This window comes from Enterococcus sp. AMC1252 (genome assembly GCF_058216515.1).
Window position 1 is genome coordinate 980,418 of record NZ_CM177097.1, and the last position, 57,671, is coordinate 1,038,088.

57 protein-coding genes and 1 other annotated feature (1 of these 58 only partly in view) are annotated in these 57,671 nt (G+C 35.2%); of the genes, 46 read left to right on the plus strand and 11 right to left on the minus strand.

All coding sequences use genetic code 11. The features are described 5' to 3' along the window. Window positions 1–153: 153 nt before the first annotated feature. From AC4BB5_RS04560 to AC4BB5_RS04570, 3 genes are all read left to right on the plus strand, one after another. The gene (locus AC4BB5_RS04560; RefSeq protein WP_490458205.1) at window positions 154–1,137 is read left to right on the plus strand and encodes an HD domain-containing protein; all 984 of its coding nucleotides are present in this window, start codon (window positions 154–156) and stop codon (window positions 1,135–1,137) included. 40 nt (window positions 1,138–1,177) lie between these two features. Next, complete coding sequence (gene dinB, locus AC4BB5_RS04565) at window positions 1,178–2,311, plus strand: DNA polymerase IV (protein WP_490459026.1); 1,134 nt, start codon at window positions 1,178–1,180, stop codon at window positions 2,309–2,311. 105 nt (window positions 2,312–2,416) lie between these two features. Beyond that, window positions 2,417–3,835: a cryptochrome/photolyase family protein gene (locus AC4BB5_RS04570; RefSeq protein ID WP_490458206.1), complete on the plus strand. Its 1,419-nt coding sequence runs from the start codon at window positions 2,417–2,419 to the stop codon at window positions 3,833–3,835. Window positions 3,836–3,989: 154 nt separating this feature from the next. Here the strand turns inward: AC4BB5_RS04570 and nrdG are convergent, their stop codons facing one another. Together nrdG and nrdD are read right to left on the minus strand one after the other, a co-directional pair. Then, window positions 3,990–4,592 carry an anaerobic ribonucleoside-triphosphate reductase activating protein gene (gene nrdG / locus AC4BB5_RS04575; protein ID WP_490458207.1) on the minus strand — a complete coding sequence of 201 codons (603 nt, stop codon included), beginning with the start codon at window positions 4,590–4,592 and terminating at the stop codon, window positions 3,990–3,992. Between the two features lie 180 nt (window positions 4,593–4,772). Next, a complete protein-coding gene (nrdD, locus tag AC4BB5_RS04580; RefSeq protein ID WP_490458208.1) occupies window positions 4,773–6,965 on the minus strand; it encodes an anaerobic ribonucleoside-triphosphate reductase in 2,193 nt (730 codons plus the stop codon). 309 nt (window positions 6,966–7,274) lie between these two features. On the opposite strand from nrdD, the gene AC4BB5_RS04585 reads away from it, so the two are divergent. The 17 genes from AC4BB5_RS04585 (at window position 7,275) to AC4BB5_RS04665 (ending at window position 26,785) form a co-directional block, all read left to right on the plus strand. Next, window positions 7,275–8,042 carry an ABC transporter ATP-binding protein gene (locus AC4BB5_RS04585; protein WP_490458209.1) on the plus strand — a complete coding sequence of 256 codons (768 nt, stop codon included), beginning with the start codon at window positions 7,275–7,277 and terminating at the stop codon, window positions 8,040–8,042. Next, window positions 8,032–10,116, plus strand: a complete 2,085-nt coding sequence (locus AC4BB5_RS04590) for an ABC transporter permease (protein WP_490458210.1) — start codon at window positions 8,032–8,034, stop codon at window positions 10,114–10,116. The genes AC4BB5_RS04585 and AC4BB5_RS04590 overlap by 11 nt, the downstream gene beginning before the upstream one ends. Window positions 10,117–10,381: 265 nt before the next feature. Further along, window positions 10,382–10,531 (plus strand): teichoic acid D-Ala incorporation-associated protein DltX, encoded by a 150-nt coding sequence (locus tag AC4BB5_RS04595; RefSeq protein ID WP_086312046.1) that lies wholly within the window; start codon window positions 10,382–10,384, stop codon window positions 10,529–10,531. A gap of 14 nt (window positions 10,532–10,545) precedes the next feature. Beyond that, window positions 10,546–12,063 (plus strand): D-alanine--poly(phosphoribitol) ligase subunit DltA, encoded by a 1,518-nt coding sequence (dltA, locus tag AC4BB5_RS04600; RefSeq protein WP_490458211.1) that lies wholly within the window; start codon window positions 10,546–10,548, stop codon window positions 12,061–12,063. Then, complete coding sequence (gene dltB, locus AC4BB5_RS04605; protein WP_490458212.1) at window positions 12,060–13,265, plus strand: D-alanyl-lipoteichoic acid biosynthesis protein DltB; 1,206 nt, start codon at window positions 12,060–12,062, stop codon at window positions 13,263–13,265. The genes dltA and dltB overlap by 4 nt, the downstream gene beginning before the upstream one ends. Window positions 13,266–13,312: 47 nt before the next feature. Next, window positions 13,313–13,549: a D-alanine--poly(phosphoribitol) ligase subunit DltC gene (gene dltC / locus AC4BB5_RS04610; protein WP_010760538.1), complete on the plus strand. Its 237-nt coding sequence runs from the start codon at window positions 13,313–13,315 to the stop codon at window positions 13,547–13,549. Beyond that, window positions 13,549–14,817 carry a D-alanyl-lipoteichoic acid biosynthesis protein DltD gene (gene dltD / locus AC4BB5_RS04615; protein WP_490458213.1) on the plus strand — a complete coding sequence of 423 codons (1,269 nt, stop codon included), beginning with the start codon at window positions 13,549–13,551 and terminating at the stop codon, window positions 14,815–14,817. The genes dltC and dltD overlap by 1 nt, the downstream gene beginning before the upstream one ends. A gap of 147 nt (window positions 14,818–14,964) precedes the next feature. Next, window positions 14,965–19,290 carry a SpaA isopeptide-forming pilin-related protein gene (locus tag AC4BB5_RS04620; RefSeq protein ID WP_490458214.1) on the plus strand — a complete coding sequence of 1,442 codons (4,326 nt, stop codon included), beginning with the start codon at window positions 14,965–14,967 and terminating at the stop codon, window positions 19,288–19,290. A 189-nt stretch (window positions 19,291–19,479) separates the two neighbouring features. After that, complete coding sequence (locus AC4BB5_RS04625) at window positions 19,480–20,562, plus strand: M42 family metallopeptidase (protein ID WP_490458215.1); 1,083 nt, start codon at window positions 19,480–19,482, stop codon at window positions 20,560–20,562. 20 nt (window positions 20,563–20,582) lie between these two features. Continuing rightward, window positions 20,583–21,377 carry a DUF975 family protein gene (locus tag AC4BB5_RS04630; RefSeq protein WP_490458216.1) on the plus strand — a complete coding sequence of 265 codons (795 nt, stop codon included), beginning with the start codon at window positions 20,583–20,585 and terminating at the stop codon, window positions 21,375–21,377. A 186-nt stretch (window positions 21,378–21,563) separates the two neighbouring features. Further along, complete coding sequence (locus AC4BB5_RS04635) at window positions 21,564–22,304, plus strand: MBL fold metallo-hydrolase (RefSeq protein ID WP_490459027.1); 741 nt, start codon at window positions 21,564–21,566, stop codon at window positions 22,302–22,304. A gap of 12 nt (window positions 22,305–22,316) precedes the next feature. Further along, entirely contained in the window at window positions 22,317–23,321 is a 1,005-nt protein-coding gene (lplA, locus tag AC4BB5_RS04640) for a lipoate--protein ligase (RefSeq protein WP_490458217.1), read from the plus strand. A 202-nt stretch (window positions 23,322–23,523) separates the two neighbouring features. After that, window positions 23,524–23,859: a PadR family transcriptional regulator gene (locus AC4BB5_RS04645; protein WP_490458218.1), complete on the plus strand. Its 336-nt coding sequence runs from the start codon at window positions 23,524–23,526 to the stop codon at window positions 23,857–23,859. Then, window positions 23,849–24,211: a DUF1048 domain-containing protein gene (locus AC4BB5_RS04650; protein ID WP_490459028.1), complete on the plus strand. Its 363-nt coding sequence runs from the start codon at window positions 23,849–23,851 to the stop codon at window positions 24,209–24,211. Before AC4BB5_RS04645 ends, AC4BB5_RS04650 begins: the two co-directional genes overlap by 11 nt. A 268-nt stretch (window positions 24,212–24,479) precedes the next feature. After that, window positions 24,480–25,160 carry an O-methyltransferase gene (locus AC4BB5_RS04655; protein ID WP_490458219.1) on the plus strand — a complete coding sequence of 227 codons (681 nt, stop codon included), beginning with the start codon at window positions 24,480–24,482 and terminating at the stop codon, window positions 25,158–25,160. A gap of 76 nt (window positions 25,161–25,236) precedes the next feature. After that, the gene (locus tag AC4BB5_RS04660) at window positions 25,237–25,863 is read left to right on the plus strand and encodes an endonuclease III domain-containing protein (RefSeq protein WP_490458220.1); all 627 of its coding nucleotides are present in this window, start codon (window positions 25,237–25,239) and stop codon (window positions 25,861–25,863) included. A gap of 142 nt (window positions 25,864–26,005) precedes the next feature. After that, on the plus strand, window positions 26,006–26,785 hold the full coding sequence (locus AC4BB5_RS04665; RefSeq protein ID WP_490458221.1) for an alpha/beta hydrolase: 780 nt from the start codon (window positions 26,006–26,008) through the stop codon (window positions 26,783–26,785). A gap of 54 nt (window positions 26,786–26,839) precedes the next feature. Here AC4BB5_RS04665 and AC4BB5_RS04670 read toward each other — a convergent pair whose 3' ends face one another. Next, the gene (locus tag AC4BB5_RS04670) at window positions 26,840–27,532 is read right to left on the minus strand and encodes an aspartate/glutamate racemase family protein (protein WP_490458222.1); all 693 of its coding nucleotides are present in this window, start codon (window positions 27,530–27,532) and stop codon (window positions 26,840–26,842) included. 299 nt (window positions 27,533–27,831) lie between these two features. Between AC4BB5_RS04670 and ahpC the strand changes: the two genes are divergently transcribed. Together ahpC and AC4BB5_RS04680 are read left to right on the plus strand one after the other, a co-directional pair. Beyond that, a complete protein-coding gene (gene ahpC / locus AC4BB5_RS04675; protein ID WP_490458223.1) occupies window positions 27,832–28,395 on the plus strand; it encodes an alkyl hydroperoxide reductase subunit C in 564 nt (187 codons plus the stop codon). A gap of 96 nt (window positions 28,396–28,491) precedes the next feature. After that, window positions 28,492–30,180 (plus strand): FAD-dependent oxidoreductase, encoded by a 1,689-nt coding sequence (locus AC4BB5_RS04680; RefSeq protein WP_490458224.1) that lies wholly within the window; start codon window positions 28,492–28,494, stop codon window positions 30,178–30,180. 47 nt (window positions 30,181–30,227) lie between these two features. On the opposite strand, the gene AC4BB5_RS04685 is transcribed toward AC4BB5_RS04680, so the two are convergent. Together AC4BB5_RS04685 and AC4BB5_RS04690 are read right to left on the minus strand one after the other, a co-directional pair. Then, window positions 30,228–30,761, minus strand: a complete 534-nt coding sequence (locus AC4BB5_RS04685; protein WP_490458225.1) for a 3'-5' exonuclease — start codon at window positions 30,759–30,761, stop codon at window positions 30,228–30,230. Window positions 30,762–30,907: 146 nt separating this feature from the next. Further along, window positions 30,908–32,269 (minus strand): aminotransferase-like domain-containing protein, encoded by a 1,362-nt coding sequence (locus tag AC4BB5_RS04690; RefSeq protein WP_490458226.1) that lies wholly within the window; start codon window positions 32,267–32,269, stop codon window positions 30,908–30,910. A 107-nt stretch (window positions 32,270–32,376) separates the two neighbouring features. On the opposite strand from AC4BB5_RS04690, the gene AC4BB5_RS04695 reads away from it, so the two are divergent. Both AC4BB5_RS04695 and AC4BB5_RS04700 read left to right on the plus strand, forming a co-directional pair. Next, the gene (locus AC4BB5_RS04695) at window positions 32,377–33,306 is read left to right on the plus strand and encodes a DMT family transporter (protein ID WP_490458227.1); all 930 of its coding nucleotides are present in this window, start codon (window positions 32,377–32,379) and stop codon (window positions 33,304–33,306) included. Further along, window positions 33,296–33,724, plus strand: coding sequence for a GNAT family N-acetyltransferase (locus AC4BB5_RS04700; protein WP_490458228.1), 429 nt, complete (start codon window positions 33,296–33,298; stop codon window positions 33,722–33,724). The genes AC4BB5_RS04695 and AC4BB5_RS04700 overlap by 11 nt, the downstream gene beginning before the upstream one ends. A 60-nt stretch (window positions 33,725–33,784) precedes the next feature. On the opposite strand, the gene AC4BB5_RS04705 is transcribed toward AC4BB5_RS04700, so the two are convergent. Then, window positions 33,785–34,540: an exodeoxyribonuclease III gene (locus AC4BB5_RS04705; protein WP_490458229.1), complete on the minus strand. Its 756-nt coding sequence runs from the start codon at window positions 34,538–34,540 to the stop codon at window positions 33,785–33,787. Between the two features lie 209 nt (window positions 34,541–34,749). On the opposite strand from AC4BB5_RS04705, the gene AC4BB5_RS04710 reads away from it, so the two are divergent. From AC4BB5_RS04710 to murB, 3 genes are all read left to right on the plus strand, one after another. After that, window positions 34,750–35,982 (plus strand): chloride channel protein, encoded by a 1,233-nt coding sequence (locus AC4BB5_RS04710; protein WP_490458230.1) that lies wholly within the window; start codon window positions 34,750–34,752, stop codon window positions 35,980–35,982. Between the two features lie 35 nt (window positions 35,983–36,017). Beyond that, window positions 36,018–36,932: a Gfo/Idh/MocA family protein gene (locus AC4BB5_RS04715; RefSeq protein WP_490458231.1), complete on the plus strand. Its 915-nt coding sequence runs from the start codon at window positions 36,018–36,020 to the stop codon at window positions 36,930–36,932. A 71-nt stretch (window positions 36,933–37,003) separates the two neighbouring features. Then, the gene (murB, locus tag AC4BB5_RS04720) at window positions 37,004–37,906 is read left to right on the plus strand and encodes a UDP-N-acetylmuramate dehydrogenase (RefSeq protein ID WP_490458232.1); all 903 of its coding nucleotides are present in this window, start codon (window positions 37,004–37,006) and stop codon (window positions 37,904–37,906) included. Window positions 37,907–37,946: 40 nt separating this feature from the next. On the opposite strand, the gene cbpA is transcribed toward murB, so the two are convergent. Next, window positions 37,947–38,591 (minus strand): cyclic di-AMP binding protein CbpA, encoded by a 645-nt coding sequence (gene cbpA / locus AC4BB5_RS04725; protein WP_010773267.1) that lies wholly within the window; start codon window positions 38,589–38,591, stop codon window positions 37,947–37,949. 148 nt (window positions 38,592–38,739) lie between these two features. Between cbpA and rpmG the strand changes: the two genes are divergently transcribed. From rpmG to rbsK, 9 genes are all read left to right on the plus strand, one after another. Continuing rightward, window positions 38,740–38,892 carry a 50S ribosomal protein L33 gene (gene rpmG, locus AC4BB5_RS04730; RefSeq protein WP_010760564.1) on the plus strand — a complete coding sequence of 51 codons (153 nt, stop codon included), beginning with the start codon at window positions 38,740–38,742 and terminating at the stop codon, window positions 38,890–38,892. Between the two features lie 17 nt (window positions 38,893–38,909). Further along, window positions 38,910–39,080 carry a preprotein translocase subunit SecE gene (secE, locus tag AC4BB5_RS04735; protein ID WP_086312065.1) on the plus strand — a complete coding sequence of 57 codons (171 nt, stop codon included), beginning with the start codon at window positions 38,910–38,912 and terminating at the stop codon, window positions 39,078–39,080. 173 nt (window positions 39,081–39,253) lie between these two features. Next, a complete protein-coding gene (nusG, locus tag AC4BB5_RS04740; RefSeq protein ID WP_010773265.1) occupies window positions 39,254–39,796 on the plus strand; it encodes a transcription termination/antitermination protein NusG in 543 nt (180 codons plus the stop codon). 112 nt (window positions 39,797–39,908) lie between these two features. Further along, on the plus strand, window positions 39,909–40,781 hold the full coding sequence (locus AC4BB5_RS04745; RefSeq protein WP_490458233.1) for an alpha/beta fold hydrolase: 873 nt from the start codon (window positions 39,909–39,911) through the stop codon (window positions 40,779–40,781). A gap of 29 nt (window positions 40,782–40,810) precedes the next feature. Further along, the gene (locus tag AC4BB5_RS04750; RefSeq protein ID WP_490458234.1) at window positions 40,811–41,827 is read left to right on the plus strand and encodes a LacI family DNA-binding transcriptional regulator; all 1,017 of its coding nucleotides are present in this window, start codon (window positions 40,811–40,813) and stop codon (window positions 41,825–41,827) included. A gap of 144 nt (window positions 41,828–41,971) precedes the next feature. Continuing rightward, the gene (gene rihC, locus AC4BB5_RS04755) at window positions 41,972–42,892 is read left to right on the plus strand and encodes a ribonucleoside hydrolase RihC (protein WP_490458235.1); all 921 of its coding nucleotides are present in this window, start codon (window positions 41,972–41,974) and stop codon (window positions 42,890–42,892) included. A 15-nt stretch (window positions 42,893–42,907) separates the two neighbouring features. Next, on the plus strand, window positions 42,908–44,281 hold the full coding sequence (gene dcuC, locus AC4BB5_RS04760) for a C4-dicarboxylate transporter DcuC (RefSeq protein ID WP_490458236.1): 1,374 nt from the start codon (window positions 42,908–42,910) through the stop codon (window positions 44,279–44,281). 36 nt (window positions 44,282–44,317) lie between these two features. Continuing rightward, complete coding sequence (locus AC4BB5_RS04765) at window positions 44,318–44,785, plus strand: GNAT family N-acetyltransferase (RefSeq protein WP_490458237.1); 468 nt, start codon at window positions 44,318–44,320, stop codon at window positions 44,783–44,785. A 16-nt stretch (window positions 44,786–44,801) separates the two neighbouring features. After that, complete coding sequence (gene rbsK / locus AC4BB5_RS04770) at window positions 44,802–45,701, plus strand: ribokinase (RefSeq protein WP_490458238.1); 900 nt, start codon at window positions 44,802–44,804, stop codon at window positions 45,699–45,701. 113 nt (window positions 45,702–45,814) lie between these two features. On the opposite strand, the gene sdaAA is transcribed toward rbsK, so the two are convergent. Further along, window positions 45,815–46,702, minus strand: a complete 888-nt coding sequence (sdaAA, locus tag AC4BB5_RS04775) for an L-serine ammonia-lyase, iron-sulfur-dependent, subunit alpha (protein WP_490458239.1) — start codon at window positions 46,700–46,702, stop codon at window positions 45,815–45,817. Window positions 46,703–46,727: 25 nt separating this feature from the next. Beyond that, window positions 46,728–47,396 carry an L-serine ammonia-lyase, iron-sulfur-dependent subunit beta gene (gene sdaAB / locus AC4BB5_RS04780; protein ID WP_490458240.1) on the minus strand — a complete coding sequence of 223 codons (669 nt, stop codon included), beginning with the start codon at window positions 47,394–47,396 and terminating at the stop codon, window positions 46,728–46,730. Between the two features lie 219 nt (window positions 47,397–47,615). Here sdaAB and AC4BB5_RS04785 point away from each other — a divergent pair, with 219 nt between their 5' ends. The 6 genes from AC4BB5_RS04785 to AC4BB5_RS04810 all read left to right on the plus strand — a co-directional run bounded on the left by AC4BB5_RS04785 (window position 47,616) and on the right by AC4BB5_RS04810 (window position 51,297). Continuing rightward, window positions 47,616–47,924 (plus strand): hypothetical protein, encoded by a 309-nt coding sequence (locus AC4BB5_RS04785; protein ID WP_490458241.1) that lies wholly within the window; start codon window positions 47,616–47,618, stop codon window positions 47,922–47,924. Between the two features lie 252 nt (window positions 47,925–48,176). Further along, a complete protein-coding gene (rplK, locus tag AC4BB5_RS04790; protein WP_069645399.1) occupies window positions 48,177–48,599 on the plus strand; it encodes a 50S ribosomal protein L11 in 423 nt (140 codons plus the stop codon). 110 nt (window positions 48,600–48,709) lie between these two features. Beyond that, window positions 48,710–49,399, plus strand: a complete 690-nt coding sequence (gene rplA, locus AC4BB5_RS04795; protein ID WP_025872837.1) for a 50S ribosomal protein L1 — start codon at window positions 48,710–48,712, stop codon at window positions 49,397–49,399. A gap of 153 nt (window positions 49,400–49,552) precedes the next feature. Beyond that, window positions 49,553–49,679 (plus strand) — a sequence feature (ribosomal protein L10 leader region). Between the two features lie 69 nt (window positions 49,680–49,748). Next, entirely contained in the window at window positions 49,749–50,249 is a 501-nt protein-coding gene (gene rplJ, locus AC4BB5_RS04800) for a 50S ribosomal protein L10 (RefSeq protein WP_208928462.1), read from the plus strand. A gap of 62 nt (window positions 50,250–50,311) precedes the next feature. After that, window positions 50,312–50,677: a 50S ribosomal protein L7/L12 gene (gene rplL / locus AC4BB5_RS04805; RefSeq protein ID WP_069633962.1), complete on the plus strand. Its 366-nt coding sequence runs from the start codon at window positions 50,312–50,314 to the stop codon at window positions 50,675–50,677. Between the two features lie 377 nt (window positions 50,678–51,054). Next, window positions 51,055–51,297 carry a GlsB/YeaQ/YmgE family stress response membrane protein gene (locus AC4BB5_RS04810; RefSeq protein WP_438758564.1) on the plus strand — a complete coding sequence of 81 codons (243 nt, stop codon included), beginning with the start codon at window positions 51,055–51,057 and terminating at the stop codon, window positions 51,295–51,297. A gap of 57 nt (window positions 51,298–51,354) precedes the next feature. Here the strand turns inward: AC4BB5_RS04810 and AC4BB5_RS04815 are convergent, their stop codons facing one another. Further along, on the minus strand, window positions 51,355–53,262 hold the full coding sequence (locus tag AC4BB5_RS04815; protein ID WP_490458242.1) for a BglG family transcription antiterminator: 1,908 nt from the start codon (window positions 53,260–53,262) through the stop codon (window positions 51,355–51,357). Between the two features lie 225 nt (window positions 53,263–53,487). On the opposite strand from AC4BB5_RS04815, the gene AC4BB5_RS04820 reads away from it, so the two are divergent. Genes AC4BB5_RS04820 through AC4BB5_RS04835 form a run of 4 tightly spaced genes read left to right on the plus strand, consistent with a single transcriptional unit; the run spans window position 53,488 to window position 56,876 of the window. Then, a complete protein-coding gene (locus tag AC4BB5_RS04820; RefSeq protein WP_490458243.1) occupies window positions 53,488–53,808 on the plus strand; it encodes a PTS sugar transporter subunit IIB in 321 nt (106 codons plus the stop codon). A 20-nt stretch (window positions 53,809–53,828) separates the two neighbouring features. Beyond that, window positions 53,829–55,082: a PTS sugar transporter subunit IIC gene (locus AC4BB5_RS04825; RefSeq protein ID WP_490458244.1), complete on the plus strand. Its 1,254-nt coding sequence runs from the start codon at window positions 53,829–53,831 to the stop codon at window positions 55,080–55,082. 6 nt (window positions 55,083–55,088) lie between these two features. Next, window positions 55,089–55,436 (plus strand): PTS lactose/cellobiose transporter subunit IIA, encoded by a 348-nt coding sequence (locus tag AC4BB5_RS04830; protein WP_490458245.1) that lies wholly within the window; start codon window positions 55,089–55,091, stop codon window positions 55,434–55,436. Window positions 55,437–55,451: 15 nt separating this feature from the next. Next, the gene (locus tag AC4BB5_RS04835) at window positions 55,452–56,876 is read left to right on the plus strand and encodes a glycoside hydrolase family 1 protein (RefSeq protein ID WP_490458246.1); all 1,425 of its coding nucleotides are present in this window, start codon (window positions 55,452–55,454) and stop codon (window positions 56,874–56,876) included. 63 nt (window positions 56,877–56,939) lie between these two features. Here AC4BB5_RS04835 and rlmD read toward each other — a convergent pair whose 3' ends face one another. Beyond that, window positions 56,940–57,671 carry the 3' portion of a 23S rRNA (uracil(1939)-C(5))-methyltransferase RlmD gene (gene rlmD / locus AC4BB5_RS04840; protein WP_490458247.1) on the minus strand. Its footprint extends 639 nt past the window's final position, so the window shows 732 of its 1,371 coding nt (coding positions 640–1,371); its start codon lies off the right edge, out of view; its stop codon occupies window positions 56,940–56,942.

A 57,671-nucleotide genomic window follows, 5' to 3' on the forward strand; every position in this document is an offset into this window, starting at 1 on the left:
CAATAATTTTCAAACAATTCTCATGATAGCGCACTAATTAACTTTAATCAATGTAAAAAAGACATTAATTGTAATAGAATAAATCTAGTTGTAAATGAACAAACGTTCGTATATAATGTGTATACAATATAATTGATTTATGAAGGAGAAAAAATGATTGTTGAGGATGTTTTGTATGGTTCATATGAAGTTGAAGAAGTTCTAGCATCATTGATTTTATCAGAAGAAATTCAGCGTTTAAAGGATGTTCATATGGCAGGACCAGCATTTTTGATTAACCCAACTTGGAATGAAACGCGATATGAACATTCTATCGGAGTTATGTTGTTGATCAAAAGACTTGGAGGGACAATAGAAGAACAGATTGCTGGTCTACTACACGATGTATCACACACTGCATTTTCACATGTGATCGATTTAGTTTTGTCTAATCAAACGGACGATTATCATGAGCAAATCAAAGCACAATCAATTGAAGAATCTGTAATTCCTGTTGTATTAAAACAATATGGGTTTGACTATCGGCAGATTTTACTAGATGATGAACAATGGGAATTATTGGAACAAAAATTACCTTTGCTGTGTTGTGACCGGATTGATTACACGTTGCGAGAAGTTTATCGCTATTTCTCTGTTCCATTACAAGAAATTCAGTGTTTTTTGAAATCAATCAAAATCATTGAGAATAAGATTATTTTAGAGTCGATTTGTTGGGCTGAATGGTTTATAGAACAATATCGAAAAGTAGTAATCGATTTTTTTTATGATCCTCGAAATATTTGCAGCTATGAGTGGATGGCAAAGGCAATCCAACTTGGATTAGCAAATAAAGAAATGACTTTGGATGATTTGAGGATGACAGATTCAGCATTTCTCAAGAAGCTGAAATCAATTGATTCAACTGAAATCCTGCAATTATTGGTTAATATGGATCATCCACCGAAATATCGCGTTTGTTCCAGCGAAGATGATTATGATATACAGCAAAAAAAGAAAATAAGAGTTGTTGATCCTTTAGTAAAATTGTCCGATAAGATTGTTCCAGTATCAACAGCTTCAAAAATCGCTCAAGTAAAGATTAATAAAATGCTTGATATTAGCAAAAAGGGAATTTTTATTAAATTGATTAAGGAATAAAAATGCAATAGACCTAGTTGAAAGGAGGCTGGCGACCGTGATCAGTGAACTGCGTTTTCCCTTAAAGAAGGATACTTCTCGTAAGATTATTCATATCGATATGGATGCTTTTTTTGCTTCAGTTGAGGAACGTGACCATCCTGAATTAGTAGGACATCCTTTAGTGATCGCACGTCATCCAAGTGATACAGGTGGTAAAGGTGTTGTGACAACTGCAAATTATGAAGCACGTAAATTTGGGATACATTCTGCAATGAGTGCTCAAAAAGCCTATGAATTATGCCCAGAAGCAATATTTAAACCTGGAAATTATGAAAAATATTCTGAAATTTCTCAGCAAATCAGAGAAATTTTTCGACGCTATACAGATATTATCGAACCAGTTTCAATAGACGAGGCTTATTTGGACGTCACCGCAAATAAAATAGATAGCAAATCTGCAATTAAAATTGCTAAATTGATTCAATACGATATCTGGAACGAATTACATTTAACCTGTTCAGCGGGTGTCAGTTATAATAAATTTTTAGCTAAACTAGCTTCTGATTTTCAAAAACCTAAGGGCTTAACAGTTGTAATGCCGGATGAAGCCGAAGCATTTTTGAAAGCTTTGCCTATCGAGAAGTTTCATGGAGTAGGTAAAAAGACTGTACCTAAAATGCATGACTTAGGTATTTTCACTGGTGAGGATTTATACAGTAAAGATGAGATGGAGTTGATCCGTAATTTCGGTAAAATGGGTTACTCACTTTACCGAAAGGTACGTGGGATTCATGATTCTCCTGTAAATATAACTAGGGACCGCAAATCAGTAGGGAAAGAGCATACATATGGCACACCACTAACGACTGAAGCACAAGTTACTGCTCAATTGAGGCAATTAGCAGAGCGCGTAGAAGAGTCATTGGAGCGTGTCCAAAAACACGGAAAAACAGTTGTGTTGAAAGTTCGTTACGCAGATTATACAACTGTAACGAAACGCCGAACACTGCCAGAGTATATTTCTAAAAAAGAAGAATTGTATTATCAAGCAAATTTGATTTGGGAAGAGATACTAGGTCTTGAACAAGGGATTCGATTATTAGGGATAACATTGACCAACCTTGATCCGATGGCGTATGAGAACATGGTGTTACCTCTATGGGAAAAACAACAGATTGAGAAAGAAAAATAGTGAAAGAATAATTTTGCTGATATTTTTGAATCAAAAGGGTTTAAATTTTAGTGATAAATAAGTCTTCATGTTACGACTTATTTATACATGCGAAAGGAAAATTCAATGAGTAAAACAATTATGTGGTTTCGTAAAGACCTTCGTTTAGATGATAATACAGCGTTTAATAAGATGATAGAAGACAGTCAAGAGACAGATGAACTGATTTGTCTTTTTCAATTAAATCCGTTGCAATTTTTAGAAGATAGCTATAATCATGATGCCTTTTTTTATAGCTTATTGAATTTTTATGAACATGCTAAAGCAAATAATATAACGATTCATTTTTTATACGGGAATCTGGAAGAAAATTTTAGACAATTAAAAAAAGCTTTTCAAGACTGGAATGCAGTCTATTTCAATAAAGACGAACGTGGTTTCGGTAGAAAACGAGATCAAATAATAACCAATTTTTTTGAAAGCAACCAGATTCGAGTGCATTCTTATCAAGATAGTCATATCCATGGTGTTGAAGAAATTAAAAAGCCGACAGGGGAAAGCTACAAAGTTTTTACGCCCTATTTTAGGAAATGGCTGACGATGCCTAAACGAATGTATCAAAGAACATTAAAGAGCAATCGTTCTTTTAAAAAGCTTACACATCCATTATTTAATGAGGGGCAAGTTCACTTTAAGCAGATTGTTGAAAAAATAGAGCTCCCTTTTGATTATGAATGTGGGGAAGCTGCGGCTGAAAAATATTTAACAGAATTTGTAAAAAACCACCTACACAATTATCAAGAAGGACGAGATTACCCTTTTTCAAATCAAACCAGTAAACTATCAAGTTTTTTGAGAACAGGAGAACTATCAATTCGCAAAGTATGGTATGCCCTTAATGCTGAGCCGGATTCGAATGGTCGCCAGGCATTTATTTCGGAACTTTGCTGGCGTGATTTTTATAATATGATTTATTTTGAAAACCCAAAGCAAAAAACACAAGAAATCAAAGAAAAATATCGACAGTTACAATGGGGCTATAACAAATCCTTTTTTGAGCAATGGAAAAAGGGACAAACTGGGTACCCGATTGTTGATGCTGGAATGAGGCAACTCAATCAAACTGGTTGGATGCATAATCGGTTGCGAATGATTGTTGCATCATTTTTGACAAAAGATTTAATGATTGATTGGCGGATGGGAGAAGAATATTTTCAGAAAAAATTGATTGATTATGATTCAGCGAGTAACATTGGAGGATGGCAATGGGCAGCCTCCACAGGAACAGACGCAGTGCCTTATTTTCGAATATTCAATCCTACGACGCAAAGTGAAAAATTTGATCATGATGGGGATTTTATTCGTCAGTTTATCCCAGAATTGAAAAATGTACCAAATGAATATATCCATGAGCCAAGTAAAATGCCAATTAATATTCAAAAATCTTCTGGGGTTTCTATTGGGGAAAATTATCCAGCTCCAATAGTCGATCATAGTAAAATCCGTTCAGAAGTCCTTACATTTTTTAAGACAGATTCTGTTTAGCTAAGGATAAGTAGAATGCCCACAACTTTTTACTGTTGTTGTTCTGTTTTTGAAGCATGATAGATTAAGGCATCCTAATTTGTTTTCTTGAAAAATGAATGAACGATTCAATAAAAACCGATGCAGTAGCATCGGTTAAAGGTGATCATATAGATTAAATCAAATTGCTTTTTTTTATTTGTTCATAGGCTTGTTCAGCATCATGGCATTTGTCCCAAATCACAGCTTGCCCAATGGCTAATGATTTTTTGACATCAATAATTCGTTGGTTACTACTGCCTCTAAATTGAAGATTTAAGTTCTTCTTAGATAATTCAAAACGTCCATCTACTAAGATATCAATTTTGTTTAATAGCTCAAGTTTGTCTTTAGATTCTAGTAGTAACTCTTCGAATGTATAACCAGACCAAGACCAGATATCTTTTTTTAGTCCAAATTCTTTATGCACGCGGTCGACAACGGTCAAACAAACGGTTGTATTTAAAAAAGGTTCTCCACCTAATAGGGTGAGTCCTTGCACGTAATCGTGAGATAAATCTTCGATGATTTTGTCTTCTAGCTCTTCTGTGAATGGTTTACCATAGCGAAAATTTTGTACAGCTTTATTAAAACAACCTTCACAAGCAAAAAGGCATCCACTAACATATAGACTATTTCGTACACCTTCGCCATCCACAAAGTTAAAAGCTTTATAATCAGCAATATAGTTTTGACTAAATTCTTCAGCCAACCATTCTTGAGGTTTAGGGTTTTTCATTGTTAGTCATCCTTTCAAATAAAAACGATGCCTGCAAAAGATTGCAGGGGACATCGTTTTTTTGGAATCTAGCTAAATGAACCAACTCTTCGGAAAAAAAGTAAATAATGCTAGTGACAAAAAGCGCCACAATCAATATCTTCTATTTTTCTGTCAGAGTTGACTGTTTCATACCACTTTTTATTTCATATGTTTCACTCGTGACGAGATTTCTTTGTGTCGTCCGTGAACCATTGGCCTAGCTTGGGGATTACCTAGATATCCACAGGTTCGTTTGACAACATCACATGATTTTGGATCATGGTTGCCGCATTGTGGACATTCAAAACCGCGTTCTGTTGGATTGAAATCTCCTTCAAAACTGCATTCATAACAATGGTCGATCGGTGTGTTGGTACCTAGATAACCGACACGGTCATATGCATAGTCCCAAACAGATTCTAACGCTTTTGGATTTTGTTGTAGGACTGGATATTCACAATAATGAATGAATCCTCCAGAACAATATTGAGGATAGTCTTTCTCAAAATCTAATTTTTCAAAAGGTGTTGGATTTTTTCGGACATCGTAGTGGAAACTATTTGTGTAATAATCTTTATCTGTGATATTTTCCACCACGCCAAACTTTTCAGTGTCTAAACGGCAAAAGCGATCCGTTAAACTCTCACTTGGTGTTGAGTAAACACTAAAGTGATACCCGTAAGTATTGCCCCATTTATCTGCATGAGCTTTTAAATCTTTTAAGATCGCAAGCGTAAAGTCTTTTGCTTCAGGATTTGTTTCCCACTCACCTCCGTAAAAGGCAGAAGCTACTTCATATAACCCAATATAACCGAGTGAAACAGTAGCACGTTTATTTTTGAATAATTCATTGACAGAGTCTCTTCTAGACAATCGTTTGCCAAATGCACCATACATATAGAGAATCGGGGCATTTGCAGGGATGGCTTCTTTACAACGATCAACCCGATAAACCAACGCATCTTTCATGATTTCTAAACGTTCAGTAAGAAGTGTCCAGAATTTATCCACATCGCCGTGAGCTTCCATGGCAATTCTAGGGAGATTCAAGGTAACGACGCCTAAGTTCATTCGACCGACATTGATTTCTTCTCCCTGTTCATCTTTCCATCCTTGTAAGAAAGAACGGCAGCCCATTGGCACTTTGAAACTTCCTGTTAAATCAACTAATTTATCATAATTTAAAATATCTGGGTACATTCTTTTGGTCGCACATTCCAATGCAAGTTGTTTTACATCATAGTTTGGATCTGTTTCATTTAAATTTACGCCACGTCTTAAAGTGAAAATCAATTTAGGAAAAATTGCTGTTCTTCTTTCACTGCCTAAGCCATTGATTCTAATTTGTAAAATTGCTCGTTGAATCTCACGTTCGAACCAGTTCAAGCCTAATCCAAACCCTAGAGAAGTGAATGGTGTTTGTCCATTAGATGTGAACAAGGTATTGATTTCATATTCTAAACTTTGCATTGCATCATAAATATCTTTTTGTGTTTTGGTTTTGGCATATTCTTCTTGACGATCAGACCCGTCGATCCATTCTCTAGCATCATCTAAATGTTTTTGATAATTTAATTCAGCAAATGGGGCTAATAGTTCATCCACACGATCGGCAGAACATCCACCGTATTGACTGGAAGCAACATTTGCAATGATTTGAGAAATTTGAGCTGTAGCGGTTTGAATCGATTTAGGCGATTCGACTTCAGCATTTCCAATCTTGAACCCATTATTCAGCATTCCTTTAAAATCAATTAAGCAGCAGTTGGTCATTGGGGTATATGGATGATAATCTAAATCATGATAATGGATGTCGCCTTTTTGGTGTGCATTTGCAACATGAGGAGGCAGCAGTTTCAAACCAATTGATTTTCCTACTATTCCAGCGGTCAAATCGCGTTGCGTGTTGAAAACATCACTATCTTTATTTGCATTTTCATTTACCACAGACTGGTCTTTGTTGATTAATTTACTAATTGTGAAATTGATATCGGTCGCCTTACTGCGTTCAAAATCACGACGAGTGCGGTAGTTGATGTATTCTTGTGCCAGCTCATATTCATTTTTCGTAAGCAAAATATGTTCGACAATATTTTGAATTTCATAAATTTTTACATTATCAGAGAAACGATCTGAAATTTCATGATCAATTCTTTCCACGATTTCTTGAATCCGCTCATGAGCAAGGGGATCCAAAGACCCTCGAATTTTTTGTTCAGCTTTGATCAAAGCGTCATAAATTTTTTGATCATCAAAATCAACCAATCGTCCATCTCTTTTGACGATTTTTATCGTATTCAAGGCTGAATTAGTAGAACTCACTTCATTATTAGCTTGTTTTATCTCCATCATTTGCTACCCATCTCCTCATAGATTTATTCCTTCCTTATCATAAAACAATTCATTAAATCTTTCAACTATATATAGTGTGAAATTTAATTTTTAATCCTTTATAACAACTACATATAGTGTTTATGAGAAATGAAAATAAAGTGAAAACAACTCCCAGATAGGTTTGTGGAAATTGTCACAACTTTTAACTTAGAAAAATAAGTTATTACTAAAAAACTTTTTATTATTACTTAATTGTAAGAGGAAACGATGTTCAGCTACTCTAAATATTGGTAGAATAAGGATAATGAATAAACTGGAGCGAAATCTATGAAAAAAATTTTAGAAGTGAATCATTTAAGCAAGTTGTATGGATATCGAAGTAACCGGGTACAAGTTTTAAATAACATTTCCTTTTCTGTTGAACAAGGTGAATTTGTTGGCATCATGGGTCCAAGTGGGGCAGGTAAATCAACATTACTGAATACTATATCAACAATTGCACTACCAACAACTGGAAGTGTCCGAATCGATGGTCAAGATATTTTGAAAATGCGAGATAATCAAATCAGTGATTTTCGCCGAAAAAAATTAGGGTTTATTTTTCAAAACTTTAATTTAATGGATACACTGACTGTAAAAGATAATATTTTGCTGCCTTTAGCCGTAGATCGAATGCCCTTGAACGAGATGGAGCAGCGCTTAGATCATGTTGCTAGTGTCTTAGGGATCGATCAATTACTGGCTGATTATCCAAATATGATCTCAGTCGGGCAAAAACAGCGTGTGGCTGCAGCAAGAGCATTGATCACCAAACCTAAAATCATTTTTGCGGATGAACCTACAGGCTCCTTAGATTCGAAATCAGCAGCTGAGTTGCTTCAGTATATGACAAATATGAATCTACAAGATGATGCAACAATCATGATGGTCACTCATGATCCATATACGGCGAGTTATTGCAATCGTATTCTATTTATCAAAGATGGAGTGATTTTTTCGGAAGTTGTTCGTCAAGGTTCAAGAAAAGAATTCTTTAACCGAGTGATCGATATGCAGGCAACGATTGGTGGAGGTGGTCGTGCGAATGATTTTTAACTTGTCTTGGAAAAACTTTAAAGGCCAATTTCTTAACTACTTAGTTTATTTTGTCAGTATGACCTTTGCAGTCGTTGTTTACTATTGTTTTAGTGCAATTACATATAATAGAACACTAGCTAATAGGGTTGGTCAAGAGGTTCATATCAATGGCGCGATGAACCTAGGTGGTATTTTGGTTGTGATCATGATTTTGGGATTTATGTTTGCAGCAAATCATTTCTTCTTATTAAAAAGAGGAAAAGAAATTGGCCTGTATCATTTAATTGGTATGCGAAAAGGACAGATTTCATTTCTATTTTTGATTGAAACATTGATGTTAGGGGCAGTATCGCTAGTCACTGGGATTCTTTTGGGGATTATTTTTTCTAAGTTATTCTCAATGATTTTAGCAAAAGCAATGTTTTTACAAGTAGAAAGTTTGTTTTTTGTTTCAATCCCTTCTATGATTCAAACAAGCTTAGCCTTTGTTTTTATGTTGTTGACGGTTTCACTTCGAAGTAGTTGGTTGATATATCGCTATCAAGTAACAAATTTGCTTAAGACAGTTGAAAAAAGCACGATTAACTCCAAAAAATTACCTGTACTAAGGATTTTTTTAGGTATTCTAGGTGTTGTATTTATTTTTATAGGCTATTTGTTATCGTACAATATTATTCGTTTTGGGACCATTTTGATGCATACGAGATTGGGGTTTTCTGGTTTTTTGATTGCGCCGCTAGTTATTATGTTTATTTGTATCTTAGGGACATATTTATTTTTTAAATATACTATGTATCTGATTGCATTTTTATTTGGTAAGAATAAATTTAATTATTATCGAAATTTAAATATGTTGGCGTTGGGAAATACAAAACTTTACATTAAAAGAGGCGGGAATACTTTATTTGCGGTAACGATTTTTATTGCTATTGCTTTAGGAATGATTGGCGGGGCAGCGTCTATTTATACTATAGGTATGAATTCGGTGAATATATCGACACCAACCGATTTTATGGTGGCTGAGAATGATTTTGAAAAAATTGCTCAAATAATAGAAAAGGAACCGGATACAAAAATTGAAGAGCTAGTCACATTAAATTATAAGTTGACGGGTAGCCAATTTCATCTTAAAATTGGACAGGAAGAAAATCAAAATGCAGTAAGTCCAATAAACCTAATGTCACTTTCAAATTATCAAGAATTTCAAAGAATAAACCCATATTTAAAAAATATTGAATTAAAAAACAATCAAGATATTGTTGTCCTAGATAGTATTCAAAATATTCTAAGTGGATTTATTCGTTATGACTCTATTTTTAATTTACCTAATGGAATAAAACTTCATGTATCGGAGATAAGACCTGATTACTTAGGTCAAGAGCTATTAAGGTATAGTTTTACGACGATTGTTGTATCAGATGAGCAGTTTGAGAAAATAAATTCAGGTATAACATACAAGCTGATGGCTTTTAACATTAAAGCAAATGATGAGGAAGCACTTGCAAATAAGCTATCTGAGTCTATTAAACCTAAATGGGATGCCCCTATCTATTACCAGTATCAGTGGGTAAACAATCAATTGAAAGGTTATATTACCAAAAGTAGTCAGCAGACAGAGAAAAAAAATGAACATGACTTCTCAGAAAACGCTGAACAGGAATATTGGCAATTGAACTACACTAGCCGATTCTCAGATCTAAGGTATCAGAGAAGAGTCATGGGGTTATTTATTTATGTGGCTGTATTTTTAGGTATCTTAGCGTTGATTATCACTGGTAGTATTTTGATGCTGCAACAATTTTCAGAAGCTGAGCGAGAAAAAGCAAGTTATGATTTGTTAAAGAAGATTGGGGTTCCAAAAAAAGAAATTACTAAGCTTGTTTATCAGCAAAATAGTATTATTTTTTTTCCGCCAATGATTATCGGTGTCTTACATGCGTCATTTGCAATTTATGTTTTTAGCAAATATATTTCAAGTTCGGGTTATTGGTTAGCATATCTTTCTTGTGGACTGTTGATTTTGATTTATCTTGCTTATTATCTTTTAACATCAGCGATTTATTCGCGAATCATCCACAGGAAAGATCAGTGATTGCTTAATTTTTTGTTAAGCAATTGGATAGATCTTTCAATCAAAAAAAATGATTTAAAAAAATAGTTTTTCTTGTATTTTTTTACTATAAAGAGGGTGGAGCAATCATTTTCATTTTTTGTCCCGCCTTTTTTTATGCAGAAGTGACAAAATTGTTAGTGGAAAAAAAGCTTTTATTTACGAATTAAGTTTCTTTTCTCAGTTCTTTTGATTACAATAGCAGTACGAAAATGTGAATATATGTAATTTTGGAGGCATAAATAAAATGAAACAATTTTTTGATAAACCTAATGTCCAGTATTGGGGTAAAATTATCGGCAAAACCGTTTTTTATTTTGGCATACTTTTAATGTTGATTTATTTATATCATTATAAAAATATTGATGGTGGCTCATTTATTTATAATGAGTTTTAGGGAGGGAACACTTCATGACGATTTTAAATATTATTGAAGCAATCGATCGTTGGGGGATGACAGAGCCAAACCGTCCCGTTTATATTGAAACTAATCGAACGTATACTTATGGGGACTTGAAAAAAGACTCAGATGCAATTGCTACTTATTTGCAAAAACACATAGAACGCTCCCGTCCAATCGTTGTTTATGGAGAGTTAGAATTTGAGATGTTGGCTTGTTTTTTAGGCGCATCAAAAGCTGGACATGCTTATATACCAATTGAAGCAAATACCCCGGAAGAAAGGGTTGAAATGATTTTAAATGTAGCTGATCCAGCAGTGATTTTTTCTGTCAAAGATTGGACTGGGCTTGAAACCAATGCTGAAATAATTTCCTTGGGAAAACTACAGGATATTTGTGTGCAGACTAAGGTTATGGATAGGTCGTTTAAACCGGTTTTAGAATCTGAAACCTACTACATTATTTTTACCTCCGGCACTACCGGTATCCCTAAAGGAGTTCAAATCAGTCATACAAACCTTTTAAGTTTTGTGAATTGGGAATTGACGGATTTTGGAATTACCGAAGGTATGCACTTTTTATCACAGGCACCTTACTCATTTGATCTCTCTGTAATGGATTTATATCCTGCTTTGACTTCTGGTGGATCGCTAACTCCGATGCGAAAAGAGGTTATTAACGACTTTAAGCAATTGTTTACTGTTCTGCCGACTTTAGAAATAGAAGTTTGGGTTTCAACCCCTTCGTTTATGGATATTTGTTTGATGGAACCAACATTTGATGAAGACCATGTTGATAGTTTGAAGATTTTTCTATTCTGTGGAGAAGAGCTACCTAAAGCAACCGCACAGAAATTATTGGAAAGATTTCCGAAAGCTCATGTTTTTAATACGTATGGGCCAACGGAAGCAACAGTCGCCATTTCTGGTGTAGAGATCACACAGAAGCTTTTAGATGAATACAATCGCGTGCCCATAGGTTATGTAAAAGAGGATACGACTGTTTACATCATGAACGATGAGCAGGAGGTCTCCGCTGGCGAAGTAGGAGAAATCGTAATTGCAGGTCCAAGTGTTTCTAAAGGGTATTTACATAATCCTGAAAAAACAGCGGATGCTTTTTTTGAGTATAAAGGGCAATCAGCGTATCGAACTGGTGATGCAGGCAAGTTAAAAGATAACATGTTGATTTACGATGGGCGGATTGATTTTCAAGTGAAACTTCACGGTTATCGAATAGAGCTTGAAGACATTGATCATCATTTAGCGAACGTTTCTTATGTGAAACAGGCAGCTGTTGTTCCAAAATACCAAAATCATAAAGTTCAACAATTAGTAGCATATGTGGTCGCTCATCCTCATGATTTTGAAAAAGAGTTTAAATTAACCAAAGCAATCAAAGAAGAATTAAGTTTGTCAGTGATGGATTATATGATTCCTCAGAAATTCATTTATGTGGAACAATTGCCTCTGACAGCAAATGGAAAGATCGACCGTAAAGGGTTGATGAATGAGGTGAATGCAACGTGATCGACTTTCCTCATATGATTCCTTATGCGAATCCAATTTATTTTATTTATTTGTTAACCGCTCTTACGCCGATGATCCTCACATTACTGATCAAAGGAAAGCGTTGGGCATGGTATCAGGTTTTAATTACCTTATTGTTCTTGTATATGAGTTTTGGTGGTGAAGATTGGAAACAAGGAGCAGCGTTGATCGTTTATGTTATTTGGCAGACGATTTTGGTTTGGTTCTATTTTCATTATCGTCAAAAGAAAAATGAAAGTATCATCTTTTATCTGGCTGTATTTTTAGCTATTTTACCGTTGGTCTTAGTGAAGGTTGTACCGTTTGTATCAGGGCATGCTTCATTACTAGGATTTTTAGGGATTTCTTATCTAACTTTCAAGTCTGTGCAGATTATTATGGAAATGCGTGATGGTTCGATCAAAGAATACAATATATTCCGTTATATTGAATTTCTGTTATTCTTTCCAACAATTTCATCTGGGCCGATAGATCGTTATCGCCGTTTTGAAAAAGACGTTGAAAATCCGCCTACCCCTGAAAAATACGTTGATTTTTTAGGAAAAGGAATTCATAACTTTTTCCTGGGATTTTTATATAAATTTATTATTGGGTATTATTTTGGGCAAGTATTGATTCCTGTAGTGGCTAAGATGGCTGTGAAAACAGGTGGATTTTCTTGGGAATTAGTCGCATACATGTATATTTATAGTATGTATTTATTCTTTGATTTTGCTGGTTATAGTTTATTTGCAGTTGGAACTAGCTATTTGATGGGATACGATACACCAATCAACTTTAACAAACCGTTCTTGAGTTGGAATATCAAAGAATTCTGGAACCGTTGGCATATGACGCTATCGTTTTGGTTTCGTGATTATGTTTATATGCGATTGATGTTTACATTAATCAAGAAAAAAGTATTTAAGAGTAGAATCGTAGCTTCAAACGTTGGTTATTTTGCCTTATTCTTACTGATGGGCGTCTGGCATGGTCTAACGTGGTATTATCTAGCCTATGGATTCTATCATGCAGCACTGATTTGTTTGACCGATGCTTGGCTACGTTTCAAGAAAAAACATAAAGAGCAAATCCCATCAAACAAATTTACGCATGCTTTTGCGATTTTCTTAACTTTTAATGCAGTTTGCTTTAGCTTCTTGATTTTTTCAGGTTTTTTAGATACATTATTCTTTAAATAAAAAAATAACATACAGCGTAAAACTGTACGAATAGAGGAGAACTATACATGAACATAGAAGAAACAGTTTTAGATATTTTAGAAGAAATTGCAGGTACAGATGAAGTGAAAGAAAATAGAGATGTCGATTTATTTGAAGAAGGTTTGATGGATTCATTAGCAACAGTTCAGTTATTAGTTGAAATCGATGGACAATTAGGTGTACAAGTACCAGTTTCAGAATTTGACCGCGATTTATGGAACACACCAAATAAAGTTATCGAACAAGTGAAAGCATTACAATAATGAGCATGAAGAAAAAACTCTTTGGAATCTTTGGACCGATCTTGATCTCTGCGGTTCTACTAGTCATTTTTTTCTTTGCACCGTTTAAAATGGATATGGGTAGCAAACGTGTTTTGGCAAATGCATCCACTTCTATGGCAACGAATGTGCTTAGAGGAAATGCCATTAAAAATAAAGCGATTGGTTCAAAGGAATACATTCCATTTTTTGGTTCATCCGAACTCAGCCGAATCAGTCCGTTTCATCCTTCTGTTTTAGCAGACAAATATGATCGGAGCTATCGTCCATTTTTATTAGGAGCACCAGGGACGCAGTCTTTAACGCAGGCTTTGATGATGCAATCTATGGGCGATAATCTTTCTCACAAGAAAGTAGTCTTTATTATTTCACCACAATGGTTTGTAAAAGGGGGAGTAACGAATGATTATTTCAATGCTTATTATTCTGAACTGCAAACCTATCAGTGGGTCAGTGACTTAGAAAAAGTAACGGTAGACGATATTTATCTGGCAAAACGCTTAATGGATTTTCCAAAAGTGAAAGAAGATAAGCGTTTGGATCATGCTTTGAAAGACATTATTTCTGGTCAATTACCAAGTAAATCTGATACGCATTATATCGACTTGATGATCAATATGTTTTCGCGAGAAGATGAATTATTTGGCAAAATTGGTATGGTAAGCAAAGAAAAAGCGATTGAAAAAGCCGAAAAACCTTTACCAACTATTTATAATGCCAATGAACTAGATCAACTTGCAGTTAAAATAGGTCAGGAAGCAACGAGTAATAATTCGTTTGAGATTTCTAATCAATTTTATAATAAACGACTAAAAAAGAAACTGAATCGTTTGGAAAATTCGCAAAAAGATCTGGATTATCGTTTCTCTCCTGAATTTTCTGATTTACAGCTTGTGCTAAGTCAATTGGCGCAAGATAATGCTGAAGTATTGTTTATCATTCCGCCAGTAAATAAGCATTGGTCAGACTTTACAGGACTTTCTCAAGAGAAGCTGCAAGAATTTGCAAAAAAAGTTAAGTATCAATTGACCAGTCAAGGATTTACTAATATTGCGGATTTTACAAAAGATTGTGATACCCAATATTTTATGGCTGATACGATTCATTTAGGTTGGCGAGGCTGGCTCGCTGCTGACAAACGAATTCAGCCGTTTCTTGAAAAAGATTCGACTAAAAAGCCAAGTTATAAACTTGACCCATCTTTTTATTCAAAAGAATGGCAGCAAAAAGAACCAAAAAACATAAAATAATGAAAAACATAACTGTTTTTAAGCAGTTGTGTTTTTTTATTTAATTTAAATTAAATAAAAATGTGATTTTCACTATTATAATTTTTTTATTATGGTAAAATGATGATAGTTGTATGTTTTTTTTAATAAATTGAGAAGAGGGTATAAATGAAAAGACAGAAATTTTGGATAGTGATGGTATTGTTTTTTATGGTTGCTAACTGTTTGATCCCTGTTGTTAGTCTTGCTGAAACGTTGGTCCCGGAAGAAACTTTGGAAACCACGATGGATAATCCAACAAGTGAGACATTGAGCAATGAAATTTCTTCAGAAAATATGGCTGCAAGCGGATTTTCAACAGATGCTACAACGGAAAAGTCGACTGAATATGCAGAAGTAGCTACAAGTACGGATGCATCAAAAGAATTAGTAGAAAGCTCATCTGCTGAGGACCTGATTAGACCAGCTCAAGTAAAAGTAAACCAAACTGAGAATCTAGTAACAAGTGTTACGTTGACTGATTCTAAAGGAGCAGAGTTCAATACAACAACTAATCGACCTCAAAGACAAGCACCATTGAAGTTGACATTACAAGTTGGAGCGGAAAATCAAACAATTCAAACTGGAACATATGAGTATCAATTACCAGCAGATATAGCGATTTCAAACAACATATCTGGAAAATTAGCGACAGTCGGAAATTGGACTATCGATACGACCGGAAAACTTACCATCATTTTTAATGAAACCGTAGTCAATGGAAAATATCAAATCGATATTGAAACAAGTTTTATTGCATATAGTGATGATAGTGACTTACTTAAAACGGTTGTTTTTCCTTTAGCAAACAATCAGGAAAAACAATACGAAATTTTATTTAAACTATCAGGCGAAGCAAGCCTTAGTCTAAATAAAAATAAAAATTTCAATACAGATCTCGTGTCGACAGAAATAAAAACCAATATCAATCGAGAAACAATCCAACCAAATCAAAAAATAATAGTCAAAAATACAATCAACAAAAAAGGGTCAAACCAAAATGAAGATGCATCACCTTACATTAATATTCAAAATTTGAAAGTCTTCGAACAAGATGTCTCGATGGGGGGCAAGTTGATTGGTGAACCTGTTCTATTAGGGAGCGGAGAATACACTCTGCAACAAAACGATGCTAATTTGGAAGTCATCTTAAATAAAGAGACAAACAAAGCCGTGATTCTTACGTATGAATCAGTTATTGAAGAAAATTCAATCGTGAATGAAGAGTTGTATCATCTGAGAACTGAGGCAACTATTTATGGAACATCTCTTTCAAATTATGTTTACTTTCAGTATAATCATAATCCTCACATAACCAAAAAAGGTGAGTACAATGTCAAAACGAACACGATAGTTTGGACAATTGACTATAATACAGACAATACCGAGCTGACTCAAGGAAGTAAATTTACTGATATCCTCAAGGATGAAGTTGCCAACGATTTAACTTTTTCAAATCTAAAAATTTATTATTTATATGTTTATGGCACTAATTCAATCAGCCAAGGTGGTTTTGCACCTACAAGTCATTGGGATACAAGTGGATTTGGTCAATATACAACAGATTATACTTATACCAATAGTGAAAGCCCAACATCAACGCAAGCATATCGATTTGTCTATGAAACTGCTGTTCAAAATCCAAGCCCGCGTGTGATCGAAAATCAAGCTTCTGATACATTAGGAAGTGATGAGGCAAAAATCAATTTAGCACCGTCAAATATTTCTAAAATACTGGAAGAAGATTCTTTAGATATGACGGATGGAACAGTAGATTGGTCAATTGTCATCAATAATAAACACTGGGGAATGCAGTTCAATAAAATCATTGATGCGTTTGGTGAACGAGTAAAAGAGTTGGTGGATGGGTCCGCTGATTTTTATTATTATGTTAAAGGCGATGACAAAACAAAACACCCGTTAGTTTTAGGCCAAGATTATACGATCAAGAAAACAAGTTCCGGTTTTACAGTGGATATGTTAGGTGTTCACAGTGGCGTCACAACGAATAAATATATTTTTACGTATACAAGTAAGTTTGATAATACAGATGTCAATGTAGGGGATGAACTAAGTAATAAGGTCTCTCTAGCAGGTAATGGAAATATTCCGATGGAAGCGTCAGCGACATTTAATATTCCTAGCTTTTTGGTTGGAGGCGGTAAGAAAAATGTGGTGTATGCTAATACGGCTGGACTATTTACTTGGACGATTGGAATCAATGAAGAACGACATAAATATAAAAATCTTATATTAGATGATGAAATAGAGTCGATTCAAACATTAGATAAAGACTCGATCGAAATTCTCGAGCTGGATAAGATTATCAATGAAAATGGTAAGGAAGTTGTTCTGACAGGTGAGGCAATAAAGCCTGGAGATGCCCGTTACCCAACAGTTATGGAAATCAAAGATAATCATATTCATTTAGAATTTTCGAACATTGGAAACAAAAAAGTAGCAATCCGATATAAAACAGCACCAAGTGAAGCACCTGTTTCCGATTACTACACTAAATTTACGAATATAGCTAAAATCAGTGATGAAAAGGATTATCAACACGAGCTGATGGCAGAAGAAACTGTTGCTTTAGGCATTAATACTTACAAAGTAGGCCGAGTGTCAACAGCAGATAATAAACTTGCCAATTGGTATGTTCGAACGAATATCATGCCAGAAAATCGTCCATATAAAAATTTAGTTTTAGAAGACAGCTTTACACTAAGTGATTCATCGAAAGCTGAAAACACAAATTTTGTTATAGGAAATGATGCTTTTATTGTAAGAGACTTAGTCACTAATAAGGCTCTCAGTTTAGGTGAAGACTATGAAATAACCTTTACTTATGACACTGATCAAAGTCCGGCAGGGACACTTTTGAAAAATTATGAGACGAATTACTTTAAAATCACATTTAAAAAGGAAACTCGAGGCGTTTCTGTAGAGTATCAAACAGTTACAACGAAATCAGCAAACGTACTTAATACAGCTGTTTTTTCAAATAATAAGGCAATAAAAAGAGACTGGTCAACGGTAAATCATACTGTTACAAGCGGTTCAGGTTCTGGAAAAGGTGTGGGACAGATCCCGTTGAAAAAAATTGATGCACGTACACGACAACCTTTAAAAGGAGCAGTTTTTGAACTATTTGATAAAGAAAGCAATCAATCATTAGGATTAAAGGTAACATCTGATCAAGATGGTAATACCGCTTTTAAATCAGTGGCTGAAGGTGAGTATTTGATCAAAGAAATTACGGCTCCAAATGGGTATAAATTATCTGATGAGTATCAAAAAGGGAAACTGTTATCAACAAAATCAGATGATGATATAAACGATCCAAATTATGTCACTGTTGTTGAAAATGAGCCAATTATTACAACTGGAACAATAGAACTAAAAAAAGCTAATCCCAAAGGAGATGCTTTACCAGATGCCAAGTTCATTTTATCTCGTAATAATCAGGAAGAAAAATTCTACCAGATAGATGAACAAGAAAAAGTAAAATGGACGAGTGATCAAAAACAAGCTCACGTATTCAACACAAATGAACAAGGCTTGATTACTGTTGCTGATTTGATTGAAGGCGAATACGCATTTACAGAAATGGAAGCACCCACGGGTTATCAGCTGGATCAAAAACCTGTTTCGCTAACACTAACAAAAGCGTTGATCGAATCAGAAACAGCCGCCACAGAAACCAAAGTCAACCAATTATTGACAGGAACCATCCATGTGAAAAAAATCGATAAGGAAACAAAACAAGCCCTTAGCGGAGCGGAATTCACACTTGTTTCTAAACTGAACCAATTCAAAGCGACAACAAATGAAAATGGTGAAGCAGTGTTTGAAAAAGTACCGCAAGATACTTATACATTAACGGAGACAAAAGCCCCGAGTGGTTATCATCTGGAAGGGTATGAGGAAGCTATTACGATCGATCCAGAGCATTTGAGTGTTGTGTTAACTGTAGAAAATGAGCATATAATGGGAGAGATTTTATTCCAGCATGTGGATACAAAAGGCAATACGATCGATGAAGATGGTTTATTAAAGGGAAGAGTTGGCACAAAACAAACCGTTAAAGCAAAAGAAATCAAAGGCTATCGCTTTAAAGAGGTGCAAAAACCAACACCTCAATTAAGAAATAGGATAGATCCACTAGTTGGAATAGATGAAGTCATGTTTACAGAAGCTCCACAAAAAATTATCTACGTCTATGAGAAAGAATCTGTACCACCTATCATTGACCCTAAAGTACCAAAAGAAAATACTAAAGTGAAAACAAGCGGTAACAATTTCCCAAAAACATCTGCAGTTGTTAAGAAAAAACTACCGAGAACAAATGAACAGGTTGAAAACTGGTACACTGTTTTAGGAAATAGTTTGATTATCAGCTTTCTGGGGTATTACGTTATTTATTACTTCAGAAAAAAACAATTAGATAAAAGATAATTTCTTAGAGAAGGCAAAAAAGTGATAGAGAATACCCAGTAAATGGGCATTCTTTATCACTTTTACTTTTGACCTTTTCCATACACAGTTAATTTTTCAAGAGTGTTAAGAAGTGATATAATATGATTAATGTTAATTGGGTTGGAGCAGGTCGAGCCCGCTACGCTTTTAAATTTAGGAGGGAATATTTTGGATCAAAAAGAAGAACGTTTGTTAATAGATTTGACCAATGCTAAAGGAGTACCTGGCAATGAAGGAGAAGTCAGAGAGATATTTAAAAAATACGCAGAACCTTTTGCAGATAAAATCATGTATGACGGTTTAGGTAGTATTATTGCCAAACGTGTCGGCGACAAAGAAGGACCAAAAGTCTTCTTCTCAGGACACTTAGACGAAGTTGGTTTTATGGTGACACAAATCACAGAAAAAGGGTTTATTAAATTTCAAACACTTGGCGGTTGGTGGGGACAAGTAATGCTAGCACAACAAGTTCAAATCAAAACAGGTAAAGGTGAACTATTTCATGGTGTGATCGGTTCAAAACCACCACATGTATTGACAGCGGAAGCTAGAAAACAACCTTACGATGTAGCGGATATGTTTATCGACATTGGTGCATCGAGTGACAAACAAGTTGCTGAATGGGGCATCAAACCAGGCGATATGATCACCCCTTATATTGAATATCGTCGGATGAATGGGACGAAATTTATGTTAGCCAAAGCTTGGGATAATCGTATTGGTACGGCAGTATCGTTAAGAGTGTTAGAAAATCTAGCAGCAGAGGGACATCGGAATATCTTATTTGCTGGTAGCGATGTGCAAGAAGAAGTTGGCTTACGTGGTGCGCAAACAAGTACGTATTTAGTTGACCCAGATATTGCTTTTGCCCTTGATACTGGAACAGCAGGAGATACACCAGGCATGACGCCAAAAGAAGCTGATTCTGAATTAGGAAAAGGTCCTCAAATCTTGATTTTCGATGCATCGATGATTCCACACAAAAAATTACGTGATTTTGTGATTCAAGTGGCGGAAGAAAATAATATTCCTTTCCAATATACTGTGATCACAGGTGGTGGAACTGATGCTGGCAGAATGCATCTAACTAGAAATGGCATACCATCACTAGCAATCACAGTTCCTGTACGTTATTTACATTCTCATACATCAATAATTCATGAAGATGATTATTTAAATACTGTCAAATTAGTTACAGAAGTTGTGAAGCGCTTAGACAAAGAAACTGTCGATAAGCTTCGCAGTTATTAAATCAAAAGGAGAAATTTTAAATGAAAAGTCAAATTACGAATGGGATGCATCGAGAACAAGCTCGAATATCATTAAAAGATCAATGGGGAACAATGGCTTGGATTACTTTTTTAGCCGCATTGATCACTATGTTGATTGGTGCAGTGGTATCGATGATTGTAAGAGTACCAGAAGATAGTGCTACAGGAAATATTATCTCGTTTTTACTGAATAACTTCATTTTCTTTGCAATCACATATGCAACTTATTATTGTGCATTAGAAGTACTAAGAGGAAGAAAAGTGGATGCAAGTATGTTAGGTATCATGTTTCAAGGAAAATTCTATATTCCAATGTTATTGATCAACCTTATTCAAGCAATCATTGGTGCGTTACTGAACTTAATTATACTATTACCGATTCTTTTAACTTCTGGAGTGGCTTTATACTTTAGTATGATGGTTAATAAAATTCCATTGAAAGAAATTCAAGGAGAAGCTACTGTAAATGTAACAGTGGCTTTGATGATTCTTTTATTTACTGTATTAGCGGCTTTCATAGGCGTTTTTGTCAGTGGTGTTTTTCAATTCGCTGTTTGGGTAAAAATCGATGATAGTACATTACCAGTTGGAGATACAATCAAATATGCGTTAGCTCTAATGAAAGGTCGTTTTGGGCAATATTTCTTATTACAATTATCTTTCATTGGCTGGTTTTTCATTGGTATATTAACCTTCGGGATTGGTTTATTATGGGTGATTCCTTATCATAATGTGGCTATCGCAAGTTTTTACGATACAGCTCGTGAAGAAAAAAGTACACCTGTAATAAATTAATTAGAGAGTTAGAAAAGCAGAGCAGTCTTTAATTAGATTTGTTCTGTTTTTTATTATGTGTACAAATCTTTGGTTATTAGTAAGTTTAAAAAATAACTAGTTTTAATTTTGAAGTATAAATAATTATCTGCATTTTCCTTTTTTATGTTACCATTAAGTGAAGACGAATCAAGGAGGTCGATGGAGTTGAAAATAACCGTTTTAGGCTGTTTAGGTGCTTATCCTTATAAAGGAGAAGGAACCAGTTCTTACTTGCTAGAATCAAATGGTTTTAAGCTATTGTTAGATGCTGGAAGCACAACCTTAATCAATTTAGAAGAGCATCTTGATCCTTTAGCATTAGATGCAGTAATTTTGTCTCATTATCATTATGATCATATCGCAGATCTGGGTGTGTTGCAGTACTATCGCCAATTATATCCGGTAATGGAACCGACACCTGTTTTACCGATTTACGGACATACGGATGATCCTGTGCATTTTCAAGCGTTGAATATGCCTGAAGTGTCTAAAGCAGTTCCCTATTTTGAAGCAGAAGAGTTAAAATTAGGCCCTTTTCTCATAACCTTCATGAAAACGATCCATCCTGTACCTTGTTACGCGATGCGTTTTGTAGAAGCAAAGACTGGGAAAGTGTTTGTCTTCACAGGTGATTCTGGCTATCTAGAAAGTTTTATTGAGTTTACGAAGGATGCGGATGTTTTTTTAGCCGACACTTATCTATTTGAAGGAAATGAAAACCATCATGCCCATTTCACTTCAAAAGAATCAGGGGAAATTGCAAAAGCAGCTCAAGTCAAAAATCTTATTTTAACCCATTTACCACAACATGGATCATTAGAAGAGCTGAGAAGACAAGCTGAAAAAGCCGCTGGTAACCAAGTATCCGTTAGTTTAGCAGAGAAAAATTTAGTTATTCAAATTTAAGGAGTGGTAAATGTGATTTTTGTACCCAATGACAACAACGACCCAAGAGTCAACTTAGCGATAGAAACGTATTTATTGAAAGAAAAACCTTTGGATGAACCGATTCTTTTGTTTTACATCAATGATCCATCGATCATTATCGGTCGTAATCAAAATACGATTGAAGAGATCAACAAAGAATATGTAGATGATCATGGGATTCATGTTGTTCGCCGTTTAAGTGGTGGTGGCGCTGTTTATCATGATCATGGGAACTTGAACTTTAGTTTTATTATGCCAGATGATGGTAATTCTTTCCGCGACTTTGCGAAAGTGACACAACCGATCATTCAAGCATTACATGAGCTAGGTGTTTCTGGTGCTGAATTAAAAGGGCGTAACGATTTAGTGATTGATGGAATGAAGTTCTCTGGAAATGCGATGTACGCAACGGCTGGACGGATGTTTGCTCACGGTACCTTAATGTTTGATAGTGATATCGATGAAGTAGTCAATACACTAAAAGTTCGTAAAGATAAAATCGAATCTAAAGGGATTAAATCTGTTCGTTCTCGTGTAACAAATATCAAGCCATTTCTACCAGCAGATAAACAAGATATGACGACAGAAGAATTTCGTGAAGATATCTTGCTGAAAATTTTTGGTGTCGATTCAGTGGATCAAGTAAAAACATATGAACTAACAGATGAAGATTGGGAAAAAATCAACAAGATCTCAGACGAATATTATCGTAATTGGGATTGGAATTATGGAAAATCACCAGCTTTTAACTTGGAGCGTCATCAGCGTTTCCCAATTGGTTCCATTGATGCTCAGATGAATGTGGAAGATGGAGAAATCAAAGAAATCAAGATCTTTGGAGATTTCTTTGGATTAGGTGAAATCAAAGATGTAGAAGACATTTTGACGGGTACTAAATATGAAAAATCAGCTCTTGAAGAGGCTGTAGCTAAGATCGATATTAAAAAGTATTTTGGTAACATTGAAAAAGAAGAGTTGGTTGGCTTACTTTATTAGAAGCAGAATAAAAAGCACCTGTCGTAAAACTAGAAAATAGTTTTGCGACAGGTGCTTTTTTCAAGAGTAACTACCTAGTAAAACAAAGTAGTTGACATTCTATCTACTAAGTTATACTATATACCTGTACTTAATACTACTTAGTAGTAGAGTGAGCCAAACAAGTCTAAAGTATTCTAAGAAAGAATAGGTGATGAGAATTATGAACGGGACAACAGAAATGCTCAAGGGCGTTTTAGAAGGAGTTATTCTGGAAATTATCAATCGGCACGAAACATATGGCTATGAAATAACGAATAATTTACAAGAATATGGGTTTGAGGATATCGTTGAAGGAACGGTCTATACGATTCTTTTACGTTTAGAAAAAAAGAACTTAGTTACCGTCACAAAGAAAAAATCCGCTGTTGGGCCAATGCGCAAATTTTATTCGTTAAATAAAGAAGGGCGAGAAGAACTTGCAATATTTTGGCAACGCTGGGCATTTATTTCAGGTCAAATCGAAAGATTAAAGGAGGGAACAGATGATGAAAAATAAAAATGTCATCAATTATTTCAAACAAGTTCACGCAGATAAGGTAGAATACAATAAACAAATGGCTCGTTTAAAGGAACTTCCTTCTGAGTATCAAATCGTTTACAAAGAAGTTCAAAAATTTTTATGGGAATTTACCGCAGGCGATGGGATGGACATGCTGCCACCGATGTTGGAACTATTAGACTTTTTTGAAGAAGGTGCTGCAAATAATATACCCGTATTACAATTGGTCGGAGAAGATGTCGGGTCATTTGCTGAAAATACCTTGCATGAAATGCAAGCGAAAACACGGATCAACGAATTAAAAAGAAAAATGAATGAACGAATTGCTAAAAAGATTAGTAAAGAATAAAGCTGTATTAGTGAAAAAACAAAAATTATTTTTTGACATCATATCCTTCAATTCGTATAATAGAAGAGTGAATTTTTCTCAATTTTAAATCTGATGTAAAAATAAGTTTAAGACCACTTATACAGAGAACCAGGGATATTCCTTGTACTGTTTAACATCAGCTCAAAAATTATTCGCTGTGATTCACAGCAAAGTCATTCTGCGACGAGTAACCGCAGGAGCAAAGTCATTCTGCGACGAGTAACCGCAGGAGCAAAGGAGCAATAACATGCGAAACGAAATGATGCATCGACCAGTGGTGAAACAAGAGCTCGTTGATTTTATGCGAAATAAACAAAAAAAAATTCAAGGTGAACTGGGTGAAATCGAAGCAGAAGCAAACGAGGCAGGAGTACCGATCATACCTCATGAAACCGTTGTATTTTTGCAGTTTTTCTTAGATCAAATCAAACCCAAGAATATTTTAGAAATTGGAACTGCAATCGGTTTTTCTTCTAGCTTGATGGCACAATATGTGGGTGAAGATGGGCATGTCACTACGATCGATCGATTCGATGTGATGATCAGAAAAGCTAAGGTAACATATGAGCGTCTAGGATTAAGTGATAAAGTCACGCTATTGGAAGGTCAGGCAGCGGAAATTTTACCGACATTAGAGGGGCCTTATGATTTTATCTTTATGGATAGTGCTAAATCCAAATATATCGAATTTTTACCGGAATGTTTACGTTTGTTACGTGTTGGCGGCGTATTAATGGTGGATGATGTTTTTCAAGCGGGAACGATTTTAGACCCAATCGAAGAGATTCCACGTAGTCAAAGAACGATCCATAGAAAGTTGAATCAATTTTTAGATACAGTCATGACCCATCCAGATTTGACTTCAACATTATTACCCTTAGGTGATGGTGTGATCATGATCAAAAAAGAAAAAGAAATAACTGAATAAAAATAACAAGGCTTGGGTCAAGATTTAATTATGTTGATCTAAGTTTTTTTATGCCATAATAAAGGAGTGGAGAAAGATGAAAAGTGATAACAAAAAACTGCAAGTGCTGAATAGTTTAGTAGCACATTATGGTTTCCAATACTGGTGGGAAGATACTAATCGTATAGCAGATTGGGTTTCAATGATTCTGATCCAGCAAACGACTGAAAAGAATGCTCATAAGGCGTTAGGCAATTTAGCACCTCATCTAACAGTGGAAAAACTTCAGGAGATCAAGTTGGAAACCTTGCAAGAACTAATCCGACCAGCAGGTTTTTTTAAACAAAAAAGTAACTATATCAAAGAATTAATCAATTGGTTTATTTCTCATGGGGGAGATTTTGATAAATTCTTGACATACTCAACCGATGAACTTAGAAAAGAGCTGCTGACAATCAAGGGCGTCGGCTCAGAAACAGCTGATGCGATGTTACTTTATATTTTTGAACGAAACGTGTTTATTGCAGACCAATACGCGATTCGTTTATTTAACCGTTTAGGTTTTGGTCCATATAAGACTTACGAAGAAATGCGGAAAGACTTTATTCATTTGACCGAAGGAGTCCCTCATGATTTATGTAAAGAATGGCATGCAACGATTGATGTTCATGGTAAACATTTTGGCAAAGACAAGAATATGGATGAAACGTTTTTGATTTCTTAAACATGTGTTTATTTTGTGTTTAGTCTTTATTTAAGTTTCAAGGTGTAAATTTTTTCAAGATAGGAGAAGAATGCCATGAAGAATAATAAAAACATAAAAGGAACGCTTCCTAAAAATACTTTTGATTGTAGGTGTAGTTCTGATGCTCTTTCTTTTATTTCAAAAAAGTTTAACGGCATTTGCTGAAAAATTTAAACAAAAAAGTGAACCTTTGGAAATTCAAACGCCAACAATTTTTGTTCCAGGAACGAATGGAACGGTGAATCGTTTCAATGGATTGATCAAGGCATTAGATCCTAAAACTGATGTGCTGAAAGTTACCGTAGCAACAGATGATACGGTAACTTCCAGAGGAAAGCTGACAAGTTCAGCGCAACATCCTATCGTCGTGATTGCATTTAAAGATAGTAGTAACGAAACTTTACCTATTCAAGGAAAATGGTATCAACTAGCACTGAGTTATATTCAAAAAAAATACTCATTTGAAACATACAACTACTTGGGTCATTCTAATGGTGGGTTAGTGATTACTTCGTATCTGGAAGAATTTCAGCAGCCTGAAGATCCTAAATTGGCTAAATTGATAACGCTGGGAACCCCCTATAATGATACCTCAAAAAAATACAATGCGGCGACCACATCATTTACTCAAGTAAAGGAAATAGGAGAGCTACTTCAAAACTATTTAGAAAATAAGAAAAATATCCCAGATATGATTGAAATGCTGAATATTGCTGGAGAAGTTGGGGAGACAGCTTCAGATAATATAGTTCCTGTACAAAGTGTATTTTCTGGTCGGTATATTTATCAGAATCAAGTATCTGACTATCAGGAAATACTGATTAAAGGTAAAGCAAGCAGTCATAGTGAACTAGTTGAAAATGTAGAAGTAATAAACGTGCTAAAAGAATTTTTCTGGTAAAACCCAAAAAGAAATAAAGTAAAAGCGGATGACTTTTACTTTATTTCTTTTAATTTAGTCGTCTAAAGAATGCAAAGCCGCTTGTATAGCATGGATTTTAGTTGTATCAAAAATTGGAATCGCCGTGTCACTTTGTGAAATCAGCATACCGATTTCCGTGCAACCTAAAATAACCCCATCAGCGCCTTGCTGACTTAACTTACTTACAACATCTATATAAAACTGCTTAGAAGCATCTGTAACTTTTCCCAAACACAGTTCTTCATAGATAATAGTACTGATTCGTTCGCGATCTTCTTGATCTGGAATTATGACATCGATTCCACTATCTTCAATAATTTGTTTATAAAAATCTTCTTCCATGGTAAATTTTGTACCAAGCAGGCCGACCTTTCTTACATTCTTGCATTTTAATTCAGCGGCGGTCATTTTAGCAATATGAAGAATTGGAATCGTGATTTTTTGTTGGATCGTGTCAGCAACTTTATGCATAGTATTGGTACATATAACGATGTAATCCGCACCTGCTTTTTCCAAAGAAAAGCAAGCATTTGCTAAGAGCTCACCACTTTTATCCCATTGGTTTGAAAATTGATATGTTTCGATTTCTTGAAAATCAACGCTAAATAAAATGCATTTAGCAGAATGTAATCCGCCTAGTTCAGTTTTGATTGTTTCATTGATCAATCTATAGTAGTCAACCGAACTTTCCCAACTCATACCACCTAATAATCCGATTGTTTTCATCTTGACGCGCTCCAATTCTTATTTTTGTGTTAAGTATACCAGATTAATAATGGACTGACATGGATTGAATTGTATTTATTACAGTGTGTCTGTTAAATTAAAGGATCTTTAAATAGAAAATTTTCACCTTATTGAGAATGAAAGAGTCATTTTCTCAAAGAGAGGACGAAAATACCAAAAATAAAATAACTAAACTATAATAATTCTATTGACATAATAATTTTAAATTGATACGCTAAGAGTGTAGAAAAAATGATTAGCTGTAAGGGCTATCTTTTAAAATTTAGGAGGAATTATACATGAATTTGATTAACACAAAACTATTAGACTTTGAATGTGATGCATACCAAGATGGAGACTTTATCAAAGTATCAACAGCAGACGTATTAGGTAAATGGAGTATTTTCTTCTTCTATCCAGCTGACTTTTCATTTGTATGTCCAACAGAACTTGGCGACATGCAAGATCACTATGATCATTTAAAAGAGTTGAATTGTGAAGTTTACTCAGTATCTGAAGATAGCCACTTTGTTCATAAAGCGTGGGCTGATGCGACAGATACGATCGGTAAAATCAAATATCCTATGTTAGCTGATCCAAGTGGCAAAATTGCTCGTTTCTTCGGCGTTTTAAATGAAGATTTAGGTCAAGCATATCGTGGAACATTTATTGTTAGCCCAGAAGGCGAAATCAAATCATACGAAATCAATGACATGGGAATCGGCCGTAACGCAGATGAGCTAGTTCGTAAATTAGAAGCTTCTCAATTTGTAGCAGAACATGGCGATAAAGTTTGTCCAGCAAACTGGAAACCAGGCGAAGAAACAATTGCGCCTAGTTTAGACTTAGTTGGTAAAATCTAAACATTCTAATAAGTAACTATAAGACTTCCTTATTTGGGGAGTCTTTCTTAAAATTTTCAGACTGAAAACAATGAATTTTATAAAAGGAGAACAGATATGAGCCAAGAAATTTATGATTTGATCGTGATCGGCGGCGGTTCAGCGGCTTTATCAGCAGGTATTTATGCTGGACGTGCGATGTTAGACACATTAATTATTGAAAAGGACAAGATTGGTGGGCAAGTTACAACAACATCTGAAATCGTGAACTATCCTGCAATCCGAGCAACAACAGGACCTGAATTGATGGAGGATATGCGTTTACAAGCGTTAGATTTTGGTGTTGAATTTGCAACAGACGAAATTATTGATGTTGATTTAAGCCAAACAGTAAAAACTGTCAAGTCTGCAACAAAAACCTATCAAGCATACGCTGTGATTATCGCAACTGGTGCTTCCGCTCGAAAAATCGGTTTCCCAGGTGAAGTTGAATTTACGGGGCGCGGAATTGCGTACTGTTCAACATGTGATGGTGAATTCTTCCAAGGCCTAGATATTTTCGTACTTGGTGGTGGCTATGCAGCAGCAGAGGAAGCAGTTTATTTAACTCGTTATGGTAAATCAGTGACGATGATCATTCGAGAACCTGATTTTACATGCGCAAAACTAACAGCAGAAGCAGCCAAACAACATCCAGACATCAAAATCGTCTACAATACAGAAGTCAAAGAAATCACTGGAGATGACTTTGTTCGTAAAGCTGTTTTTGTTAATAATGAAACTGGTGAAGAAACAACATATGAAGCGCCAGCAGATAGCACTTTTGGGATGTTTGTTTTTGCTGGAAATAAACCAAGCACAGAAATTTTTGAAGGCAAAGTCGAGTTAGATCGCGGCTATGTACCGACAAATGAAAATATGGAAACCAATGTTCCTGGCGTTTATGCAGCGGGAGATTTACGTATCAAAGAATTACGCCAAATCGTGACGGCTGTTGCAGATGGTGCAATCGCTGCAACGAATGCACAAAAATATGTAACAGAAGAAAAAACAAAAGCCGGTTTGCCAATCGTCAATGAACGTATGGAAAAACGCTTAGCAAAACAACATGCTGAAAATAAAGAAATACAACCAAAAGCAGAAAAGAAAACTGCTAAAGCAACTAGCGGAAATAACACATGGTTCCCTGATGCAATGAGAGAGCAACTAGGCGGTATTTTCGGAAAATTAACAAAAAATGTAACCTTATTACAGGTTATGGATAGTAGTGAAGAAAAATCACTTGAATTGAACTCTTTCTTAACTGAGTTTGCCTCATTAAGTGATAAAATTCTTTTGGAAACCGTTCAAAAAGGTGCTGATTCTGACGTAGAAGCTAAATATGGTATTGATAAGTTACCAAGTGTGGTAGTTTTAAACGATCAAGGCGAATACACAGGAATCAAATTTAGTGGCATTCCAAGTGGTCATGAAGTTAACTCAATTGTTTTAGCTGTTTATAATGTTGGAAGTGCTGGACAACCGATAGAAGAGCCGGTCGTGAACAAAATCAAAGAACTACCAAAGAAAAAAGTACAGATTTTCGTTTCATTGACTTGTCACTACTGCCCAGATGTTGTAGCAGCGTGTCAGCGAATTGCTTCAATCAATCATAATGTTGAAGCTGAAATGATCGATATTGGTGTGTTTCCAGAATTGAAGACAGAGAAGAAAATCATGAGCGTTCCAGCAATGATCATTGATGATAAAAACATCGTTTTTGGTTCTAAAAATATGGATGAAATCGTTGAGATTTTAGAAAAATAAAGAAAAGCCGAATCAAAAGAACAAGTTGTTCTTGATTCGGCTTTTCTTTATTTTATTGTAACTAATTTTTTCAATGGCTCAACACCAAAATGTTTCTCTTGATACAGCAGAATTTCAGCACAAGCTCGGCTATCTTCTAAAGCATCGTGGTGATTGTTCAATTGAATATCTAGGTTATCACAAATCGTGTTTAGCTTATGATTAGGTAATTCTGGAAATAACTTACGGCTTGTTTTCACTGTACAAAGTGAAAGATAATTTGGTTGATCAATGCCATAATAATCCAAACAACCAGCTAAAACACCACAGTCAAAAGGGGCATTGTGAGCAACAACTAAACTATTCGGTTTAAAACAAGACTGGATCTGTTTCCAAACATCAGGAAACTTAGGTGCATCCGCCACATCTTCCGGTTTGATTCCATGAATCTGGATATTTTTCCAGAAAAAATCTGTTTCTGGCTTGATCAGTGAGTAGTATTCATCAACGATTCGGTTATTTTCTACTTTTACTAAAGCAACAGAACAAGCGCTATGTTTAGCGTAACTGGCTGTTTCAAAGTCTATGGAATAAAAATTCATGTTCATTATCCCTTTCAGTTCAAAATTAATTCATACATGTAGTATAACAAAATCTTGGATATTTGGTAAGTGCAATAGAAAAAAATTAATGGAAACTAAACAAAAAACGCATAGTTAAAATGCTAAATGTTTTGATTTTGTTTCGTTTACGTGATTCTTGTTTTTAGAATCATTTGTTTTTGGATCTCATCCATTAAGAGCGTAGCACCCGAATGAATCATGGATAAATTAATCGTTGCCAGTTCAATCATCAAACTATTTTCTCGTTTAGATTTAGGTAGTAATAAATAATTAGCGTCCGCTTTTTTTAGTAAAACACCCTTACTTTTGAGCGCTTTGATTAGAGAATCAACTTGAATCACTGGAGGCAATAAAAGGTGGGTTTTCATCGCTAGCGGAGGGGCTATGTCAATGCATTTAGCTAAAGGATGTTGTTGGACAGATTGATTAAATGCAGTGGCTTTTTCAAAGTAAGCATTACGAACATTTTTCAAATGATAATCATACATTCCGCTGTTGATATAAATCTCCAACGCGCCTTGCGAAAACATAGAGCTATCAATATCTGCGCACTTTTTAAACTGAAAAAAAGTAGTTTTTAGTGCAGGAGGTAAGACAACAACTCCAATACGAAGACCGGGAAAAATAATCTTTGAAAAACTTTTTAGATAAATGGTTTTGTTATAGATATCATTTGTAAAAATAGGGTCATTTTTATTATCCAAATCAAAATCGGCTAAGTAATCATCTTCAAGGAGATAAACATCATATTTCCTTGCTAGTTGAATAAGCATCAGCTTTTCTTGCTTGGTATAAGAGACTCCTAAAGGGTTGTGAAATCTAGGCGTAGTGTAAAAAAATTTTATGGATTCTTCTTTAAATAAGCGTTCTAACTCATCAAAATCTAGACCTTTACTTGTTCTTTGGATACTAAATACTGGCAAGTGATAGACTTTGAGTAATTCAATCAGTAGTGAATAGGAAGGTTCCTCTATTAAAATAGCAGTTTTATTATTTGGAAAAGGCATTTGGCAAAGAATGTTGAGTGCCTGTTGGATTCCAGACGTGATATACATGCATTCTGGATCCGCAAATATTTGTGTATTTTCAAGCTGTATCTTGAGGGTTTTAATAAGTTCTGGTAACCCTTGAGCAGTACCATAGAGAAATAATTCATTTTGATAAGTATCGATTGCTCGATTGAAACAATGTTGAAAATCGTTGATAGGGAAAAGTTGTCGATTTGGTGATGAGCTTGAAAAATCATAAACGGTATCTAGTATTTTGGGTTCTTCTAGTTGTTTTTGAACCACGAAGTAACCACTTTTTTCTTTAGCATATATAAAATGTTCAAGTTCTAGTTTTTTTAAAGCTTGCGTCACAGTCTGCTTACTGCAATTATATTGATTAGCTAATTTTCGAACTGCTGGAAGCTTTTGACCGGCGACTAGTTGATCGGATTGGATTTTTTTTACTAAATCATTAGAGATAGTTAAATATTTAAACATACAAACTCCTTTTTTGTCCTAGGACAGATGAGGATTTCTTGTATTGTAGCAGAAAAAAATCTTTACTACAATACAAGTAGTTAATAATGAAAGGAGAATTAATCGTTATGTCCGGAATAAAAAAAGCTTATTTAGCTGCCGCAGTACAAATTATCATAACGGGCTTTTCATTCATGTTTGTTAAAATCACCTTAAAAACACTTTCGCCCATAGATATACTGATGTATCGATTTTTCTTTGCGTGGCTAGTGGCATCAATTCCTATTTTACTGAAAAAAGTTCAGTTTAAAGTAACGGTTGCAGATGTAAAAAACATTTTTCCATTAGCTTTGTTTTATCCAATTTTATTTTTTGCGTTTCAAGTTTTTGGTTTAGCTTTTTCATCTTCATCTGAGGCTGGTATTATTCAAGCGACTGTCCCAATTTTTACGATGATATTAGCGGGAATTATATTGAAAGAAAGAACAACCGCACTGCAAAGAGTTAGCATTTTATTATCTATCGTAGGGATAGTTTATATTTCTCTCATGAATAGTAAAGATGCACTAAGTTTTTCAATTTTAGGAACAAGTCTACTGATTTTTTCAGCACTATCCAATGCATTCTATAGTGTTTTTGCTAGAAAGCTAACGAAAGACTATTCATTTTACATGTTAACTTATGTTATGACATTTATAGGTTTTGTTATTTTTTCAATCATGTCGGTTAGTGTACGGATAGTTTCTGGGATATCTCTAGATTATATAACGCCCTTAAAATCACCACTTTTCTTTATAGGTATTTTATATTTAGGAGTACTGTCTTCATTTGTTAGTTCACTACTGTCAAATTATGCTCTTTCAAAAATTGAAGCATCTAAAATAAGTGTTTTGGCTAACTTAACACCAGTCATCACCACTTTAGCAGGTGTTTTTGTTTTGAATGAGACGTTGAAAAGTTATCATATAATAGGGATATTTGTAACATTGATCGGAGTAATTGGTGCTACTACATTTGGAAATAGAAAAACAAAAAAAGAGGAGACTTATGAAGTATAAAGTTGAGACTAGTAAAAAATATATTCAAGGAATACAAATTTTAAATGTGTTAAAAAAAGCTGGTATGGGAACTAAATCACCTGAATTGCATCAAAAAGCGTTTGAAAACAGCTATAAAATCATCCTAATTTTTGATATGCAGAATAATGAATTGATTGGTTGTGGTCGCCTCATATCTGACGGCTGTTATCAAGCAGCAGCTTATGATATTGCAATTGATCCAGAATTTCAAGGTCTTGGTCTTGGAAGAGTAATATTAGAAGAGTTGCTAAAAAATATGGAAAAAATCAATGTCATACTTTACGCAAGTCCAGGTAAAGAAGGCTTTTATGAAAAATTTGGTTTTCGTTTAGGAAAAACGTCGATGGTCAAATTTGTTAATCAAGATAGAATGAAAGAAAACGGATATACGAAGTAGCAAATTTAGATAGAAAAAAGGAACGGACATCAAATCGATGAAACGTTCCTTTTTTCTACTTTAAATAGTCAAATCAACTTCAACTGGGCAATGGTCGCTTCCAGTAATTTCAGTATGGATCTTGGCACTTGTTAAAGCTTCTTTCAATCCATCAGAAACGACAAAGTAATCGATTCTCCATCCAGCATTATTTTTCCGAGCATTGAAACGATAACTCCACCAAGAATAAACACCTTCTTGATCTGGATAAAAATGGCGATACGTATCGATAAATCCACTATCTAATAATTCTGTGAACTTCCCACGTTCCTCAGGTGTAAACCCAGCATTTTTTTGATTTGTTTTCCAGTTTTTTAAATCGATATTTTGATGAGCGACGTTTAAATCACCACAAAGAATCACAGGTTTTTCTTTACTTAACTCATTTAAGTATTCTCGAAAAGCATCTTCCCAAGTCATACGGTAGTCTAATCGTTTTAGTTCATTTTGTGAATTAGGTGTATAGCATGTGATCATAAAAAAGGTTGGATACTCTAAAGTAATCAAACGACCTTCTTGATCGTGTTCTTCAAATCCCATGCCGTAACGTACGCTCATTGCTTCTTCTTTTGCAAAAATTGCAGTGCCAGAATAGCCCTTTTTTTCAGCATAATTCCAATACTGATAGTAACCAGGTAACTCCAAGTCGATTTGACCTTCTTGCAGTTTTGTTTCTTGTAAGCAGAAAAAATCTGCATCTAATTCATTGAAAACTTCCATAAAGTTCTTCTTAACAACGGCACGTAAGCCGTTGACATTCCAGGATATACATTTCATCTTGAGGACCTCCTTTGAAATTGGCAACATTTAGCAAGACTTTAGAATAGTTTAACATACATAATCTAGATTTTGCTATTCTATGTCAACTTTCTGAATCAAATCAACGAGTAGCATTTTTGTATTCAGGTATTTAGATTTATGATAAAGTTATAGGAAAAGAAGAAGCTAACTATTTAAATTTCTTTGTACTGAAAGGATCTATAAAATTGAATGCAAAAGAGATTGGTTTATTGATTTATGGAATTATACTAAGCAGTGTTATAAGTGTTATGTCTTTTATTTTTTTAAGACTGGAGGGAATAGGTTCTGAATTACTGTGGAATCTAGTTTCTCCTAATAACCACTTTCGAGTACTATATATTTTAGGCGTTACTTTAATTGGTGGTTTTCTGTTAGGTTTTTATCGATCAAAATGGGGGAATTTGCCACATACAGTTCATGATTCAGTTACAGAATTAAAACAAAGAAAAACGCTAGATTATAGCAGTGTGTTCCGTAGCTTGTTGATTGCACTTATCGTCTTGATTTTTGGCGCAGGTGTGGGACCAGAAGCGGGATTACTAAGTGCGGTTATTTATTTTTCGGTCTGGCAAGCAGACAAGCTACGCTATTATTACTTTAACTATAGCGAGTTGAAAAGCTTATCTATTCAAGAGAAAGCAATACGTTTGTTCAATCCCAAAAAGTATTTACTTACCTATAATGAAAAAAGAGCTGTAAATGAAGGACAAAAGTTGAAAAAAAGGTTTTTTTACCTGTTGTTTATTATTAATGGTTTAATCACTTTTTTTCTTTTGATGAAAATGACGGGCCAACCTTCATTTGTTTCTAAAATGGGTGATTCTAAATGGATATGGCAAGATTTGTGGTTAGGTTTACCGTTGATTATTTTTGGGGTATTATTTGGACAAGCGTATCATCTGATTACTAACTATTTAAAGAAACGCTTAGATTTTTGGCAAGAGTTTCCGATTCGTAAAGCGTTGATAGGTTCAGTAGCTATTTTTTTAATAGGTATTTTTCTGCCTAATTTACTTTTTTCTGGACAACTATCACTTTCACTTGCGCCATTTATTGGAAGCCAAGCTTCATTCTTAGTTTTGACGCTGGTTGCACTGATCAAATTATTATTCTTGCAAATATGTCTGAATACAGGTTGGATCGGTGGGGATATCTTTCCCATTGTGTTTTCTGCGATCATTCAAGGATTTGCTGTATCACAGTTATTTCCTCAAACGGATCGCTTATTGATTGTTGCAATTGTGAGCACTAGTATTGCTATAGCAATCATAAAGGCACCATTACCAGTTGGGGTCTTTATGCTGTTATTCTTCCCATTAAATCTAAGTCCGATTATTTTAGCTACAGCTGCTATTTTACTTATAGCCCAAAAAATATCCAATGATTTAATCCAAAAGAAAACAGTTAGTCAAAAATGAAGTGAAAAATAATGTGTTGAACTAGGAGGATTTTTATGAAGATAGGCGTTATCGGTCTTGGAAATATTGCACAAAAAGCCTATTTACCTGTGTATGCAAAACTAAGAGATCAAGCAACATTTATACTCTCTACACGAAATGAACAAACCCGCAAAGAAATCAGCGAAAAATACGGTTTTAGCGAAATGGTCGCTTCAACAGAAGAGTTGATTCAAACAGGGATAGGAGCTTGTTTTGTCCATGCAGCAACCAAAGTACATGCTCAAGTGGTAAAGCAATTGCTGGAAGCAGGTATCCATGTGTTTGTCGACAAACCCTTAAGTGAAAACTTAGCAGAAGTCAGAGAAATACAAGCCTTAGCAGCAGAAAAAAATCTCCTGTTGATGGTCGGCTTTAATCGTCGTTTTGCGCCATTTGTAGAAGAATTAAAAGCTGTTGAAAATAAAAATATGCTCTTGATCCAAAAAAATCGAGTTTCTTCAGAATATACAGCTAATTTTGTGATCTACGATCTGTTTTTACATGTAGCTGACACACTTGTTTACTTGCTTGATGATGATATTCGACATGTTCAAACAAAAATCATCGAGGAAAATAATTTGCTGAAAAGAGCATTGCTTCACATTGAAACAGAATCAACAACAGCAATCGCCTCAATGAATCTTTACGCTGGTGCAAATACGGAAACCTATCAGCTAACAAGTCCAGAGGGAACTTTAGTTTTAGAAAATCTAACGGACTTGACAATCAAAAGTCAGCAAGCGATTCAACAAAAAACGTTTAGCGATTGGACAACAACTTTAGAAAAACGTGGTTTTGAGCAGATGGTGGAAGCGTTTGTCAAAGCAGTTCAAACTAATGATGGGGCTCTTTTAAAACAAGAAAAGGTTTTTACCAGTCATGAGCTTTGCGCTCAGATGCTACGTAAGCATCAAGAACATATTTTATAGACTCAGACTAGAAAGTTTCTCTTTGGCATGCTAGAATAAATAGGATGTTTGAAAGAAAGGAACGACTTTCGATGAATAAAATTGAAATGATGAATGAACTAGCGGATATAACGTTATTATTTGATGAACCTTTGATGAATTTTACCTTTACTAAAACGGGTGGCCCAGTAGATGTTTTAGCTTTTCCAAAATCCAAAGGTGAAGTAACTACTTTAGTCGAATACTGCAGAAATCATGAAATCCCTTGGCTTGTTCTAGGAAATGCGAGTAATTTAATTGTACGAGATGGTGGTATTCGTGGAATGGTGATCATGTTGGAACATATGAAGCAAATCTCTGTTTCTAAAAACCAGATCATCGTTGAAGCTGGGGCAAAATTGATCGATACAACATATGTTGCTTTAGATCATGATTTGACGGGCTTTGAATTTGCTTGTGGGATTCCTGGGAGTATTGGCGGAGCAGTTTACATGAATGCAGGAGCCTACGGTGGAGAGATCAAAGATGTTTTCACAAGTGTTGATGTATTGTTGGAAGATGGAACGATCCAAACTTTTACTAATGAGGAAATGGCATTTTCTTATCGTCATAGTGCGATTCAAGACAGGCACTGTATTGTGTTAGAAGCGACTTTTTCTTTAGAAGAAGGAGAAAATAGTGTAATCAAGGGTCAAATGGTTGAATTGACTGAGCTTAGAGAGGCAAAACAACCATTAGAATATCCATCTTGCGGTAGTGTCTTTAAACGACCAGAAGGACATTTTACTGGGAAACTGATTCAAGATGCAGGGTTGCAGGGATTGAAATGGGGCGGTGCTCAAATTTCAGAAAAACATGCAGGTTTTATTGTAAATATCGATCAGGCTACAGCGACAGATTATGTGGAATTGATAGCCCATATCCAGCAAGTGATCAAAGAAAAGTTTGGTGTTGTATTAGAAACAGAAGTCCGTATTATTGGTGAAGAACGATAAAAAAGAAGCCTTTCAAATTGGAAGGCTTCTTTTTAGAACTTTATTCAGCATTTGCTTGCAAATCTTCGATCTCAACAACTTTAAGATTCTTACGTTCTAAATTCTCAACAATCACAGCACAGGTCTCTTCAGTTGTTTCTGCTGGTAAAGTAATCAAGGTACGACGGATAAATTCATCCTCACCGATATCTAGTGTAATACAGCTAGCAATACTGCTGTGCTTGGCGATAATCTTCGTCATCGCAGCTAGATCTCCTTGTTTACCTGTTGTCGCAATTGTCAAAACATAACTTCCACGTTGAATATTCCAAGACTGAGCAAGAATATTCAATAACGTACTATGGGTTAAAATTCCATAAAAATAATTGTTTTCATCCAAGACAGCAATGTAAGGTAATTCTTTGATCGTAAAGAAAACTTTGAAGAATGATGTGTTCACGAAAATAAATTTTGTCGCATTTTTTAATAAATAAGTAACTGGTAAATTCATGTCTCCGCCGTTTGCTTTGTGGCGGTAGATGTGCATTTTATAAATATTTCCTCTAAAAATCTTTTCCGATTCATCTAAGATCGGCACACAACGATATCCTGAATCTTCAAGGATTTTCAAAGCCTCTTCTAAAGTGCATGATTCATTGACAGTTGTAAGATTTTTCTTTTTGATAACAACGGATTTTAATAACATATTTTGACCCCCCGTAGGTTAAATTCATCTGACAAGCTAATGATAACATAATTTGAAAGAAAACCATAGTTTATTGAGTATCCATTGACATTTTGCAGAAAGAATGATAATGTTATTGAGTAAATTTGCGAATAGAGGAGGTTGAACAATGGCAACAAAAAAATCAGCACTTGCTTGTTCAGATTGTGGCTCCAGAAACTATTCTAAAGCCGTCAGTGAAGGAAAACGTGGAGAGCGGTTAGAAATCAAAAAATTCTGTAAATACTGTCAAAAATACACGTTACATAAAGAGACGAAATAGAAAATGGAGGAGTTCAAATGAAATTTTTACGTAGTGTTAAAGATGAGATGAAACAAGTTACTTGGCCATCGAAAAAACAATTACGCAAAGACACGTTGGTTGTTATCGAAACATCCATTATTTTTGCAGCATTATTCTTTGTAATGGATACAGTGATCCAAAAAGCTTTTGCGTTGATTCTTAAATAATTCAAACTAGTATTTCAGCGCAAATAGTGCTATAATAACGAGTGAGGAAAAACTTCGGGGAACTGAGGTTTTTTTATTTTCACATGAAAAAAAGAAGCTGAGTGCAAGGAATTCCTTGTTACTTTTAATTTATTGTTCTACCAACTATTAAATACAAAGGAGCCGAATCAGAGATGGAGTCATTTGAAAAGAATTGGTATGTATTACATACATACTCAGGTTATGAAAACAAAGTAAAAGCAAACATTGAATCACGTGCACAAAGCATGGGCATGGGAGATTTCATTTTCCGTGTAGTCGTTCCAGAAGAAACAGAAACAGAAGTAAAAAATGGTAAATCAAAAGAAATCGTTCATAAAACATTCCCAGGATATGTATTAGTGGAAATGACAATGACAGATGATTCTTGGTATGTAGTACGTAATACACCAGGTGTTACTGGGTTTGTCGGTTCACATGGTGCTGGAAGTAAACCAGCTCCGTTATTACAAGAAGAAATCAACCACATTTTACGTTCAATCGGTATGAGCACACGTCAATCTGATTTGGACGTTGCATTAGGCGATACTGTTCGCATTATTGAAGGTGCTTTTTCTGGTCTTGAAGGAGAAGTTACAGAAGTTGATGAAGAACGTCAAAAATTAAAAGTGAATATCGACATGTTTGGTCGTGAAACAAGCACTGAGTTAGATTTTGAACAAGTCGATTCAATTTAAATAAGTATAGAGCTGAAACACATCTGTTTTGGCATAGAGAGAGTGGAACAAAACTAACTATAGTTTTGTCCTGCTCTCTTCTTACTATAGTCGTAACGGAAAAGGAGATAAAATGAAAAAAAAGAAGTCTTATGTATTAGTAATTATCTGTCTCTTGGTATTTTTTACTGGGTGTATCAGCAAAAAAACAGTTAAAAAAGAAACACAGCAAGTTACCAAAAGTCCTGAAACTAGTGAAACGATTCCTAAATCATCAATTCCTACATTGTTCATTCATGGATATAGCGGTGGCAGCAATTCTTTCGGAAGAATGATCAAAAGAATGGAAGTAAGTGGTCATACCAAGAAAGAGCTAGTTTTGACAGTTAACCCAGAAGGAGAAGTTCAGGCAGATGGCAAAGTGTCTGGAAATCAAAATAATGCCAGTATCCAAGTTCTCTTTAAAGATAATAAAAATAATGACTGGAATCAAGCGGAGTGGATCAAGAATTGTTTGACGTATATTCAAGCTAATTATGGTGTTAAAGAGGTTAACTTAGTTGGACATTCTATGGGAGGCGCCAGTTCTTTACGTTATTTAACTACTTATGGTGATGATAAGAATCTGCCTAAGGTTAGAAAATTTATCAGCATAGCAGCCCCTTTTAATAACTTTGTAGAATTATCTAATGGTGAGACGCTTGATGATATCCTTGCTAGTGGTCCCTCTGTTAAAAGTGAACGGTATACTGATTATGTCAAAGGAATTGAGAAAGTATCTAAAAGTATGAACGTGCTGCTCATTGCTGGAGATCTAAAAGACGGTAGCTTAAGTGATGAAGTCGTTCCTGTAGCTGATGCGTTGAGTCCTGTTTCATTGTTTAAATCACATGGTAACGATGTACAAGAAAAAGTTTTTTACGGGAAATCAGCGCAACACAGTCAATTGCACGAAAATAAAGAAGTAGATCAACTTGTTGCAGATTTTTTATGGAATAATAACTAAAAACAATTGTATCAATAGAGGAGAAAGTCATGAAAATCAGAATGAAAGATATTGCAAAAATGGCAAACGTATCTGAAGCTGCGGTTTCTTTAGTTTTAAATGATAAACCTTCTAGAATCTCCGAAAAAAAGAAACAAGAAATAAAGACGATCGCAAAAGAATTGAATTATATTCCTAATATTGCAGCCCAAAGCCTTGCTAAAAAAGCGTCTCAAACGATAGGCGTTGTTATTCCGGACATTGAGAACCCTTTTTTTTCAAAGCTCTGTAAACAATTAGAGGAGCGATTTAGAGAGATGGGGTATTTGACTATCATTGTCAATTCTAATGATGATTTTACTGTGGAAAAAAATCTGATCCAAATGCTCTTGAATCGTGGTGTTGATGGTTTGATCATTGCGTTATCCAATGAATCTTTTTCATCCAAAAAAGAGCAAGAACATTTTTTAAAGGAAATTGATGCACCATTTGTTTTAGTGGATAGACAGGTTTCTTTTAAAGGCGTTAACCAAGTATATTTTGATAGCCGAGAAGGAGGCAAACTTTCAACAGAATATCTTCTGGACAATGGTCATCGAAACATTGCCTTTATGACAGGAGACGTTAAGGTGCCAAGTACACTTGAACGTATAGCTGGCTACAAACAAGCCTTGAAAAGTTATGATGTAAAAGTAGATGAAAACTACATTATTGAAACGGGTTATCGTTTTAACAGTGGTGTTAAGAAGGCAAGCGAACTTTTTGGATTAACGGATGTCACAGCGGTCATTACAGCGAATGATATGGTTGCTTTCGGTGTGTTGAAACAAGCATTGATCTGCGGGAAGAAGATTCCAGACGAGCTTTCTGTTATCGGATATGACCGTCTAGAAATAGCGGATATTTTAGGTACTTCCTTAGCAACAGTGGAGCAAAATATTTCCTCTTTGACGGAACAAGCAGTCACTCTTTTAAAAAAAATGCTGATAAAGAAAAAAACAAAAGCCACGTCGATTGTTTTGAAGCCGAGTCTGTTTAAAGGGGAAAGTGTAAAAAAAATAAAATAGTTATTGACTAACAAAAAATAAAACGCTATCATAATAGACAGATAGGTTAAGCGATTAATCTAAAAAATACTTTTTTAATTAGTAAAAAGGTATTTTTTTATATCATTTTGGTAATGCGCTTAACCTAAGAAGGAGGAAGGATTTATGGTGAAAGAAAAAAGACCGATCATTATTGACACAGACCCAGGAATAGACGATGCAGTAGCGTTATCGATTGCCCTTAATCATCCAGAATTAGAGGTTAAGTTACTAACCACTGTTGCCGGAAATGTAAACGTACACAAAACGACGGAAAACACATTGAAATTAGTGTCATTTTTTGAGAAACAAGTACCAGTTGCAAAAGGTTGTGACAAACCGCTATTGATCCAGCTGGAAGATTCTGCAGAAATTCACGGAGAAAGTGGGATGGATGGATATGATTTTCCAAAAGCTACGACTAAAACTCTTGATATTCACGCTGTAGAAGCCATGAAAGAATGTATTCTCGCTAGTCCAGAACCGATCACGTTAGTTCCTATTGCTGCTTTAACAAATATTGCTTTGCTTTTAAGTATGTATCCAGAAACAAAACAAAATATCAAAGAAATCGTGATGATGGGCGGTTCACTATCAAGAGGGAATACGAATACTAGTGCAGAATTTAACACATATGTCGATCCGCATGCCGCGCAAATTGTTTTCCAATCAGATCTTCCAATTGTGATGGTCGGCTTAGACGTTACCAGTACAGCAGTATTGACAAAAAATGAAACAGAAAAAATCAAAACATTTGGTAAAGTGGGCAATATGTTTTACTCGTTATTCCAACACTATCGTGGTGGTAGTTTACAGACTGGTCTAAAAATGCACGATGTTTGCGCGATTGCTTATTTAACTGATCCAGATTTATTTACAGTTCAAGAAACTTTTATTGAAATCGCTTTAGATGGTCCAGCATCAGGTGCAACCGTAGCGGATTTAAAAATGAAATACCACGATACAACGAATGCAACTGCGTGTCTAGATATCGATATTCCAGCATTCCAAAAATGGGTCGTGTCCAATTTAGAAAAAATAAATTAAAAAAGGAGTCATACTATGATTGAGTCATTGTTAGTACTAGTTGTTTTAGCTCTTGTTGCTTATTTGATTATTAAGAATTATCATCCTGCCCTAAGTTTGATCAGTGGAGCATTGATTTTGTTGTTGTTTGCAGTTTTATTGGGGCACCCGCTTTATCCAGCTGGTGAAGGAACAGGTTTAGCTTTTTTTGATGTTTTCTTGAAATTTAAAGATACGATCATTGCCCAAGTGAGTTCAGCTGGGATCGTGATCATGATTTTATTTGGTTACTCTGGTTATATGAATGTAATCGGTGCCAATCAAGTAGCCGTGAATATTTTAGTGAAACCGCTACAAAAAATAAAATCAAAGGCATTATTCGTGCCACTTGTTTTTCTAGTTGGTAATTTAATGTCTTTAGTTGTACCGAGTGCTTCTAGCTTAGCAATTATTTTGATGGCGATTTTATATCCAATGTTAGCAAGTATGGGAATTTCTTCTTTGACTGCGGCGGGTGTAATTGCCATGACAGCAACAATCATGCCCACACCGTTAGGAGCAGATAATGTTATTGCAGCCCAAACTTTAGATTATGATCTATTGACCTATGTTGCATGGAACGCTAAAATTTCGATTCCTACATTGTTAATCATGGCTGTAGTACATTATTTTTGGCAAAAATATTGTGATAAAAAAGAAGGAGACTCTGCATTTGTTGCAATCGAAACGAATGAACTAGCGAAACAAGAAGAGTCAGATACACCGAAAATTTATGCTTTGTTACCTCTATTACCGTTGATCTTGATTTTAGTTGTTGGTATTACAAGCATGTTTATTAAAGGGATTCAAATGGATATCTTTGTTTTGACGTTTATTTCATTTTTCATTGCTGTAGCATTTGAAACAATTAGACATAGATCCTATAAAAAAATTCAAGATTCTGCTGCAGAAATGTTTAAAGGAATGGGACAAGGATTTAGTCAAGTAGTGATGCTCGTTGTTGGTGGTTCTTTATTTACAACGGCAGTTCAATCTCTAGGAATTATTGATAAGTTGATGGCATCTGTTGAATCTTCAGCATCAGCTGGATTAGTTACAACATTGATCTTCAGCGGTGCGACTACTTTATTTGGCATTTTAAGTGGTGGTGGGCTAGCAATGTTTTATGCGGTGATCGAATTAATTCCTGATATAGCCTCTAAAGCTGGAATTGATGGAATTTTGATTACATTACCAATGCAAATGATTGCGAACTTAGCAAGAACGATTTCACCTGTAGCAGCAGTCGTGATGATTGTTGCATCAACTGTTGGTGTTAGTCCAGTTCGTATTTTAAAACGGACAAGCGTTCCAACGATCATAGGAATTATTTGTGTCGTTGTATTATCAATTCTGTTACTACCCTATTAATTTGAGAATCTGAACTTTTTTCGGAGATGAGTACACATGGAAATAGCATTGGCTGAGCTGAAAGATTGTAGAGAGATTAATGAGTTGTTTGCATTAGCAAAAAAGTATATGGAACAGGCAGATGTACATCAATGGACCAGCCTGTATCCTAACGAACACATCGTTCAACATGATATTTACGATCGATCGTTATATAAATTAGTTGAGGATCATAACATTGTTGCAGTTGCTACTTTAGATAAGATGGATCAAAATACCTATAGTTTAAGACGGATCGCAACAAATCCAATTTATTTATCTAATGGTTATGCATCAAGTTTACTAAATGATATAATAAATAGAATAAAAGAAAAAAATGGAAAGCATATTTATTCAAGTACAAATCATTCCAACCGCAACATGCAACATTTTTTTAAGAAGCATGGTTTTGAAAAAATTTCAGAGTACACTGAAATTGAAAGAGAGCATCTGGGTTCTTTCTATAAGTATTTGAAGAAAATATAGGTAAGGAGAGTCCGTGATGAATAAAGTAATAGTTTTAGGAAGTATCAATATGGATATGGTTATGGAAACAGATCGATTGCCAAAAATTGGTGAGACTCTGTTAGGAGAGACTATTGATTATTATGTTGGAGGTAAAGGTGCTAATCAAGCTGTTGCAGCTTCCAGAGTAGGAGCTGAGGTTTCTTTGATTGGAAAAATCGGCGATGACACCTTTGGTTTGAAGGTTTATAAGCACTTAGAAAATGAACATATCGATGTAAGTGCTGTGACAACAGAAAAAAATATTTTTACTGGTGTTGCTTCTATTTTCAAACTAAAAAAAGATAATGCAATCGTTGTTTTACCAGGAGCAAATATGTTGCTGAATAATATCGATAGTGAATTAACCGAAAGAATCACTGCCAAGGATGTTCTTTTGGCACAGTTGGAGATACCAGCAAATACTGTGAAAAAAGGTCTGGAAATTGCAAAAAATAAAGGCGCAATCACTATTTTAAATCCAGCGCCGTATAACGATCAGGTCGTTGAAATGCTACCGTTCGTGGATGTCATTACACCAAATGAAACGGAATTTGAAGGTTTATTGGGACACACGATTGCGGATGATAATCAATTTGAACAAGAGATGCTGAACTGGTCAAGGACCAATGACACTCAGCTAATCGTAACTAGGGGCGGAGAAGGTATTTCTTATACAGTTGAAAATGAGGTCGTAACTGTCCCAGCTGAAAAAGTGACGATTGTTGATACAACTGGTGCTGGGGATACGTTTAATGGGATTTTAGCTTCCTGTTTAGCAAATGGATTGTCTGTTCCAGAAGCAGTCAAACTTGCGGGTAAAGGAGCCACATTATCGATTACCAAATTAGGGGCACAGACTGGAATGCCAACTTTGACCGAAATTGAAGCATTTTAATTATTGAAATACAACAAACATTGTTTCTTCATTCTTTTTTTATAATCTAATCGATGTCACAGCTGAAAAAGATAGAAAACAGCAATCCAAAATATTGATTGCTGTTTTTTTATTTATTTCGTTGTTTTTTCTGTTTGATTATCTAGAATTTCTTTTGCTAATCGTTGAGCAGTAGGTGTTACTGCTAAGCCGCCTTCAGCAGTTTCTTTAAATATCTGTGGCATTTGACGACCAACTTGATACATTGCAGCAACGACTTCATCAGGCGGAATCACGCTGCGAATACCAGCTAAAGCCATATCCGCTGAAATAAAAGCTTGTGATGAGCCTAAAGCATTTCGCTTCACACAAGGAACCTCAACTAACCCTGCTACGGGATCGCAAATAAGTCCCATCATATTTTTTAAAGTAATGGCAATTGCTTGGGCAGCTTGATCAGCAGAACCACCTGCAGCACATACTAATGCGGCACTAGCCATTGCACTAGCTGACCCAACCTCTGCTTGGCAACCACCTTCGGCCCCGCTGATTGACGAATTGTTAGCGATCACTAAACCAAAAGCGCCAGCAGTGAATAGGAAATCTAACTGTTGTTCATGTGTCAGTTGTAATTTATCGATAGCAGCCATTAATACACCTGGCACCACGCCAGCACTTCCGGCAGTAGGAGTGGCACAAATCAAGCCCATATTAGCATTGACTTCATTGACTGCGACGGCATTTCTGACTGCTGTTAAAATAGTTTCTCCGCTTAAAAAATTTCCAGTTTGAATATATTCGTTGAGACGAGTCGCATCACCACCAGTAATCCCAGTTACAGATGTTACTCCATCAACACCTTCTTCAATCGATTGTTTCATAACAGCAAGATTACGTTCCATTGTTTCGATGATCCGTTCTCGACTGTGGCCGTGATTGTCTATTTCGGTTGCAATCATCAATTCAGCAACGGATGGAAAATTTGCGGCCTGTTTCACTAATTCTTCTATGGATAGAAACATAACTAGTTTGCTCCTTTAATTTAAATTAATCAAAATAATTTACACTGTAAATATGAGGGATTTGCACTAATTTCATTGTAATATCACCGATATCAGCATGGTCGATTTCAATGATCATGATGGCTTTTTCACCCTTTGATTCGCGTGTGACGGTCATTGTGCCAATATTGATATTTGTATCAGACAGTAGATTGGTCACTTGGGCAATCATGCCAGGCACATCTTGATGAACAATAATAAAGGTTGGTGTACCCATCGTCAGAGAAATTTTAAAACCATTAAGCTCTGAAATTTGAATATTGCCGCCTCCAATCGAAATTCCTGTGACAGATAGTTTCCGATCACCTTTAGAGACAAGTAATTTGACTGAATTCGGATGCTCAGCTTTTTCTTTTAATGGAACGAATAGAACTTCCATTTCTCGCTCATATGCAATTTTTAAAGAATCAGCAAGACGCTCGTCATCTGGTTCCATATCCAATAAACCGCCGACTAAAGCAATATCAGTTCCGTGCCCACGATACGTTTTTGCAAAAGACTCATATAAGTAAATATCAACTGTATCTGGCTGTTCACCAAAAATACTCCGGACGATTTTCCCGATTCGAGCAGCACCAGCAGTGTGAGAACTGCTAGGTCCAATCATGACAGGACCAATGATGTCAAAAACACTTTTATAACGTAAATTTTCCATTATCTATTTCACCTATCTTCTTATTTGAAACTATCAAAAGTCTATCATAATTAAATACAAGAAACTACAGAAAAGTCAATTGTCTTAAATAATCTGAAAATACGCCTTTTTTTGCGAAGTATAATTATTTTATAAAAAGATAAGACCATAGAAGGAAATTGATTTCTGTTTTACAATATGTTAGAATAAATAAAATAAATATAAGGAGGATATTATTAAATGAAAAAAATAATTGGAACGTTATTTGTAGGTGCTACATTGGTAAGTTTATATGCATTACCAAAAACAGCCCAAGCAGCGAGTAAATGGAATATTATTGATATAGAAGGATCAATCGAGATTCCAGGATGGGCAAGTGGTAATAAAGAACCGGAATTTGTGATTCACGAAACGAAGACTAGTTCAGTTCCACCTCTGATTATTCGTCATACAAAAGGAGGTAAGACAGGTTTTCTAACTAGAAAAGAATATTATAAATTACCTGGTTCTCTTGAATGGTACGCAAAATATAGTGGCCATATCCAGTAGAAGGTCAACGAAAAAAGCTCAGAGGAGGAGTGTCTCCTGTGGCTTTTTTTTGCTGAAGTTGTTATCTAACTATGATATGGATGATAGAACCATTATTTCCTATAGAGCACTTGAAAAATTTTTAAAGAGAGAGTATAATAACTAAGTGTGCATTTTTGCATACAGGTTTTCTTTGATTCGTCAAAGAATGACGTGGGAGGAGAAATCTTCATCTCCAATTAACCACATCACGGACTCAAGGAGGTATGTCTCGTGGCAAAAAAAGTAGAAAAATTAGTTAAATTGCAAATTCCTGCAGGTAAAGCAACACCAGCTCCGCCAGTAGGTCCAGCATTAGGTCAAGCGGGTATCAACATTATGGGATTCACTAAAGAATTCAACGCTCGTACAGCTGATCAAGCTGGTTTGATTATTCCAGTAGTAATCTCTGTATATGAAGACCGTTCATTTACATTCATTACTAAAACACCACCAGCTGCAGTATTACTTAAAAAAGCTGCAAAAATCGAAAAAGGTTCTGGTGAGCCAAACAAAAATAAAGTAGCGAATGTTTCTAAAGATCAAGTTAAAGAAATCGCTGAACTTAAAATGGCAGACCTAAACGCAGCAGACGTTGAAGCGGCTATGCGCATGGTTGAAGGAACTGCAAGAAGCATGGGAATCACTGTAGGATAATTTTTTATTCTCAGACCCCAAAGAAGTAGCTTCTCAGTTTATTTCATATTCAAAGATATGAATTACGTGGGAGGTTCGACCGTTATAACCACAATCAAGGAGGAAACAAAATGGCTAAAAAAAGCAAAAAAATGCAAGATGCATTAAAAAAAGTTGAAGCAACAAAAGTTTACCCTGTAGCAGAAGCAATCGCTTTGGCTAAAGATACAAATATTGCAAAATTCGACGCAACTGTTGAAGTTGCTTACCGTTTAAATGTAGATCCTAAAAAAGCAGACCAACAAATCCGTGGTGCAGTAGTATTACCTAACGGAACTGGTAAAACACAAAGCGTTTTAGTTTTCGCTAAAGGCGATAAAGCGAAAGAAGCTGAAGCTGCTGGCGCTGATTACGTAGGTGACGCGGATATGGTTCAAAAAATCCAAGGTGGATGGTTTGACTTTGATGTAGTAGTAGCAACTCCAGACATGATGGCTGAAGTTGGTAAATTAGGTCGTGTCTTAGGTCCTAAAGGTCTTATGCCTAACCCTAAAACAGGTACTGTAACAATGGACGTAACAAAAGCTGTTAACGAAGTAAAAGCTGGTAAAGTAACTTACCGTGTTGACAAAGCTGGAAACATCCACGTACCAATTGGTAAAGTTTCATTTGATAATGAAAAATTACTAGAAAACTTCAATACAATCAACGATGTATTGTTAAAAGCTAAACCATCAGCAGCAAAAGGTCAATATATTAAAAACATTTCAGTAACAACTACATTTGGACCTGGAATCCACGTTGACCAAGCTTCTTTCTAATTAGAAAAGTGTAATAGACCGGTTAGATTGTGACGCTTTTTGTCACAAACATTATTTATCTTTTTTCCGAAGTGCTAGTTCATGAAGCTAGATCGAAAGAAAAGCTGAAAAAAATTATTGACTCAACTACCTCTCTCATGGTAAGGTAGTTGAGGTTAATAATTAACTGTACCGAAGACAGTAGGTGACGCAAGTCTTAATTTCCTACCGAGGACAATTGTTGATACATACAATTACGTCCCTCTATGTCAACGGTGGCATGGAGTTTTTTGCTGTGAAACACAATTTTTTATAAGAAATTGTGTTTCACAGCAAGCTCTACCCATCAATAATCAGGAGGTGAAAATAAATGAGTGAAGCAGCAATCGCTAAAAAAGAAACCCTAGTCGAAGAAGCAACAGCTAAGTTTCAAGCAGCAGCTTCTGTAGTCATTGTTGACTACCGTGGTTTAACTGTGGAAGAAGTGACTAACTTACGTAAACAATTGCGTGATGCAAATGTTGAAATGAAAGTCATCAAAAACTCTATCCTTTCACGTGCAGCTAAAAAAGCTGGACTAGAAGGTATGGACGAAGTATTTACAGGACCTACAGCAGTCGCTTTCAGTAACGACGATGTAGTAGCACCTGCTAAAATCATCGACGAATTTGCAAGCACTGCCAAAGCATTGGAAATTAAAGGTGGCGTTATTGAAGGTAAAGTATCTTCAGTAGAAGAAATGACATCTTTAGCAAAACTTCCAAGTCGCGATGGACTACTTTCTATGCTATTATCTGTATTACAAGCGCCAGTCAGACAAGTGGCTTACGCTGTCAAAGCAGTGGCAGAAAAAGAAGAAGAAGTTGCATAATTGCAGCCTAGCAGTAAACTAAACTAAAAAAATAATGAATTATTAAAACGGAGGAAACCATAATGGCATTGAACATTGAAAACATTGTTGCAGAATTAGAAGGCGCAACTATTTTAGAATTAAACGATTTAGTAAAAGCTATTGAAGAAAAATTTGACGTATCTGCAGCAGCTCCTGTAGCAGCAGCAGCAGGACCAGCAGCAGCTGGCGAAGAACAAACTGAATTCACTGTAGAATTAACTTCTGCAGGCGATCAAAAAGTTAAAGTTATCAAAGCAGTTCGTGAAGCAACAGGTCTTGGCTTGAAAGAAGCTAAAGCAGTAGTTGATGGCGCTCCTGCACCAGTTAAAGAAGGCGTTTCTAAAGATGAAGCTGAAGCATTAAAAGCTGCTTTAGAAGAAGTTGGCGCTGCAGTAACAGTAAAATAATCTTTTTGAGATTGATTTTCAAGCTAGAATCCATTTGGATTCTAGCTTTTTTGTTTTACCAAACTAAGTTCAAAGTATAGCGATCTAATTTTCTGGGCTGAGGTGTTTAATCTTCTTAGAGTATAGTCATAGATTGATACAAACAAGAGGGAGAGCTTCAGATGGAAATAGGAGTCAGCGCTGCGGTAATTTGTAGGAAAATGTAACATTAAAAATTATGTAACGATTTTAATGACAGATGAGATGAAATAAAAATGATAGTTAAATGATATAGATTGATTTTAAAATGCATTTCTTTCGCAAGAAAATAAATAATCTGTTAGCATAATTAAGTAATCATTATTATTTTTATTCTATTTGTAAAGGAGGTCATTTGTATGCATTGGTTATGGGTTTTAATCGTAGGTGGCGTTATCGGAGCAATTGCCGGGGCGATCACAAGTAAAGGCAAATCAATGGGCTGGATTTTCAATATTATTGCAGGTCTTGTAGGCTCATCAATTGGTCAATCACTTCTAGGAAGCTGGGGACCTCAAATTGCCGGCATGGCATTATTTCCGTCAATTATTGGTGCGGTGATTTTAGTTGCAGTAGTGTCATTTTTTGTAGGTAAAAATTAAAAACAGTTGAAAAACGCTAGGAGATTAAATTCTCTTAGCGTTTTTTTGTAATCTGAATTAACGTTCGTATTTAAATAATTCATCAATAAATTCTTCATAATTTCCCACACTTAAAAGTTTATCTAGCTTTATTTGATTTGAAAATGTATCGATCATAAAATCAAATAATTGCCTAAATTTTTTCATATCTTCTTGGTTCATAACGATCATAATGATTACTTGAACATAATGGTTCCCCCATTTTGTTGGTCGATCATTTAAAATAATAGAAATTCCCGTTTTTTTAGCACTCATTTCAATCGCATGTGGTAAGGCGACCGAATTATTAAATGATGTAGCGGACATTTTTTCCCGCGCTTTGATTAAGTCAATAAAGTGAGTATTAATATATTTTTTTTTGACTAATTGAGCGCCTAAGTGTTCAATGTAGAAATTGGGCGATTTTAAATAAATGTTTCGTTCAAAGCGTTCTGGTGTTAGGTAAGTTCGAAAGTTTTCTTTTAATGTATCCAATAATTTTTCCTGTTTCACAAGTTGAATCTTATGTTTAATTTTTTCACTATCTTTTCTTGATAAAAATGGAGAAATTTGTACTACATCCGTTAATTCTTTTATTTTGATCGTAGATAAAACTAGGTCTACTTTTTCCATTGTACTCAAGCTTTCAGAGTCTAATCGATAAAAAGTTCCTAAAATGTTTAGACTAGATTTGAAGGTATCTCCAATTTTATAGATCAAACGTTTATGCATATCATAATATTCTGGTGTATAGATCACACAACTTAATTTGTTTTCTGTCTCGAATTTTTCTTCAAAATAGGAACCAATGTGAAGTGCAATAAAAGTGATTTCATCATCTGAAATTGGAATATTGATTTGTTCTTGAATTTGTTTGGCAATAAAAACGGCAACTTCGTAAATAAATGCATACGACTGTTTGATTTCATCAGATAAAGGGTTGTGAACTTGCTTGCCGCTTTTGGCTCGTGAAATCAAATTAGATACGTGTAAAGCTAAATTCAGTACAAGTTTATCAGAAATATGGCTGATGAAATATTTTTCGGAGACGGTTGCCATCACGTTTGAAACAAATGTATAAATAAACGTTTCCATATAATCTTTTAAGAACGCATCATTTGATGGAGAGATTTTAGTCATTAATAAAAGAGTTAAATTATTGAGTTCATACAGGTCCATTTCAACAGTAAAGGCTTGATCAATATCTTTTCCAATTGCAATAGCAAGCTGATATTCAATTTGCTCTTTGGAAAAAAGTTCAGAAATAAATTCCATCTCAGAGCGTTGGTGATGAAGGAGCCGATTGATGGCTATAGCAATATGTAGCAATAAACTGTTGATAGCATAGCCGTTTACATAGAGATATTGACTACTTAAACGATTGATTACGATTTTTTGAATCACCTCAATCGAAATATCTGGGAAGATCGTCTGAATGTACTCAATGGATTGAAAATTTTGTAAAGCTTCATCTTGAAGCATATCACTAGCAAGCTTTCGGAAGTTTGTTTCATCACCTTCCATGCTTAAAAAATGTCCACGTTTAACTATTTTTAAATGATATTTATTCATTTTTTTACGTAGACGAAGCGTATCTTTTTCTATTGTTGGAATACTGACAAATAATGATTCTGCTACATCAAAGTAGTCGACATTCTTATGTTTTATCAATAAGTTCATCAAATAATTGACTCGATCAATAGGCGTATTCAATTCTTGTTTGTCGTTAGAAGTGAAATCTTCGATCCGAACATTTTCATTGATCATGTATCCTCGCTTAGAGGATTGAATCATATCTAAATGAGTACTTTGATTGATCCGAGCCACATAGTTACGAATCGTTCTTGTTGATGTAGATAATGCTCCAGCAAGAAAAGATGCAGATAGCCAGTTGTGATGTTGAATTAATAATTTCACCAGTGCCGCTTCTTTTTTATTTAAGGACACAATATATCCGCTCCTCTACTTTTTTATATTTCTTATTATTCGTTCTTTTAAATAGCAAATCAAGTACAGTTATTTCCGCCAAAGAGGTAGGTCTAGGAAAAAATCATATTTGATGGAGACCTTTAAAATGTAGATGATAAGGGTGTACTAAGCAGCTAAGGTTACTAAAATTTCTGATAGAACAGAATGAGTTTGTAACACTTTTAAAATTTAGGAGGATGAAAAATGAGTGAATTAAATGTCTTACTGGTCTGTGGATCAGGTGCAAGTAGCGGGTTTATGGCAGCAAATATGCGTAAGGCAGCTAAAACCAAAAATTTGGATATGGGTATTGTCGCAAGAAGCGAGTCCGAAATTGAAAATTATATTGAGGAGATTGATGCTTTGATGGTTGGGCCACATCTTGAATATATCATTGATGAAATCGATGAGATTATTCACGGATTTCCAGTAAAAGTTATTCTGATGAAAAAAGAATATTATGCGACGTTAGATGGAGATGCTGCAATCGAACATTTGTTAATTGCTTTAAAAGAAAATGAATAGTTTAAAAAGGAGACATAAATATGAATAAGTTGATCTTTTGGTTGGAAAATAGTTTCTCACCTAAAATGAACAAGGTGAACAATAATCCTTGGATTGTTAGTATCAAAGATTCTATCATGCAGACATTACCATTTATTTTCTTAGGTTCGATCTTTTCTATGCTAGCTATTTTAAATGAGTATTTTCCAGCTTTGCCAAGTTTTTGGGTACCATTCGGTTGGACGATGGGAAAAATTTCTTTGTTCGTAGCATTTTTGATTCCTTTTAACTTGATGGAGAAAAAACGATTGCGTAAGCAAAGAATCGTTGCGGGAATGAGTGGTCTAGTTTTATTCTTGATGATTATTTCACCCCAAATCGAAAAAGATGGTCTAGTTGGTTTTGGACATGATGCATTAGGTGCTGGAGGGATGTTTGTAGCGATTGTTGCAGGCTTGATTGCTGGAGTTGTATTAGTTACCTTAGGGAAATTTACTTTTTTTAAAGAGGAGTCAGTGATTCCTGATTTTGTCAGAGCGTGGTTTGATTCTATGTTGCCGATTGGGATCATCATTGTTTTTGGCTGGGTTGTTGTTTTGCTCATGAAAGTAGATTTATATAATATTGTTTTAAGTATTTTTATGCCGCTATCTAGCTTTATGGAATCGCCCGGGGGTTTTGTAGGGATGATGTTTTTAATTTGTTTTCTTTATTCGATGGGAATTTCTACTTGGGTTTTGACACCTGTTGTTCAACCAGTTCTTCTAAAGGCAATTGCTGAAAATATCGCGCTTGTTCAAAATGGAACAGCTTCTGTTGAAACGTTGAATTTAGTTACAAGTAGTACATTATATTCCGCTTATTTATGGATCGGTGGAATTGGCTGTACGATGCCGTTGGTCTTAATGATGATGCGGGCTCGTTCTAAAAAAATTAGTGCGTTGGGGAAAGCATGTATCGTACCGTCTATTTTTAATATCAATGAACCAGTGATTTTTGGTGCTGTTGCATGGAATCCGTTATTGATGATTCCGATGTGGCTTCAAGGAGTTATTTTGCCGATCGTGATTTATATCTTTACAAAAATAATTCCTTTTGCACCAATCCCCAAAGTTCAATTTGAATTATGGTATTGTCCATTTCCGTTTGCTACATGGTTTACAACGGGGACAATTACAGGAATTGTTTTAATGCTAGTAATTTTTGCGATATCAACTGCTATTTGGTATCCATTTTTTAAAGCATACGATGACCAAGAAACCAAAGCTGAAAATCAGATATTGAAGGAGGCTTAATTATATATGGATGATGCATTGTCACAACAAGCGATGGAAATTATTTTGTTCGCTGGAGATGCCAGAGTTAATTGTAAGAATGCTCTCGTTGCAACTGAAAATAATGATTTTGAAACGGCTACAGAAGAAATGAAAGTTGCCAAAACAAATATCACTGAAGCACATAAAATTCAAACCCAAGCTATTCAAAGTGAAATGGGTGAAGAGACAACTCAACGTGAGCATTCTTTGTTGTTTACGCATGCGCAAGATACCTTGATGACGATCTACAGTGAAATCAATATGGCCAATCACTTAATCAAAATAGCTAGACAACTCAACGAACGTTTAACATTACTTGAAAAAAATGAATGAAAAGAGGATAAATATATGTATCAAGTACCCACTGGATTTCCAAAAAATTTTTTATGGGGCGGTGCTGTTGCCGCTAATCAGTGTGAAGGAGCCTTTCAGTATGAAGGTAAAGGCACAAGTGTTGCAGATATTAATGAATTTAGAGCGGATCTACCATTAGAAAAAAGATCGAATGCAGAGATTTCTACTAGTTATATTGAGGAAGCTTTGAATAATCAAACTGGTATTTTCCCGAAAAGATGGGGCATTAATTTTAAAGAAACGTATCCAACAGATTTAAAATTGTTAGGAGATATGGGGTTAAAATTATTTAGAACTTCGATCGATTGGTCTCGAATTTTTCCTAACGGTGATGATCTTGAACCCAACGAAGAGGGACTGCTTTTTTATGATAAATTGATCGATGAAATCTTAGCTAATGGCATGGAACCGATGATTACATTATCACATTATGAAATGCCGCTCAACCTTACATTGAATTATAAAGGATGGTATTCAAGAGAAGTTGTTGATTTTTTTGTTCGCTATTGTAAGGTTATTTTTGATCGCTATCAAGGAAGAGTAAAATATTGGATCGTGATCAATCAGATCAATTTAATCGGTCATGAATCATTTAATCATCTAGGAATCGCTGAGGATAAGGTAGAAAATCTGCAGGAAGCAAAATATCAAGGTGTTCATCACATGATGGTAGCTTCAGCTTTAGCTACCGAATATGCTCACCAAGTTGATGAAAATTATCAAGTTGGAATGATGCTTTGCGGAGGCCCTGAGTATGCAGCTACTTGTGAACCGGAGGATGTTTTGGCTACACTTAAAATCAATCAAATGCAGTATTTCTTTGCAGATGTTCTTTTACGAGGATATTATCCAGGTTACGCGTTTCGATATTTTGAGGAGCAGGACATTAAGCTAACATTTGCTGAAGAGGATGCAGCTATTTTAAAAAATACAGCGGATTATCTGTCATTTTCTTATTACTACACACAGATTTGTGATGGGAAACATAATGAACCGTATCGTAATAAGAATTTACCAGCAAATCCGTGGGGCTGGACGATCGATCCTCTTGGACTTAGAACATTGTTGAACTCTTTCTACGATCGTTATCAATGCCCAATCTATATTACTGAAAATGGTATTGGCTGTTATGATCGATTGGAAGTAGAAGGTAGTATCCACGATGATTACCGTATCGATTACTACAAGGCACATATTGAACAAATGAAAGAAGCAATTAAAGATGGTGTTGATCTTAGAGGGTATTGTGCATGGGGACCAATTGATATTATTAGTTGTTCTTCTTCAGAAATGAGTAAAAGATATGGTTTTATCTATGTCGATCAAGATGATTATGGGAAAGGGAGCCAAAAACGTTACGTGAAGGATAGCTATTATTGGATGAAAAAGGTTATAGCTAGTAATGGAGAAGTACTTTAGCAGTATTTAAAAAAATCCACTAACCAAGGTGAAATCTGGTTAGTGGATTTTCTTCTTATGAAACTATCTTTTAGTCAATTTCACAACAACCTCACAACGAGCTGTTTGTGGAAACATATCGACTGATTGTAAATACTTCACATCAAATACTTTAGCTAAATCAACTAAATCTTTAGCCAATGTGGACACATTACAAGAGACATACACCATTTTCTTAGGAGGCTGCTTTAAAATAGCTCTCAGCAGTTTTTGATCCAATCCGGTTCTAGGAGGATCAACAATGATTGCATCGGGTTTAAAACCACTCTGAAGCCATTTAGGCAGTAATTCCTCAGCTGTTCCTACCTCATAATGTGTGTTCGTAACACCTAAACGTTCAGCGTTCATCTTAGCATCTTCGATCGCAGCAGGAATAATATCCATTCCGCGAACTTCTTTAGCTTGTTTGGCAATACTTAAGCCAATTGTTCCAACACCGCAATAAGCGTCAACAACTGTCTCGTTGGGTTGTATATCTAAGGCTTTCAATGCTTCATCGTATAATACCTCAGTTTGTTCCGGATTTAGTTGGAAGAAGGCTCTGGGAGATAAATCAAAGGTGACTTCATTGATTTGCTCTTCGATGCTTTCTTTACCCCAAACATGGATCGTTTCATCACCCATAACGATTGAGGTTCTTTTGTTTTGTACGTTTTGCATAATTGAAACAACCTCAGGGAGATGCTGAGTAATTTCTTCAATCAATGCTTTTTTCTGTGGGAATTTTATGGATTGCGTAATAAAAACAACTTGAAC

What these genes read in the sequence shown, in the direction of transcription:
- murB (WP_490458232.1), top strand. Translation starts at nt 37,004, where the DNA reads ATGAATAAAATTGAAATGATGAATGAACTAGCGGATATAACGTTATTA.
- rihC (WP_490458235.1), top strand. Translation starts at nt 41,972, where the DNA reads ATGGTGAAAGAAAAAAGACCGATCATTATTGACACAGACCCAGGAATA.
- AC4BB5_RS04695 (WP_490458227.1), top strand. Translation starts at nt 32,377, where the DNA reads ATGTCCGGAATAAAAAAAGCTTATTTAGCTGCCGCAGTACAAATTATC.
- AC4BB5_RS04560 (WP_490458205.1), top strand. Translation starts at nt 154, where the DNA reads ATGATTGTTGAGGATGTTTTGTATGGTTCATATGAAGTTGAAGAAGTT.
- ahpC (WP_490458223.1), top strand. Translation starts at nt 27,832, where the DNA reads ATGAATTTGATTAACACAAAACTATTAGACTTTGAATGTGATGCATAC.
- AC4BB5_RS04765 (WP_490458237.1), top strand. Translation starts at nt 44,318, where the DNA reads ATGGAAATAGCATTGGCTGAGCTGAAAGATTGTAGAGAGATTAATGAG.
- AC4BB5_RS04700 (WP_490458228.1), top strand. Translation starts at nt 33,296, where the DNA reads ATGAAGTATAAAGTTGAGACTAGTAAAAAATATATTCAAGGAATACAA.
- AC4BB5_RS04645 (WP_490458218.1), top strand. Translation starts at nt 23,524, where the DNA reads ATGAACGGGACAACAGAAATGCTCAAGGGCGTTTTAGAAGGAGTTATT.
- secE (WP_086312065.1), top strand. Translation starts at nt 38,910, where the DNA reads ATGAAATTTTTACGTAGTGTTAAAGATGAGATGAAACAAGTTACTTGG.
- AC4BB5_RS04670 (WP_490458222.1), bottom strand. Translation starts at nt 27,532, where the DNA reads ATGAAAACAATCGGATTATTAGGTGGTATGAGTTGGGAAAGTTCGGTT.
- AC4BB5_RS04655 (WP_490458219.1), top strand. Translation starts at nt 24,480, where the DNA reads ATGCGAAACGAAATGATGCATCGACCAGTGGTGAAACAAGAGCTCGTT.
- AC4BB5_RS04590 (WP_490458210.1), top strand. Translation starts at nt 8,032, where the DNA reads ATGATTTTTAACTTGTCTTGGAAAAACTTTAAAGGCCAATTTCTTAAC.
- AC4BB5_RS04785 (WP_490458241.1), top strand. Translation starts at nt 47,616, where the DNA reads ATGAAAAAAATAATTGGAACGTTATTTGTAGGTGCTACATTGGTAAGT.
- nusG (WP_010773265.1), top strand. Translation starts at nt 39,254, where the DNA reads ATGGAGTCATTTGAAAAGAATTGGTATGTATTACATACATACTCAGGT.
- AC4BB5_RS04685 (WP_490458225.1), bottom strand. Translation starts at nt 30,761, where the DNA reads ATGAATTTTTATTCCATAGACTTTGAAACAGCCAGTTACGCTAAACAT.
- AC4BB5_RS04680 (WP_490458224.1), top strand. Translation starts at nt 28,492, where the DNA reads ATGAGCCAAGAAATTTATGATTTGATCGTGATCGGCGGCGGTTCAGCG.
- AC4BB5_RS04715 (WP_490458231.1), top strand. Translation starts at nt 36,018, where the DNA reads ATGAAGATAGGCGTTATCGGTCTTGGAAATATTGCACAAAAAGCCTAT.
- AC4BB5_RS04630 (WP_490458216.1), top strand. Translation starts at nt 20,583, where the DNA reads ATGAAAAGTCAAATTACGAATGGGATGCATCGAGAACAAGCTCGAATA.
- AC4BB5_RS04705 (WP_490458229.1), bottom strand. Translation starts at nt 34,540, where the DNA reads ATGAAATGTATATCCTGGAATGTCAACGGCTTACGTGCCGTTGTTAAG.
- AC4BB5_RS04690 (WP_490458226.1), bottom strand. Translation starts at nt 32,269, where the DNA reads ATGTTTAAATATTTAACTATCTCTAATGATTTAGTAAAAAAAATCCAA.
- AC4BB5_RS04585 (WP_490458209.1), top strand. Translation starts at nt 7,275, where the DNA reads ATGAAAAAAATTTTAGAAGTGAATCATTTAAGCAAGTTGTATGGATAT.
- AC4BB5_RS04825 (WP_490458244.1), top strand. Translation starts at nt 53,829, where the DNA reads ATGAATAAGTTGATCTTTTGGTTGGAAAATAGTTTCTCACCTAAAATG.
- AC4BB5_RS04745 (WP_490458233.1), top strand. Translation starts at nt 39,909, where the DNA reads ATGAAAAAAAAGAAGTCTTATGTATTAGTAATTATCTGTCTCTTGGTA.
- AC4BB5_RS04660 (WP_490458220.1), top strand. Translation starts at nt 25,237, where the DNA reads ATGAAAAGTGATAACAAAAAACTGCAAGTGCTGAATAGTTTAGTAGCA.
- dltA (WP_490458211.1), top strand. Translation starts at nt 10,546, where the DNA reads ATGACGATTTTAAATATTATTGAAGCAATCGATCGTTGGGGGATGACA.
- rpmG (WP_010760564.1), top strand. Translation starts at nt 38,740, where the DNA reads ATGGCAACAAAAAAATCAGCACTTGCTTGTTCAGATTGTGGCTCCAGA.
- AC4BB5_RS04570 (WP_490458206.1), top strand. Translation starts at nt 2,417, where the DNA reads ATGAGTAAAACAATTATGTGGTTTCGTAAAGACCTTCGTTTAGATGAT.
- rbsK (WP_490458238.1), top strand. Translation starts at nt 44,802, where the DNA reads ATGAATAAAGTAATAGTTTTAGGAAGTATCAATATGGATATGGTTATG.
- sdaAB (WP_490458240.1), bottom strand. Translation starts at nt 47,396, where the DNA reads ATGGAAAATTTACGTTATAAAAGTGTTTTTGACATCATTGGTCCTGTC.
- rplA (WP_025872837.1), top strand. Translation starts at nt 48,710, where the DNA reads ATGGCTAAAAAAAGCAAAAAAATGCAAGATGCATTAAAAAAAGTTGAA.
- nrdD (WP_490458208.1), bottom strand. Translation starts at nt 6,965, where the DNA reads ATGATGGAGATAAAACAAGCTAATAATGAAGTGAGTTCTACTAATTCA.
- AC4BB5_RS04665 (WP_490458221.1), top strand. Translation starts at nt 26,006, where the DNA reads ATGCTCTTTCTTTTATTTCAAAAAAGTTTAACGGCATTTGCTGAAAAA.
- cbpA (WP_010773267.1), bottom strand. Translation starts at nt 38,591, where the DNA reads ATGTTATTAAAATCCGTTGTTATCAAAAAGAAAAATCTTACAACTGTC.
- AC4BB5_RS04620 (WP_490458214.1), top strand. Translation starts at nt 14,965, where the DNA reads ATGAAAAGACAGAAATTTTGGATAGTGATGGTATTGTTTTTTATGGTT.
- dcuC (WP_490458236.1), top strand. Translation starts at nt 42,908, where the DNA reads ATGATTGAGTCATTGTTAGTACTAGTTGTTTTAGCTCTTGTTGCTTAT.
- AC4BB5_RS04595 (WP_086312046.1), top strand. Translation starts at nt 10,382, where the DNA reads ATGAAACAATTTTTTGATAAACCTAATGTCCAGTATTGGGGTAAAATT.
- AC4BB5_RS04820 (WP_490458243.1), top strand. Translation starts at nt 53,488, where the DNA reads ATGAGTGAATTAAATGTCTTACTGGTCTGTGGATCAGGTGCAAGTAGC.
- rplJ (WP_208928462.1), top strand. Translation starts at nt 49,749, where the DNA reads ATGAGTGAAGCAGCAATCGCTAAAAAAGAAACCCTAGTCGAAGAAGCA.
- AC4BB5_RS04750 (WP_490458234.1), top strand. Translation starts at nt 40,811, where the DNA reads ATGAAAATCAGAATGAAAGATATTGCAAAAATGGCAAACGTATCTGAA.
- sdaAA (WP_490458239.1), bottom strand. Translation starts at nt 46,702, where the DNA reads ATGTTTCTATCCATAGAAGAATTAGTGAAACAGGCCGCAAATTTTCCA.
- rplL (WP_069633962.1), top strand. Translation starts at nt 50,312, where the DNA reads ATGGCATTGAACATTGAAAACATTGTTGCAGAATTAGAAGGCGCAACT.
- AC4BB5_RS04830 (WP_490458245.1), top strand. Translation starts at nt 55,089, where the DNA reads ATGGATGATGCATTGTCACAACAAGCGATGGAAATTATTTTGTTCGCT.
- AC4BB5_RS04650 (WP_490459028.1), top strand. Translation starts at nt 23,849, where the DNA reads ATGAAAAATAAAAATGTCATCAATTATTTCAAACAAGTTCACGCAGAT.
- AC4BB5_RS04810 (WP_438758564.1), top strand. Translation starts at nt 51,055, where the DNA reads ATGCATTGGTTATGGGTTTTAATCGTAGGTGGCGTTATCGGAGCAATT.
- nrdG (WP_490458207.1), bottom strand. Translation starts at nt 4,592, where the DNA reads ATGAAAAACCCTAAACCTCAAGAATGGTTGGCTGAAGAATTTAGTCAA.
- AC4BB5_RS04835 (WP_490458246.1), top strand. Translation starts at nt 55,452, where the DNA reads ATGTATCAAGTACCCACTGGATTTCCAAAAAATTTTTTATGGGGCGGT.
- dltD (WP_490458213.1), top strand. Translation starts at nt 13,549, where the DNA reads ATGAGCATGAAGAAAAAACTCTTTGGAATCTTTGGACCGATCTTGATC.
- dltC (WP_010760538.1), top strand. Translation starts at nt 13,313, where the DNA reads ATGAACATAGAAGAAACAGTTTTAGATATTTTAGAAGAAATTGCAGGT.